Genomic DNA, 57,671 nt, shown 5'->3' on the forward strand with positions numbered 1-57,671 from the left:
ATGGTTGGGAAACAGGGCATTTTTGGAGCGGATGGAGAGATTGGTGGAGAAGAGGGATTTAGAAGAGGTTCCATCGGCACAGACTTTTCCCTCACGACCAACAAAACCCGATGTGCTTGAATCCGTTTCGAGAGAATATGGCATAACAGTAGAGGAGTTGGTTGGACGAATGGATCAGGGGGCATATAGGGCGGCGGTTTATCTTTTGCGAAGGGTGGTTAATCTAAGCCTCAAGGGAGTGGCGGAGGAATTTGGAGTATCACCGTCAAGGATATCGAAGATACAAGGTGAGATTCAAAAGGGCATAAAGAGAGATTCAAAACTGCTTAAATTGTTAGAAAGGTATAAGGTCAAGAACTGACCCTATTATACTTCGATCATTTACCCTACGATAAGAAATATTCGATTATTTTATGTGAGTTTGAATACAATTTTGTAGCCTCCCTTACAAAAGTGTAGCTTCTTACTAAATTTGCCTACTTGTTTAATAGGTCACATTTCTACGGATTTGCCCCTTTAAATAAGGCTTTTTAACATCATCCATACCCCGGCTATCCACAACGGCATAAGAATTGCTCAACTTGCCCGAAATACTCTAAAGGAGGATTTATGTATGGAAATCATGAATAAAGCCATCCGGATTCAGTTGCTCGATTTTAAGTCACCTCAAATGCGCGCCTTTCACGTTACTTGGTTCGCCTTTTTCTTGTGTTTCTTCGGCTGGTTTGGTATCGCTCCACTCATGGCCGTTGTCAGAGATGACCTGCATCTCACCAAAACCCAGATTGGGAACACCATAATCGCATCAGTAGCCATTACCATTCTCTTTCGTCTCATCATAGGCCGCCTTTGCGACCGTATAGGGCCTCGCCTGGCGTACACCTGGCTTCTCATCCTCGGATCGTTACCGGTTATGGGAATTGGTCTTTCTAATAGCTACGAAACATTTTTGTTATTCCGATTGGCCATAGGTGCTATCGGCGCTTCCTTTGTGATCACTCAATATCACACCTCGGTCATGTTCGCTCCTAACTGTGTCGGTACGGCTAATGCTACTACGGCGGGTTGGGGCAATTTGGGAGGAGGTGTAACTCAGATGGTGATGCCGCTTATATTCGCAGCCTTCTTGAGTCTGGGAATAGACAAATTTTTGAGTTGGCGTCTCTCCATGGTTGTCCCCGGCGCCCTTCTCTTTCTTACCGGTATTGGATATTACTTTCTTACCCAGGATGCTCCAAACGGCAACTACAAAGAATTGCGTGAGAAAGGCGAGCTTCCACCGGCCAATGATGGCCAACATGGTTCGTTTATGCTTGCGGCCAAGGATTACCGCGTCTGGGCCCTTTTTGTAGTTTATGCCGCTTGCTTTGGGGTGGAGTTAACCATTAACAACATTGCCGCCCTCTACTACTATGACCAATTTAGCCTGGACCTGGAGACTGCCGGGTTGATTGCCAGTCTGTTTGGCCTTATGAATATCTTTGCCCGAACCCTGGGCGGTGTATACTCAGACCGTTTTGCCGCTAAATTTGGGCTAAAGGGTCGGGTCAGCTTGTTATTTGCCGTTTTGTTGCTGGAAGGCCTAGCGCTCATTGTCTTCTCCCAAATGTCCATACTTTTTACAGCCGTCACCTCTATGATCGTGTTCAGTTTGTTCGTGCAGATGTCCGAGGGTGCAACCTACGGAGTGGTTCCATTCGTGAATAAAAAAGCCTTGGGGTCGGTAGCCGGTATCGTAGGCGCTGGTGGCAATGCCGGGGCGGTTGCCGCAGGATTTCTCTTCAGGGCAGAGAGCTTGAGCACGCAACAAGGTTTGATGTATCTTGGTATACTAGTCGTCATCGCCTCCGGTTTTGCCTTATTGGTTAGATTCTCGCCAGAGGTGGTAGCAGAGGAGAAAGAGGCGCTACAGCAAGCCTTGGCTCAAAGGGCGGTAGCAAACTAGCTAATAATGCTACGACCGAAGAGCAATATGGCTCAGAGTGTCATTCCGAATTCCTCAACATACTTAGAGCTTGTCCTGAGTGAAACGAAGGAATAAACTCATGTGAGGAAGCTTATGAGAAATCTGACAGAAGTGTAGTGTCATTCCGAACGAACATGAGGAATCTTCAACATTTCATCATTAAGATTTCTTCCCCATTAGATATGAAATTATATCACGGGGTCGAAGTGACAGAAGAAGCGGTAGAAACGGCCTCATTATCCTTGTCATTCCGAGCCTTGTCCCGAACGAATGTGAGGGAGCTTGTGAGGAATCTGACACAAGGTGTCATTCCGAGCGGATGCGAGGAATCTTTTTCTTAGATTTCTCCCGGAGTTTATCCAGCATAGCGAAGGAGTCGAAATGACAATACAGCGGTAATCCTTTTGGCAATCTACAGGGCACTATCACGGTAAAATCTCTTAGAGGAGGATTTTAAGTCTATGTTATCCCTATACAAAGCCTACAGCTTTGCCGTGTTATTAACCTTGTTTTGTTTTATTCATGTCTCCCCAAGCAGGGCATTTGACCTAGAGAGATCGGATATAAGAGTGAGCGGTGGAGTAGACATTAGGCTTAGAAACGAGCTTTGGAGCACCTTTGAAAGAGAGGGAGCAGACACAGACAGAATTTATGATTTCTTTCTCATAAGGGCGCGAGGATTTATCGATATTATCTGGAAGAACCTCACGATTCATGTGATGGGCCAGGGGGTTAAGGCGTTCAACCTCCCGGAAAACGGCGCCTTTGGACCAGGCCCTTTGTACTTTAATGCAAGCGACCAGGACACCGGCCCTGGAAATTTCCAGGTCGTAGAAGCCTACTTACACCTGAAAGATATCCACGGCTTTTATTTAAAAGGCGGACGCATAGGAATCCTGGAAGGCGCTGAGGTGCTTTACGGAGAGCCAAAGATTGACTGGGTTATAAAAGCAAGGCTTTCAGAAAGACTCATCGGCAACTGGGATTGGGTCAATATAGGCAGGAGGTTTGACGGAGGAACTGCCGGCTATGCCAATAAAAATCTTGACCTAAATCTCTTTGGAGCAAACGTTACCTTTGGTGGATATGATTTTGATGATGGATACTGGAAAGACCTCGACACCGTAGTGGTCTTGGGGGGCTCCTTCACCATAAAACAGGACATCGTTGTTCCCAATACACAGTTCAGGGTTTTCAACTATTTCTATTTCGACGACCGCACACCGGCAAGAGATCTAGCCGGTGACGACCTGGAGATTAACACCACCGGGTTAAGCGTCGTAGGGGCCTATAATACTGGCCCCGGCCAGGTGGATTTAATGCTCTGGTTTGCGTTCCAGTTGGGGAATTTTGGAGACCTAGACCAGAAGGCGCTGGCTTTTATTGCCGAGCTGGGTTATCAGTTCATGAGCGCGCCGTGGAAACCTTGGATAAGGGCGGGAATTGCTTATGCCTCCGGGGATGGTGACCCGGATGATTCCGATAACGGTACGTTTTTCAACATGGTGCCTACCAATCATAAATGGTATGGGTACGCCGATGCGGTTGCTTTCATGAACCTGATTAATCCTTATCTCCAATTAATTCTCACTCCACACGAGAAAGTGAGTTTTGCAGTAGACGGGCACTTATTCCGCTTGGCTTCAGACGATGAGTTTTGGATTAGCGGCTCCGGACCGTTTAATAATCAAGCATTTGGATATGTCTTCAACAGGCCGGTTGAAAGAAAAGACATAGAAAAAAATCTTGGAGGTGAAATTGACCTTACTCTGGGTATCAAGCCGGTCAGATTCCTGACCCTAGAAATAGGCTATTCACACTTCTTTGGAGGAAAGGGAGTAGATGCGGTATTCGATAAAGAAGACCAGCTCGATTGGTTTTACGCTCAAGCTACGGTTAATTTTAGTAAATGAACAGAGCTTTGGAACCCCATATACACACCCCTAATTCCCCTCTCAAGAGGGGACTAAAGTGGTGTGTTCCCCGTCTAGAGGAGACTTGCTGTAAAAATCCCCTCTATAGAGGGGTGGCTCGAAGAGCCGGGGTGTGTCTTTTCTGGAGAGGGGTGACTCAGAGAGTCGAACTGTGTCCCCTCTACAGACCTGTCCTGAGCCTGGCCGAAGGAGGGGTATCTCGTAGGGACGGGGTGTGTTACCCGGTCCGGATAAAAGTTACATACACGGCGTTTTGACATTAAACTAGCCTTGCTATAAAATCAGAAAAAAAACGATAACTTGTAGTATCAGGCACCATCACTCCTAATACGCGATGAACCCGACCGTCCAACAGCGGTGCTTCACTTGCTGTGGTTGGCAGGTTACCGCGATTGTTAGTTAAAAAATATGAAATTAAAGAAAATACCACCCGGCACTAAATTGCCAGTCAAGTTTACCCAACGCGAATGGCGTCTCATTCGCGACAAGATATATTATAACCCAGACTTTGCAAAATTAGCTGTTGTGGAAGGCAAAGGGGTCAGAGCTGACCTGTCATTGGGCGACATCGAAGAGATTCAAGGATACGTGGCTTTTGAGGCCAATCATACAAAGAACCTAAAACTTCAAAAGGAACTCGACCGACTCTTTGCCAAGCTGCAAGTCTTTCTGGATAGCTATGACGATCAAAATGAATGAAAACAATATAGACCTATCCGAACCAATGATCCATTCACGAGAGACGCTAGAAAGAAATAGAGTAAAATACCGAAATGGGCTCAGGCCAAAATCTTGGCCAACATTGTCGTTAATGTAAGATTGAGAGCATTTTTGTAGAATTTCTTACAAAAATGTAATTCCTCAGCAATTTCCCTTCCCATTCAATAAACCCCGATCAACACGAATTTTCCCTTCAAATAAAAGCGATTGGCCTCTTTTCGTGTTTAGTCAACCTCTCTGGCATAAGACTTGCCCTAAACACAATCTAACCATAAAGGCACGAAGAAATAAGTCGTCGGTCTTTAGTCATTAGTCCTTCGACAAAAATCATTCGACTGAGCCTGTAGTGAGTCTATCGAACTGCTCACGATGAAGTCTAAAGACTAGCGACCAAAGACTACTTCCTGTCTTAGTGTCTTCGTGGCAAAAATCATGTAAGGAAGATACGGATGGGCTTAAATACCGAGAGGGTCGTCATAGTCGGAAACGGAATGGCCGGCTTAACTGCCCTCCAGGAAATCCTCAGAAAAAAAAAGAAAAATCTCGATATCGTAGTTTTCGGAGACGAACCATATCCCAGTTACAACCGAATTCTCCTCTCCGAAGTCCTCTCCGGCAAGCGAGGTTTTACACAGCTCACTCTCAAGCCCAGGAAATGGTATGAAGAAAATGGAATTCGCCTCTATACCGGAGCCCGGGTCACGGAGGTTGACGCGGGAAAGGGACGAGTCTATACGGAAAGCGGTTCCCTAAAATCCTCCCTCTTTGATCCCCGACTGGATCGGGGATACCCCAGATCCCACGGCTTCTCCTCCCCCTATGACAAACTCCTTCTGGCAACCGGCAGCCTGCCATCTATCCCTCCGATTCAAGGGACCGAGAAAAAGGGCGTTTTTGTATACAGGACAGTGGAGGATGTCTGGGGAATGATGGAGATGGCGCGCTACAAAAAGCGTGCTGTGGTGATAGGAGGAGGGCTTCTAGGGCTTGAGGCAGCCAAGGCTCTCAAGGACAATGGGATGGAGGTTACCGTCGTTCATCTTCTAGACAGACTAATGGAACAGCAGCTCGATTTTACCGCTGCATCTCTTCTCAAGGCACAGCTTGAACGAATGGGGATCAGGATTCTGATGGAACGAGTGACTGAGGAGGTTCTGGGAAACGGTAACGTAACTGGAGTCCGTTTCCGGGACGGAGAAACCGTGGATGCAGACCTGGTTCTCATATGTACCGGCATCCGACCGAATGCAGAACTAGGAAAGAAAGCAGGCTTAATGGTAAATCGCGGAGTTGTAGTAAACGACTACCTTGAAACAAGCAATTCGAACATTTATGCGGTTGGGGAATGCGTCGAGCATCGGGGAAGAACCTACGGACTCTTTGACCCCTTAATAGAGCAGGCACGGATTGTCGCCGATTCCATTGCCGGCGAGGGAGAACTCACTTACGAAGGCTCCCTTGTGTCCGCAGTGCTCAAAGTTGCCGGAATCAATCTAGTTTCTATCGGAAACTTTCTTGGCGGAGAAGGCTTTGATGAAGTTGCATATTCAGACCAGGAATTGGGACTCTACAAAAAGGTTGTTCTACAGAATAACCGGGTTGTCGGCGCCGTCCTTATGGGAGACGTAACAGAATATAGACGGCTCTTTAAGCTCATTAAAGAAGGCACCGAGGTCTCGGGTAGAAGGCAGTCGCTTCTGTGGGGTGAAAATACTTTAGAGACTAATGTAGAGACGACTCGGCGAGTGGTCTCTACGGTAAAATCAGAGGAAGAAACTGCGGTCGAAGAGATAAACGGCGACGTTCCACTAGTCCCAGAAGAGCCTCCGCCACACTACGTAACCGACAACGACAGGCAAAGAGCCAGGGCAAACAAGTGGCTCACCAAGATGGATACCCCGAGAATCAAATCAGAGGGACTGGAAGTGGATTTCGAACGATACCGCCGTGAGGGATTCTCGGTAATTCCCCCAGAGGACTTATACCGCTTGAAGACATACGGGTACTGCAGCCAAAAGCAAGAGGGGTATTTCATGCGACGAATCAGAGTACCCGGAGGGGAAATAACCGCCTCGCAATTGGAACAGGTCGCTCACCTTGCCGAGGAATATGGAGGATGGGTGCACCTGACAACTCGTCACAACATAGAGCTCCATTGGACTCAGGTCGAGAATTCGGAGAAGATTGATAACGCTCTCAAGGATGTTGGGCTCACCACCCGCTCCGCATGCGGTCACACCTTCCGAAACATCACCGCTTGTGAACAGGCTGGAATATGCGAGGACGAAATCATAGATGTACGACCCTGGGTTAAAATCGTCCACAACTACGTGATAGACAACTCTCCCTTCTTGAACAGGAAACTCCCCCGCCGACTAAATGTATATTTTGCCGGGTGCGGGAGCTGCCGCGCCTTCGCCCGACTAAACGACATTGCTTTCGTGGCGGTGTGGGGAAAATATCAGGGCGCAATGATTCCCGGTTTTGAGATATGGGTTGGAGGAAGCCTGGGAGCAAAACCTCACCTGTCCCACAAACTGCTCGACTTCGTCACCCCGGAACAAGCCCTGCCCGCAGTACAAACGATTACAGAAATCTACACCAGGCACGGATATGTCAGAGGAAACGCTAACCCGCGTCTTAAGGTTTTGATCGATGAGTGGGGATTCGACCGTTTCAAAGAGGAATTCCTAAGCCTGTTCAGTTATAGGTCTATTCCCTTGGAGATATCCGAGGTTCTAAATGCCTGCGACTTAGAAAATAAAAATAACGGGTCTATATCAGAAGAGGGAATCTATCCACAACAACAGAAGGGCTATTACCGGGTTGTGGTTCGAGTTCCACTTGGAGAACTGACATCCAAGCAAACGCTGGCCCTATGCCGTCTGTCTTTAGAGTACGGAGATGGGAGGCTTATAGTCACAAAACAGCAAAACCTGGAGCTTCAATGGGTGAAAAAGGAAAAACTACTCAAGCTTCTTAAAGCGCTCAGGGAGATTGGGCTTAGCCCTAAGGGTGCGGGGTCCATCCTGGATGTTCAAGCCTGCTCGGGAACGACATTTTGCATCTGGGGAGTCTCCGATTCGCAGGGAACCGGCGACACGCTCATCAGGCATATAGCAGAAAAGAAATACATGGAAGACGAGGAAGTGAGAAAGATAAGAATCCATATATCCGGATGTCCAAACAGTTGCGCCCAGCATCAGGTAGCGGAGATAGGACTCTCCGGCAGTAATGGAAAATACTTTCTCTATCTGGGCGGCCACATGAACGGAGACGCCAGGGTTGGTACGGTCGTCCGCTCGAATATCGCCCCGGATGAAATCAACCTGACGCTCGACACGATAATCGATCTTTATCTAGGAATGAGAGAAGAAAAAGAGTCCTTTGCGGTTTTCGTAGAGCGGGTCGGCACAGAAAAATTATCGAAGCTTCTAAGTGAGCGATTGGACACGCCAGAAGCCGTGCAAAATCGGGCTAGTTTGGCTGAAAAATCTAAAATCGATCCAGCGGATTCAATTGTAAAGGAATATACCATACGGTTCAAGCTAAACGGCAAGACTACCACTATCAAGGTTTGCCGGAATGAGAAAATACTTCAAAAAGGACTAGATGAAGGCCTTCCCCTACCCTTCAGTTGCCAGCAGGGAAGCTGCGGCACTTGCAAACTAAGAGTAAAAGGCAAATTTCATCAAGGTCAGGTTGAGGGGATTACACCCGAGGAGATAGCCAGCGGCTACGCCCTAATCTGCATGGCCGAACCGAGGGGGGATATGGAAGTGGAAGTATAAAGATTAGCCACAAAGGCACAAAGACACAAAGTTTAAAATCTAAATTTAAAATCTTTTCTTAGTGTCTTCGTGGCTAAAAAACAGGTGAAAGCATGAGCGTTCGTTCGGTTTGTCCATACTGCGGCGTTGGGTGTGGTGTAATCCTTGAAACCCGAAAGGGAAGAGTTTTAAGCGTAAAAGGAGACCCTGATCATCCGGCAAACAGGGGAAAACTCTGTACAAAAGGCATAACGCTCCACAAAACTATACACACGCCAGACAGGTTGACTCAACCCCTCATGCGCAAAACGCGATCAGATTCCTTTCTTCCCGTCTCCTGGGATGGAGCACTGGGCAGAATTGTTGAGACCTTTCACTCATTCATCGATAGCTACGGACCGGGCTCCATTGCCTTTTACATCTCGGGGCAGCTCATGACCGAAGACTACTATGTAGTTAATAAACTGACGAAAGGCTTTCTAAAGGTGAATAACCTTGATTCAAACTCACGTCTCTGCATGTCCTCAGCGGTGATGGGATATAGACGGGCCTTTGGAATTGATGCACCCCCCTGTTCGTACGAGGACATAGACCTTTCAGACTGCATATTCATAATCGGTTCAAACACTGCTTACTGCCATCCGGTTCTATTCACCAGGATCTCGGAAGCAAAAGCCCTTAAGGGAGATAAACTAAAGATAATAGTTGCGGACCCGCGAAGAACGCCAACTGCGAGCATTGCCGATCTATACATCCCTCTTAATCCTGGAACCGACGTCGCCCTGATAAACGGTATGATCCATATTCTCATGAATGAAAGACTCATAGACGAAGAGTTCATATCTTCCAAGACCGAGGGGTTCGAGGAGATAAAGAAAACTTTTGAAAAGTATCCGTCTGAGATAGTATCACAAATATGTGGAATACCTCCCTCTCTGGTCCGCGAAGCGGCATTGGTTTACGGAGAGGCCAATGCCGCTCTAACCTTGTGGGCCATGGGTCTTAACCAGAGCCGTCAGGGAACGGATAAGAACAACGCCGTAATTAACCTGTCCCTGGTTACAGGAAACATCGGCAGACCCGGTGCAGGGCCGTTTTCTCTTACCGGGCAAGCAAACGCCATGGGAGGAAGGGAAACGGGAGGCCTGGCCAACCTGCTCCCTGGTCATCGCTATATGGAAAACCCATCACATCGCCAAGAGGTTTCCGCTCTGTGGGAATGTGGGGAAATTTCCGAGGTAAAAGGACTCACCGCCGTGGAGCTTTTTGATGCAATACATCGTGGGACTATCAAAGCGGTATGGATAATTTGCACAAATCCGGTCGTCTCCCTGCCCAACGGTTCTAAATTTGAGGAAGCTTTGAAACGGGCAAAACTGGTAGTAGTGCAGGAACTTTATAGCCCTACAGACACCGGGCTTTTTGCCGACATTCTTCTGCCGGCGGCCGGATTCGGCGAGAAGGAAGGAACTATGACAAACTCGGAGCGACGTATATCTCACATTTCTAAAGCCATAGACCCTCCGGGTGAAGCACTACCGGACTGGAAAATCATGACCCGATTTGCCCACAAGATGGGACTATCCAGATTCTTTCCCTACGAAAAGGCAGAGGACGTTTTCGAAGAATACAAACAGCTCACCAGAGGTACAGATATGGATATCACCGGGATTACATACGAGCGACTCAAGAAACAGGGCCCGATTCAGTGGCCCTGTCCCAACGAGGACCACCCAGGCACTCCTCGGCTATACACAAACCGAAAATTTCCGACAGAGAATGGAAAGGCCAGGTTGATTCCTGTTGATTATATCTCACCGGCGGAGACACCGGACTCGGAATTCCCCTTTGTTCTCACGACTGGACGACTGAGAGATCAATGGCATACCATGACCAAGACCGGAAAGGTAGAGAGTTTAACGCTGCACGACCCAGCTCCCGTCCTGGAAATAAACCCCAATGACTCACTAAAGTTGAGTGTAAAAGACGGCGACCTTGTGGTCGTCGAGTCTCGTCGAGGTGAGGCAACCATCCAGGCTAAGGTGACGGACGGCGTTAAAGAAGGAACTGTCTTTTTGCCCTTCCACTGGGGAAAGCTCCTAGCTGATAACGCCCGAGCAAACCTGATGACGGTCGAGGCTTTAGACCCCTTTTCCAGACAGCCCGAGTTTAAGGCATGCGCCGCAAGGATTAGAAAGAAGACCTTTGTCGATAAGCGAAAAGTCATAGTCGTAGGGAATGACCCGGCAGGACTCATGACCCTACAAACCCTTATTGAGATTAATCAAAGCGCAGAAACAATCCTTTTCTCGGATACTTACCCCGTGGACGTCAATCTTCCAAAGAATATTTTGCTGCGTAGAGAGCTGCCAGTGAGCATTGACACAGACGGTCATTACCTGGTCTTGAAGGATGGTTCCAGAGTTTTATACGAGAATCTGGTCCTAGCTCTCGGAAATCGTTCCTACATTCCTCCCATAACCGGCTTATCCCGTCAGGGCGTTTTATTCCTGGAAAGTTTAGACCAGGCAAGAAAGGACATAGGAAAACTCCACGTAATTGAACGAGCCATCGTTATTGGGGAAGGACCACTTGGGCTAGAAACTGTTGATTGGCTCAGGACGCGGGGATTAAACGTCGAATTCATCAATCCATCCACCGTTCTACTGGAAAAGCAGGTGGATGGAATAGCTTCAGAACTGCTCTTCTACGAACTCAGGAAGCGGGGCGTAAGTATGACACTCGGGGCAGAGGTCGAGGCGGTCCTGGGAAATGGACGTGCGGCCGGAATTCAACTGGCCGATGGAGAGAACAGGAAAGGAGACCTCATACTCATCGAAACCAGAGAGAGGGCGAACGTAGACCTGGCTTTCGAGGCGGGTATCCTGGTGAATAAAGGCGTGGTCGTTGGAGAGAAGTTAGAAACAAGTGCTCCCGATGTTTACGCCGTGGGCAGGGTTGCAGAGTTTTGTGGAATTACATCCAATGACCCGGAGATTCTCTCCCGGCAAGCTCAAGTTCTAGGCCGTCTCCTCGCCGGAGACCCCACCGTCCGCTATCGAAGCACTATAGGTTGTAACCGATTCCGTATGTTGGGATTTGACGTCGTGTCTTTCGGCGAGTTCAATGCCGACGACGAGGAGTCGAATGTACTCACCTTTCTGGATAAAGGACAGTTGGTCTATAAAAAAATTATTCTCCGTGATAACCGGGTTGTCGGCGGACTCTTCTTGAGGGACACGTCCTCGGCTGAGGAGATTCTGGAGTTAGCGCGAAAAAGAACAGACATATCCGCTTTTCGAAGTAATCTCCTTTCTGGCAATTTAAATGGACCTGTGTCTAGGGGTAAAGTCCTTTGCTCCTGCGTTGGTGTAACCAGGGAGGAAATCCTGGCCGGAATAAAGAAGGGGATGGATTTAGCAGGCCTCAAGGAGAATCTTAGAGTTGGAGTTAGTTGCGGAACCTGCCTTCATGAGGTGAGAGAACTGGCCAAAACTATAGGCTGAAGTGTGAGGGAAGATGAAACTCGACAGTGTAGGGAAAAATCTGATTGAACAAAATGGCAATTGTTTCATCTCATTAATAAACAAAGCTTGATAATGATATAAGCCCTATGGCTCTAGAGATTAGTCCTTATGTAGTAACGGGATGCCTCCGGATTCCACCATTATTGTAGAGACGACCCGGCGGGCCGTCTCTACCTCAGAACTACCTTTATTTGTGCACTTGAAAAGTTATATCAAAACGAAAGGAGGATTTTAATGACACATCTCTTTACTAATACAAACCCATTAAGGATAGCCATCATTGGCTCTGGGCCGGCCGGTTTTTACGCCGCCGACCACCTTCTCAGACAAAACAAATTTGTCGTAGAAGTGGATATGTACGACCGATTGCCTACGCCCCATGGCCTGGTGCGCTCCGGCGTGGCTCCAGACCATCAAAAAATCAAATCGGTTATCAGGGTCTATGATAAAATTGCAGCCAATCCCCGGTTCCGTTTCTACGGCTTCGTCGAATTTGGCAAGCATATCCAGCTAGAAGACCTGAAAAGGCATTACCATCAGATTATATTTGCCACAGGCGCACAAACAGACAAGCGCATGAACATACCGGGTGAGGACCTACAAGGCAGCCACGCGGCTACCGAATTCGTAGCCTGGTACAACGGCCATCCCGACTATGGCCATCTTCAGTTTGACCTCTCTGAAGAAAAGGTTGCAGTTATAGGCGTTGGTAATGTGGCGATAGATGTAGCTCGCATTTTGTGCCTTACCCAGGAAGAGTTAAGACGGACAGACATCGCCGACTACGCCCTAGAATCCCTGAGTAAGAGTCGGGCCAGGGATGTATACATACTCGGACGACGGGGCCCGGCTCAGGCAACGTTCACGAATCCGGAAATCAAAGAACTTGGCAACCTTGCCGATGCGGATGTAGTCACATTACCGGATGAGGTCGAGCTCGACAAAATAACTCGATTGTCATTAGAACAAAGCAATGACCAGATAGCGATGAGAAAAATTGAGATTCTACAGGGATACGCTATCAGAAAGACCACTCAAAAATCTCGCAAGATTCATTTGCGATTTTTTGTGTCTCCTGTAGAGCTGGTCGGAGACGAATCCGGCCGTGTTTCGGCTATTCGCCTGGTAAAAAATGAACTCTATTCCGATGAGAATGGCAGTCTCAAATCCCGTCCGACAGGTCGTTTTGAAAAATTGCCGGTTGGCCTCGTCTTCCGCTCGATTGGGTACAATGGGATTCCCCTGCCAAATGTACCCTTTGACGAAAAATGGGGAGTCGTGTTTAACCAAAGAGGGCGTGTTATCGACCCTGAAACCCAAAGACCCCTCCTCGGTCTTTATGCTACTGGCTGGGTTAAGCGCGGCCCCACTGGAGTAATCGGGACAAACAAAACTGACTCCGCCGAGACTGTAGATTGTATTCTCGAAGACGCCCTATGTGGCAACATTCTTAACCCGCCCCACCCCGAAGCAAACAGCGTGGAAAATCTCATTAGTGAGCGCCAACCCAATTACGTCACCTATAAGGACTGGCTAAGCATTGATGCGCTAGAAGTAGCACGTGGGGAGGCAGAGGGGCGTCCACGCGTTAAGTACACCAGTATTTCCGATATATTCACTGCCCTCGGACGTGAACATCAATTAGTTGGCTGCTCCAAAGATGAAAGGGTTGAAAGGAAGAATATTTAACGTTCAAGGTCAAAGTTCTTCTTTAATCCATTCCTGAACCTGGTTTTGCAGGTCAGACACGATGTTTTGAAGAGACGTGCCTTCGGCTGAGAAGGTTCCGACAACCGAGCGTGTAGTGGTACAGATGATTTCAGAATCAAGCCGCCAACGGTTTTCTCCCAAGGACTTGAGGCGTCCGACCAAGGAATAATCGAGTCCACCTTGTCGGGCAGCCTCGCAAGCGTTGATTTCAAGCTCTTCGATAGCCCTTAAGTTTTTAACCCCGGCTTTGGAGAAAAGGTCTAACATCCCTTCGCGGGCAATCCACTCAATTCCAGGCATGGTGCTGAAGTTCCGGTTAATTTGCTCTTCGATCAATTGTGCAGTACCTGCATACTCGCCCTGGCTTCGGACATAAAGAAGCCCTAGCCTATGTGGTTGAGTGTTAAACAGCGTGGTGCCATGAAAAACAAACCATCCTCCGCCCAGTATCATAGCAATAAGTAACACTGAAATAGCAATCACTAAACTAGGCTTACGTTTGACGAAGAACCATAATGAATATGATTTTCCTGTAAATGGGACAAAGTAACCCTGTTCCAACTCACCGCCACTTGAGTAAAGAAACTGAGATTTTCCAGCAGATAAAAGAGGGTAGCTCTGGGGTTCATCTGATTTAGGAACTTTAGCCGGTTTAACGCCTTCACTAAGCTTGTGGCCACATTCGGTGCAAAACTCCTTATTCGGAGGATTTTCTTTTCCACAGTTTTGACATTCTTGGACTGAACCTGTAGAACGACCGATCTCCGGCTTAGTCTCGCTAGATAGCCCATATCTCTTCATCTTATTTATGAGCCCCTGCCTGGAAATCCCCAGAATCTCAGAGGCCCTTTGCTTATTGCCTCCGCTTTTTTCTAACGCCTCTTTTATCTTCCGAATCTCAATTTCTTCCACCGTTCCTCTAAGAAATCTAGTGCTTTCCTCGGCAGGGGCACGTTGCAACGTGTCCCTGCTAACTATTACGCCTCTTACATTATCCGAAAGGTCACTCTCCTCGATTACATCACTATCAACCAAAATTGCTGCACGTTTTATCTCGTTCTCCAACTCCCTTACGTTTCCGGGCCAATCGTATTTTACGAGGCAATCCATCGCTTCAGGGGAAAGACGCATGGAGTCCCTTCCTAGTTCATTTACAAAGCTACTCAAGAAGTGCTGTGCAAGGAGTGGAATATCCCCTTTAATCTCACGAAGGGGAGGCATATTGATATGGACGGCATTTAGTCGGTAATACAGGTCTTCACGGAAGTTTCCCTTTTTTATCTCGCTTTTTAGGTCTTTATTCGTAGCCGCGATAACCCTTACATCCACTTCTATCGTGCTTCTTCCTCCGATTCTCTCTAGCTTCCTCTCCTGAAGCACCCGCAGAAGCTTGGCCTGGGCGGCAAGACTCATATCTCCAATTTCATCAAGAAATAGGGTTCCGCCGCTTGCCATCTCAATCTTTCCCGCTCTCCTCTCCACTCCTGTTGCCACACCCTTCTCAATGCCAAAAAGCTCGCTCTCAAAAAGGCTCTCCGGCAGGGCTGCGCAGTTAATGGCGACAAAGGGTTTATCAAAGCGGGAGCTGTTTGTATGGATAGTACGTGCGGCAAGCTCCTTTCCGGTACCACTCTCCCCGGTGATAAGAACGTTTAAAGGGCTGTCACTGACCTTCTCTATTAACTTTATTATTTCCCGTATACTGGGGCTTGTTCCTATGATGTTACTTACAAAGGGTCTGCTATTAGGTTGTTCTTTTGAGGTGGTGTTTTCTTTATTTAAGCGGCCTCTTGACCCCTGGAGTTTTTTATCATCCCTTTCGCCCATAGGAATCATAACCAAAACTCCCCCGTAACTAAATTCAATTTTATCACAGGGCAATTATAAGCGTCAATTTTCTTTACGATGGCGTCAAGAAGCTTTACGTTTCCATCAACAAGCCTCACGTTCTCGGTTTAACCTCGTGGTTCAAATACAAGATGTCAATACTTAAAAATCCTTTTTTAACAAGGAGTTACGGGTATTTCTTTATTTCCCGCTAATAGCCGGCATACATCTTGCCGTTTTATATGGACAAAATCGAAAAAGGAGGTAAATGACAATGCAAACAAAACGCTTAATTATAACTTGCCTTTCCTTCTTGGCCCTTATTATGGTGTGGAATGGGATTCTCACTAAAGTAGAAGCAACGACAAGCGATCACGGACTCTTCACGCCGGGAGAGATTAAGTGGACGGACGCGCCATCGGCGCTTCCTACCGGTGCTAAGCTGGCAGTTCTGGAGGGCAACCCCTTTGAGAAGGGTTTCTACACGATGCGCCTCCTGATGCCCGATGGATACAGGATCCCACCGCACTGGCATTCAGGGGTTGAGCATGTGACCGTTATTTCAGGCACTTTCAACCTCGGCATGGGAGACAAGTTCGATGAGAAGGTCGGGACGGTTATGCCCGTGGGAACTTTTGGTTTCCTACCGCCGCAAACGAAGCACTTCGCTTGGGCAACCGGAGAGACAGTCATCCAGCTCCACGGGGTAGGACCGTGGGAAATCACCTATGTAAATCCACAGGATGACCCACGGAATGTAAAGAAGTAGCGTCTTGCTCGGGGGGAGAGTCGGCCATTCGGTGCTGTCTCTCTCCTTAGCCTTGGATGAGGTTGACATTATGGGTATCCGATTGATCCCCCGGTTATGATGTTTGATAATCTGATCCGGTAATGAGCCAGTGGCATCTGTCATTCCCACGAAAGTGGGAATCCATAGGCATTAAGTATTACTGGATTCCCGCTTAATCTCGTGCCCGAAAGCGTTAATCGGGTAACATGCGGGAATGACACTTTGGGCACCTTGTGCATCACCTCAAGCCAGCTTTTCTACTACCGCTTTAGTTTTTCAAAGGTCATAACCGGGGGACGAGAGTTTAAATAAACTTGGCAATAGAAACCCAAGAAAAGGAGGATAGTACAATGGTTAGGTACTTTGTTTTTTCCATTGTCTTTGTAGTAATGGTTTTTGTTGCTTTAGTCGTGACCAGCACATCCAGCTTTGCCACCGACGACCCGAATGTGATACACGCCTGCATTAAAAAGAATAATGGGCAACTTAGAGTGGTCGGAGAACCAAGCGAGTGCCTGCCATCAGAAAACCCGATTGATTTACAGGCGGTGGTAGAAGTTGAAGAGGATGAATGCCCAGTGAACATGGTTCCGGTGGGAAATATATGTGTGGACATGTATGAGGCGAGCGTGTGGTCTCAACCCCCTGATGCTGATGGAAACCCACAGGGAACTCAGTTCGGAGAAGTGAATTTCTATCCCTGCTCAGACAACGGAAACGACTGCTCAGACCCAAACCAGCCTAGTAAGATGATATATGCCGCATCTGTGCCAGGAGTAAGGCCCTCTGCGTTTATCACCTGGTTTCAAGCACAGCAGGCGTGTGCTAATGTGGGGAAGAGACTGCTTACGAATGCAGAGTGGCAGATGGCTGCCGCAGGGACGGATGACTCTGGAACGGACCACACTACGGCGGCTTGTAACATATTTCCTGGCCCTGGTCTTGAGCCTGAGCCCACCGGTTCCCGCTCAGATTGTGTCTCAAACTGGGGAGTATTTGATATGGTAGGGAACGTATGGGAGTGGGTAGGGGACTGGATACAGGATAACTCTGATAATGATAGAGGAGATATACCCAGTTCTCTTGATTATGGCAATGATTTAATCTTTGGAGTAGATGAGGCGTTTCCTGAGCTTGAAAGGTTTCCAGCGGCGCTTTTCCGTGGCAGCAACATGGCTTTCGGCACGGGCGCCGGGGTCTTCGCGCTCGATGCCCGCTTTGGGCCTACGTTCTCGTTCGGCGGCCTCGGCTTCCGTTGCGCCAAGTAGTCTTTGAGGATTAAATGTAGGGGCAATCCTTTTGTTTCCATTTCTCGCGCACCGCGCTTGAAATACTACAAGTGATTGCCCTAAGAATAAAAAGGGGCGAACACGAGGTTCGCCCCTACAATGACAACTTGATAATTTGTTTTGGAAGCCAGGCGAAAGCCCGTCCGCGGCATTAAAGATTGAGATTTATCAGTAGGAGCGCCATCCCTGGCGCGACTTGGGGTCGCGGCTAGAAGCCGCTCCTACCTATTTTTGAGATAGGTTCTAATAAGAAGGAGGAAATATCATGAGTACAATTCAAGGAAGAACAGTCAATAAAGAAGAACTCGAAGTAAAGGTGAAAGAGATGTACCGTGAGGTTGCTCAAAATCCACACGGAAACTTTCACTTTGAAACAGGGCGAGGTCTAGCTGAAAAGCTTGGCTACCCGTCGGTTGATTTGGATAAAATTCCTGAGGAAGCGATTGATTCCTTTGCCGGTGTCGGCTATCATTTCGACATCGCCAATATCAAACAGGGTGAGAGGGTCCTGGATTTAGGCAGCGGCTCCAGTATGGATGTGCTTTTCGCCGCCCTGAAAGCAGGGAAAAATGGAAAAGTGGTTGGAATAGATATGACCGATGAACAGTTGAAAAAGGCAGAAGACCTGCGCGACCGATTCGGATTTGATAATGTTTCCTACCAGAAGGGATATATCGAAGAACTGCCCTTTGAAGATGAGAGCTTTGATGTAGTGGTATCAAACGGTGTGATTAACCTTTCTGCGGAGAAAGAAAGGGTGTTTGCGGAAGCCAGTCGGGTACTTAAAAGTGGCGGGCGCCTGGCGATCTCCGACATAGTATCGGACCAGGAATTGCCTGAGGGAATTACCTGTGATGCCACAATTTGGGCCTCTTGTATCGGCGGAGCTATGCAGATAGATAAATACAAAGCGGCTATTGAATCACCCGGCATGCGCGTTGTTTTTATCAGGGAGAATCCCCAATATCAATTTCTTTCGAAATCTGCACAGGGAGCAAGTAAAAAATACGGGGTTAAAAGCATTTCGCTGCTTGCTGAAAAATTATAGAATTGTAGCCCGACCACTGCTGTTCAAAATAATCTGAAAGCAATAAATAAACTACCGTGAATAACATATGAAAATCTTGATGATGCAAAGTTCTAGAAATGGGATGGCTTCGGTCGTAGAATTTATCCTTGCCGTCTTTCTCGCTAAACACTGCCTTCCTTCACGTCATTGCGAGCACATTCGTTTCACTCAGTGTAAACTACGCGAAGCAGTCTCTTATTTTTCTCTTATTTTGGATAGGTTTAATGAAAGATAAACATCTAACGATGTTTTATGCTACTCCCGCCAGGGTTTTCTGATCTTGATCCCGAACTTCGTTATTTTGTAGTCAATCTGCCGGGGGGAGATTTCCAGTAGTGTAGCCGCGCGTGATTTGACCCAGCCGCATTTCTGGAGTGCTTCTATGATTCGCTGTTTTTCTATCTCTTCCACCGTCTTGGGAAGAGAGGAATTCTTAGTCTTAATTTCCTGCTGAAACGAAGGGGATTGATTGTCTACAACCCTATCGAATGCCCTTATTTCATAGGGTAATTCATCTACCTCCACAATCTCTTCATCGGTCATGATCACCAGCCTCTCAATACTGTTTTCAAGCTGTCTTACGTTCCCCGGCCAGGGATACTCGAGCATTAATTCCATTGCCTCGTCTGAAATTCTGGTCCTCTTCTTGTTTTCTTCGTTAAATTTTTTTAGAAAATATTCCACCAACACCGGTATATCCTCCTTTCGTTCCCTGAGGGGCGGAAGAAATATCGGTATTACATTAAGCCGGTAGTAGAGGTCTTCTCGAAAACCTCCCTGGGCAACGGCCCTCTCCAAGTCCTGGTTCGTCGCGGCAATAATGCGCACATCCACGGAGATCGTTCTTGAGCTGCCTAGCCTTTCAAACTTCCTTTCCTGAAGAACGCGGAGGAGTTTCATCTGAGTCGACACCGGGATATCCCCGATCTCGTCGAGGAAAATAGTTCCGCCATCGGCCAGCTCAAACCGGCCCTTGCGTTCATTTGTTGCCCCGGTAAACGAGCCTTTTTCGTGTCCGAAAAGCTCGGATTCAAGAAGTGTTTCCGGAAGCGCCGTGCAATTAACTTTAATGAAAGGGCCTTTAGCCCTGCGGCTGTTATAGTGGATAGCCCTGGCTATGAGCTCTTTGCCCGTCCCGCTTTCACCCCTTAGAAATACAGTGGCCTTTGTAGCAGCCACACGATGTACCGTCTCGTATATTTCTTTCATCCTATTACTTTGACCGACTACGTTTTCCAAACTATGCCTTACTTTCAGTTCACGTTGTAAACGGATTTTCTCTTCTATGAGCGTCTTCTTCTCCTTATCAACCATGCGACTAAGCTCCACCGCCTGGCCTATGAGGGAAGCAACCATAGTAAGAATCCTAACTCCACCTTCCATAGAAAAAGAGACCTTTCCTTGATAAAACACCACGCCAAGTGTCCCTAATACTTTATCCCCCGTTTTAATCGGGACGCATATAGATGAAATCCTCTGATTTTGGTCGAAGAGTTTAATTTGCTTACTAAGCTCCAGTTCATCCCTAATATCGGGCAGGATCATAGGAGAACCGGTTTTATAGACTTTTCCTATAATTCCCTCTCCTGCCTTATAAACTCTTAGCCTTCTCTCCTCTTCCGCGATTCCGAGGGCAACAAACGTAGAAAGCTCCCCTGTATCCCGGTTGTAAAATACAACTGTGCCGTATTTCATATCCAAAAATTTGTCAAGAATATTCATCACCGAATCGAGGGATTTTTTAAGGTCTAGCGTAGATGTAAGAACCTTGCTTACCTCGTAAATAGTGGTAAGCTCCAAAACCTTTGTATCCACTTCTACCATCATCCTTAAGGTCCCATTACTGAGGAAAAGACTTCAGTTAATCATCCCGGAGTAGACACGTGGAGATTGATGCATACTTTTAGCTTGTCCCCTTTCTCCCGGCTTAGAGTCAATTAGCCCAGCAAATTATCGCATCTCTTCAGAACCGGTTTGCTAACATTTTTGGCAAATAATATGCCAGAATGGAAATAGCTATATGACTGGATTTTGTTGCTTCTGAAGTGCTAACTATGCTTATAAATTAAGCATCAAAGTCAAATTGAAAGGCACATTGGATAGCAATTTTCTAAAGTCTTATCTCCATCCCATCTTCCAGCACGGTTAGGGGTGATTCTTTGGATAAACTTTTTAACTCTTTGACCAGCTCTTTTTTATAAAGGGGCTTAACATGGGAGATATATACTTTCACGTCATTCCGATTCAACTTTTTTATCTCATCGTGAAGCAGTCTTGGGGTGAGATGCCCGGTTATCCTGGCTACCTCTTCCAGTGAATTGGGAAAAGAGGTTTCTATTATCACCGCACGCAGTCTCTCGCTTCTTTGAACATTCTGCCAGAATGAATCGGTAATATAGGTATCACCGGTAAACGCAAAAGCCTTTTTCCCGTCGTCTATCAGATAGCCTACGGTAGGGATGGTGTGATTTACCGGAATGGGCATAACGCTATACCCTCCGATCGTCTTCTTTTGAAACGGGTCCAAGGTCTTATAGGTAAGTTTCGACTCTTTCAAATTAGGAATCTTGGAGAAGTTCGGCCAAATATGCCCATTCAATATATGGGAGGATATGCTATCGATAGTTTCTTTTATGCCATAAACGTTCACCGGCGCGGTTCTCAAATCAAAGGTCAGCTCCGCCAGAAAAGGCAGGTCGCCAATATGGTCGATATGTGAATGAGTAATCAGTATGTTGTCTATTCGAGCACAATCTTTCGAGTCGAGTACCTCTGTAACCGAGCCGCAGTCAAGAAGCAGTTTGTCATCAACCAGGAATGCCGTGGGTCTTGAACTTATTCCTCTGCTCCCTCCACAACCTAGAACGAAAATTCTCAAATGACGCTCCTATAGCCCGAAGAAGGTCCTCATGCTCTGCAAGAATCGCGATGCATATCGATTGCGTATTGCCTGAACCTCTTCCGCTTTCTTCTCTTCCTTGAAAAATCCCTCGTTCACGAGCTGTCTTTCTGCCAGGCGTTTACTTAGGTCTTCCAGTATACCCGGATTCTCCTCTAGTATCGGGACTAGATTTTTCTTCTCTATCTCTATTACCTCCATGTCGGTCTCGGCAATCACGGTGGCTCCCCTTGGCTCCCCGGTGAGGAGGGACTTCTCACCAAAAAAGTCCCCTTCCTGAAGATTTCCTACAACTATCTCCCGGCCGTTGTCCGAAGTCTTCACGTGAACGCTGGCACTTCCCTGAAGAATGAGGAATAAAGAGTTCCCGAATTCACCCTGCTTGACTATACGCTCACCCTTTCCGAAAGACCAGTTACGGCCGGAGACGGCCAAGGTCTTAAGATACCTTTCATCAAGTGGGTCGAATATGCTAACGCGGCGAAGGAACCCCTCTATCCTGGCCCGATTCATCTCCTCGACCAGCTCCTTTTTATCCGCCGCCTCGTGTATAAACACATCCCTTATCGGGAAAGGAATCCTGATGCCCTTTCGCCTGAAGTTATACCAGATGCGGGTCATCACTTCATCCTGAATATTCTGGTACGAGGCATGGTCCTCGATGAAGAACTTGAGGTCATAGGTTATGGCAAAATCTCCAAAGTTTATCAGCCGGGATATAGGCCTGGGTACGGCCAGAACTCCCGCACTCTCCAGAGCGCATGATATAAGGGTCTCCTTTACCAAGGTGGGAGGGGCGCCGTATTCGACACCCACTTGTAGAAGAAGGGCGTGCAGCTTCGACGGCTTGTAGAAATTAATCAACTGCTCCTTCGAGATGATGCTATTAGGAACAACCAGGTAATTGTTGGCCAGCGTCCGAAGGGTGGTAGCACGCCAGTTTATATCCACTACCTCCCCTTCCTTGTCTCCGAGCATAACCCAGTCCCCAACTTGAAAGGGCGGCTCTATGCTAATGGTGATGCCGGCGATTAAACCGCCAAGAAAATCCTGAAGGGCAAAAACGAGTATCCCCGCAGTGACGCTAGAAGCAACGAGAAGACCGGAAAGCTCTTTGCCGAAGACAAAGTGAGCAATTAGCATTATGGTGGCGATTAGGATTATTACCGTAGCAACACTCCGGAGTAGCCCCGGCACCTGTGCCTTCCGGTGTTCATGGATGTAAAAGTCCCAGAGGAAAGTGGAGAAAACCCTGGCCGCAAACCACACGCCGAAGAAGACCACCATAGCTGTGCCCCATTTGAGGATTAGACCCAGGTCCTTAGTCTTGAATAAACCGTAATCGTTGTGGAACGAGGCCCAAACCCAAACGGTGGCGAAGAGAGAGAAAAGGTAATAGAAAATTCCCAAGCTAATTCTGAAACGGCTCCAGAGAATCCAGCCGATTAAGAGAAGAACAACGAAAACAAATAGACTAATCAGTGAAGAGGCTAATATGGGTGACTGCTCGAACCAGGCGGTGATCATGGGGTGTTATTTTTACAAAGCCTTCTTGAATCTCTTCGCCCTTAACTGAACAAGAGATTGGTCAAATTGGTCGGACGGCAGCTCTTTTTCAACCCTGGCTATTCTTTCAGAAGTGGCCGGATGGGTTTTCATTATACCCCCGGTCGATCCCTGCCCCTGACTTTGCAGACGGACTAGGAAGTTCTTCAATGCGTAAGGGTCATATCCGGCTCTCTTTAGATAAGTAATTGCATCTTCATCGGCTCTATACTCCTGGGTCTTGCTATAACCATTGACCACCAATGTCTTGAATACGTCGTCTATAGAACCCTCGAAGGCTGTCACCAGTTGTGATAGTTCCGCAGGTGTATATCTCTGAGCCGCCTCTTTACCGATCAGGGTAGCAACTTCGGTCAGACGAGCCTTCTGTATAGCCGAGACGCCGTCCCGGTTGTTTATATGCGCAACCTCATGAGCCAAGACTGCCGCCAGTTCGTCTTCATTCTGCGTTGCGTAGAGCATGCCCTTTGTTATCAATATAATCCCACCGGGACAAGCAAATGCGTTTATCTCTTCTGAATTAAGAACAGCAAAGTGATATCCGCCGTATGTATATGGCTCATCCGAGTTCACCGCCACCGTGTTTCCCACCAGATTGACATATTCAGTGAGTTTTCTATCCTCCAAAAGGGAATATGTCGAAAGTATCCTCGCCGCCACCGCGCGTCCCACATAATATTCCTCTTCATCGGAAAGGGGCGTGGCCGCCTGGAATGTCTGTTGCACTACTCTGGTAACACTGCCTATATCCATGCCGGAACATGCAATCAGCGAGACTAGGATTATCCCTGCAAGTAAAGCTAGTGGCGTTTTCATGGAGGAGTCAGTCTCCCAGTTTGTATGAATTGCAAGACCTGTTTATCGGAAACGGTGTAGCCCTCCACCCGGTTAACCGCCGTATAATTCAGTCCGGGATTGCTCCTTTTGTATGCTGATTCAACCTGAGGATTGAATCCCTTGCCGGCCAATGCCACCTCTCCGCCCGATGCAGACTGACCCTGAGACCCGGTAATTTTGCTGAGGGTAAATGACTTTTTATCGACCGCACTCTTGTGAATGCACCCCGGAAGCCCATTAAACCTAACCTGATACCAGTCACCCTGCTTGGACGTAACTTCTAGGACATCATTGTAGTAAACCATGGCCTTGACCGGAGCGAAGAACTGGCAGGAAGTCCTTATAGCGTTCTGCTTTGTGATGACTGTCAATGTTTCGGCATGGGAGGAAACAGAGGCGGAAGCCAGTATAAGAAAGCCTATGAGGTATAGTTTCATGCTATTTCTCAGTAAACTTTATAACATCCCAGTCCTCTGTCAAGTGGGGGTTAGATATCATGTATTCACACCTTCTCTTGTAAAATTGGGCGGGCCCGTCTTCCGGGTATTGCCTGAGTAAACCCTCGAATACCTGAGCCGCTTCCGGCCATTTCTTATCCTTATAAAGCGACATACCCTGCTGGAAGACGCTCAAAAGCCCCTGTCTCTCCGATTCTATATTCCCTTTCTCACCGACCAGTTCGTATATTTTTACCGGTAACTGCTTTCCCTTTACCGCTATCGAGCCTAGCTCCCTTTTATAAAAAATATCGTCTGTCCCGATAATAGTATTCTCGCTCACTATTATGCTGGTCTTGAAAAACTTATTAGCCGATTCCAGCCTGGATGCCAGATTTACCGTATCACCGATGACCGTGTAATGGAATAATCTATCGCTTCCAATATTTCCGGCAATAGCTTCGCCGGTATGTATCCCTATCCTGACCTTTAACCCGGAGAATCCATCTGCACGGAGACCCTCGTTGATTTCATCGAGAGCCTTAAGGCACTGAAGGGCAGAGAGGCAGGCGTTTACCTCGTCCTTGTCCGTATCGAACGGTGCACCCCAGAATGCCATGACCGAGTCCCCGATATATTTGTCTATCACCCCCTGATTTCCTATCAGCACCTCGGTCAGAGAATTCAATACCGAATGCAGTATAACTGCTACCTTCTCCGCGGACGTAACCTCGGCAAACGAGGTGAACCCGGCCAGGTCGGCAAAAAATACGGTGACACGTCTTACCTGCCCGCCCGGTTTTATGAGAGATGGGTTTTCTATGATGTAATCGGCAATCTTCTTGTCCATATACTGGGAGAAAGTCGCCCTAAGGAAAAGCCTCTGTCTACCCTCGGTAGCATAGCTATACGCAACCGACACCAGAAAACTGAGTATCAGGGAAGTAATAGGCGGAATGATATCCATGTAAACGGATTCCCTGAATAGGATTGCCAGGATTATAAGCACTACCACCAGGGATGCTATAAACAGTGAAAGATTTTTAAGAAGGGAATAACTCCTCAAGACGGAATAGCTGATAAAAAACGAGATCAGCAACATAAAAGCGAGCACAAAAATTCCATTTAAGGGGCTTACAAAATTACTACTGACAATATTATCAAGAGTGGTTGCATGAATCAGCACACCGGTTGACACCGAAGAGGTCGCCGTCGGCTTTAGGTCGTATAAACCAGCCGCTGTGAGCCCTAGGAATACGATTTTCCCCCTGAAAAACTCCTTTTTAATCCCCGGGTCTTCAGATGCGGCGCTTCTTAGATATGAGCTCAGTATCTGGGAGGCCGAGAAAACCTGGAAGGGATTTCTATCCCTATAGTATCTGAGCATAAGCGTACCATCGGTTAACGGTACCTTTGTTTCATCAACAAAAACGGAATTTTGTTCTATTTTGACCCTAGCCTGCTTTATGATATGACTCAATACAAAATTGGGGATGACGTATTCTTTTAACCCGAATAAAAGTGGAACTCTTCTATAAACCCCGTCCTTGTCCGGAGAGATGGTGACGTTTCCCGCTCCGGCAACAGAGCTTTTAAAAACGTCTAGAGGAGTAATAACGGAGTTGTACGCCCAAATAGGCCAGGTTACGTTCCTCACCGATATGGATTTGATAAAATCCTCATCAGTTGGGCTCATAATCTCCTCTTTCTGAGATAGGAAAACGGGCAGATAAACGTTCGAGGCTTTTTTCATGGCCTCTGCCAGGATCCTGTCGTCTTCCTCGCCGTATGATGAAGGTTCGGTAAACAGAATGTCTATGAATAGGGCATCCGCCTGGGATACATACTCTATTATCGGGGCGTAGACCTGCCTGGGCCAGGGCCAATTAATGCCCTGTTCGCTCAAAGCATCGATACTCTCCTGGTCAACCTCGACGATGACTATTTTTTCAGAGTAAGGCCTTGATGGATTGAGCTGTCTTGAGAACAGGTCGTAAGCCTGAAACTCAAATTCCCTCAGAACGCCGGAAAGAAAGATTAGGAGGGAAAGAATAAAAGAGGAGATGGAAAGTACTACTATTTTTGTAACTTGACGATTTAATAAGCTAATATCAGCGTTCCTAATATCTTTGATTTATTGTTTGTACTTTGTATTGCCTTAGCTATGTATTTTCTCAGCCTTGTGTGTAAGTTTACAAATTACATTCTTCTGGATTTGTTTAAATCTCTTACTATCCATTCCCCTGGCGTCGAAAGACCACACTTAACGGTAAAATCCAAACTGCGAATAATGTTAAAGTGCAAACAAGATCTAAGGTTTTGTAACCTTCAAGTCGGAAAATTCCCAGACATTTTTGTTTTGTGCATTTGCGGGCGAATTTCCAGTTAAACCTACAAAACTCCCACCCTGTGGTGGTTGCCCTTTGAAGGTAACAACTTCTATATCATTAATGTAAACTTTTGCTTCGTTTCCCTTTGTCACCACCCTTAGTTGATTAACCTCACCTAAACCTTTTTTAAGTGCGCTATTCTGACGCCACGATACCGGTTCTAAAACACGCTTATTTGTCCAACGTTTGACTGTATACCAACCGTCACCGGTAACCAAGAGGTAATAGTAATCATCGTAGCCCTTCGCCCAGAATATGAGCCCGCCGCCATAGTTTGGGTCGTCGCTCTTGGTAAGACTTACATTAACACAAGCATCCATGTCCTCAAAAATGTTGGCTTGGTTAATAATGGGATAACTGGTATTCACGTCTGGCTGAATGACCAGTTTTCCATTGGCTACGTTCAAGTTTGCATTTGCCTCACCCCAGGCCGGGTCCAGAGACGTAAAATTATCCTCGTAAAAAACTTCACTACCCTTACAGGCTAAAACGTTTTTGGCTAAAGATAAAACGGTTAGACCAACCAGCACGACTAGAACAATTTTAGTTTTCATAACATACCTCCTTTAAACAAGTGTATTACTCATCACTAATACTAAGAAATATGAGAGTTTTGGTCTCGATTCTTCCCCTTAATTCTATTGGCCTGGGTAGCTGCCCGAGCCGGGAGAAGCACCGGAACCCGTGGCAGCCGCATCTGGCTTTGTTACCTTCAACTCGGAAAATTCCCAGACTGACGGGGCGTTGCCAATTACCCCGATAAATCCACCACCCTGGGGTGGTTGGCCTTTGAAGCTAACTACCTGAGTGTCGTTTATATAAACTGTAGCTTCATTCCCCTTGGTCACAACGCGGAGTTGATTGGTCTGGCCCACGCCCTTTTTTAGAGCGGCATTCTGGCGCCACGGCACCGGGTCCAGGGCTCGCCCGTTTGTCCAGCGTCTGACTGCATACCAGCCGTCGCCATTTATAAGCAAGTAATAATAATCATCGTATCCCTTGGCCCAAAAGATAAGACCACCTCCCCAACTTACGTCGTCGCTCTTGGCTATGGTCACATTTATGCAGGCATCCATGTCCTCGAAGATATTAGCCTGGTTTATTGCACTCCATAACTTATCCGCCTCGGGTTGAATGACAAGCTTTCCATCTTTTACACTCTGCTTATTGCTTGGTTCACCCCATGCTGGGTCCATAGTAGCAAAGTTATCTTCATAAAGGACCTCACTTCCCTTACAAGCCAAGACATCCCCGGAAGTAAACAAAAAAACCATTGCAACAACTGCTAAAACACCTATCATCCACCTCATGATCTACCCTCCTTAGTTATTTAGTTATTTTTTACATGAAAAATTTGGGGAGGCAGAAAAATGCTATTCATATACATATAGTATGTCTATTAAATAATGTAATTTAAGATAGTTAGGCAAATTATATAACCGCCGCTCATTCCATGTCAAGCATTTGTATATTCAGTAAATATGAGGCTAGGAAAGACAATGAGGATAGAAAAGATTCATGCATAAAATGAGTTTAACTTGAATCCCAATGCTAAAATGATAAAATGGTGCGAAGTTTTAAATTTCTTTCTTAAAGGAGGAAGAAATCATGATCAAAGTTAGACGACTTAGTAAGATACTAATAATCCCATATTATCTAACCATTCTTATATTTACTCTAATAGTATCTGTATATTTTGTCTCATGTGATAATGATGGAGACGGCAGCAGCGATACTCTGGATTTGGCGGTCACGGAAGCAACAACCACACAGATTGTTGACGAGGAGGGAAACCCACAGAACAAATCAGTACTCAGGATAAGCTTCAACGGCGAAGTTCAGGTTTTGGATGCCAGCGGTCTAACAGTAAAGAGCGCCCTTAGAGACCCCGTTACTGACCAAACAGTTTTCAGTGAGCTTGATATAAAGCAAACCAATGTCACTGAGGTGATAGCTAATACAGTAAAAGCAACAACCAGGCAGGTTGATAACAACACGTTAGAATTGACAGTTGACGGACTTGTGGGAGATGGGGGGATTTTCTCTGTCACTGATGGTGCATTGACAATAAACGGTAATCCCATAGAAGCTGGTGAAATAACCCTATCACTACCGACAAGCCCCGAAGAAGCAACCCTGGCAATAAAGCCCTTTTCTCCGACTGACATCAACCTTTTTTTGCAACTAGCTTATCCTGATGGAATGCCTGACATTATTCCCACCCCCCTGATAGATGAAGAGGTATTTGAAGGCTTTTCGGAATTCATGCAGCGGAAAGTAGACTTAGGGTTGATAAGCGAAGAGGAATTGCAGGAACTGTTAGAACTCTTTAACAGCCCGGAGGTTATAGAAACTATACCTAATGCTAATCTTCGAGCCGCACTGCTCTCCTTGGCAGGAACGGCTTTCTCCGCAGCTATTGACGCAGTTATAAATGGAGAGAATAGGAGAGGCATTCCTTATGCGTTAGTGGACTTTGACCTTGGCAAAGTGAATCTGCCGTCTCCTTTAGAGGTCTTTCCCCCAGTTCTAGCCCTAGCCTTTCCTAACACCCCGGGTGGTTCCACCATCATTTTTAATGATGCCCTTATGGGGGAGCCTTTCCAGGTACTCTCATCCATTATGGCTCATGAGGCATTGCATCAAGGAGTTGTTTCATCCGGGATACCAGAAGAGATAGTGGCAGCGGCAGCAGCGACACTGGTTTGGGCTCAACAGTTGCTTATTGATCCACAGGTTGTTTCCACAAATACTTTCACTGTGGATTTTCAGAATTCAGCGCTATTGGGGATGCTGAACTCAGGAAAAAGAGGATTCCCAAACTTAGGTCTTGATGAAGCTCCTCAGACGCACTCTCCTCCAGTCGTACTTCCAGATGCAGTATCTCCATTTGGAGAACTTCCCAGTTTTGAGGATGGTTTTCGCTTTATCAACGAACTCGGGGGTATAGCCGATACCGACACCCCTGGACAAAACAACCCTACACTCCAGCGCTACCTTTCAGCCATTTCACAAAGCAACCAGTCGGGATGGGATTTTAACCAGGAAACCCTTGACTTTATTGATGGCAATATCCAAATACTCACCCCTCAGGAGCAGTTTAAACTGGTTCAGATTCTCAAATTAAGATTGCCAGAGGAAGTAATCCCCTAGAGGAATTCCCTGCGGTTATCCCACAATGAGTTCCTGTGGATGCTTACTAACGGTTTATCTTCTCTTGCTTTTTTCAAGGTAACCGTTCACCCCCCCCATTTGAATTGTCATTCTGAGGGCGTCAACCCTAAGAATCTGGTCCAATTGACAATTAGCTTTACGGTAAGGGGCGAATGATTACTTTTCAAGTAGTCTTAGTTACTTTGGGGATTAACTGATTAAGGGAGGGGTGAGAGAGAATGGGATAAAAAAGAGTGAAGAGCCGGTAGAAAAATCCCTTCTGACATGAATATCACTTATTCTCTTTAGCCTTCCTTCTTATCTCCCAGGCCTTCATGTCCTCCTCCCAGAATCTCTCCTCTAGCCAGGGGTCGCCATGAATGTGATAACCCCTTAACTCCCAGTAGCCCGGTTTATCTTCCAGCATGAATTCCACTCCACACACATATTTGGCGCTTTTCCAGGCGTAAAGCTGGGGGATAACCAGCCTGAGCGGAAAGCCGTGTTCAGGCTCGAGCGGCTTGCCGTTTAGATTGTATGCGAAAAGACAATCTTCCCTCAAAAAGTCCTCCAAGGGTAGATTAGCCGTGTAACCCTCCATGCAGTGAATCATGAGGTATTTAGCTTGGGGATTAGGCTCGACCAGGTCGTAGATGGTTTTGGTGCTTACACCCTCCCACAGCATATTCTGCTTAGACCACCTAGTTACACAGTGAAAATCAGCAAGCACCTCCACTTTGGGAAGGCTCAGGAATTCAGCCCAGGTGAGCGTTCTTTGCTGCTTAACTTCACCGCCAACCACGAAACGCCACTTCTCTTGATTAAACACCGGCCTTGGCGCTATGTCATAAACCGGGAATTTGTGGGTTATAACCTGACCCGGTGGAATTCTTTTCATGTGGGTAACGGTTGGGCTTACGATTTGCTTTTTTTCATCTACCTCGTTCATATCCACTTCCTTTTTAGTTTCCGCCACAGAGGACACCGAGTTTCGTCCGTTATCGTGTTTGCGTGTTAGCTTGTTTTCAAGTTGTTTTTTAACCCACAAACCCGTAACAAGCTAATCTGTTAACAATCTCTTTTCTCTGTGCTCTCTGTGGCTGGTCTTTTCAAAATATCCCGGACGACGGCAAGATGACCACCTCCTCGGTAAGCGTCTCTTTTGGCTGCTTGTATATATTCACTATCATTTTTGCTACGTCCTTGGCGTCAATCATCTTTTTCCTGTCCCAATCCCCCGGAAGACCGTCCCAGAGCGGTGTATCAGTTGGACCGGGCAATACGGCAGTGACCTTGATTCCCATATCCCTAAGCTCTTCCCTGAGTGAATTGGTAAAACCCAGAAGACCAAACTTTGAGGCACAATAGGCAGACCAATTAGGAAAACCAGTCTTAGAGGCAATTGAAGAGATATTGAATATATGACTTCCCTTCCCCATTAATCTAAGAGAATGTTTGGTAACAAGGAAAGCCCCGGTTAGATTGACTCTAAGTGTCTCTTCCCACTTAGATGTCTCAAAGTCGGAAACGGGACCAAGGAAGGCTACCCCGGCATTGTTTACCAGCACGTTTATCTTCCCGCTAACCTCGGAAAGACCTTTTATAAACCCACCAACCTGAGCTTCATCCCCGACGTCGCAAACGGAGGCATATACCCTGCCCCCATTCTCTTCTATTTCCCTTTTTACTGTCTTTAACCCCTCGTTAGTTCTGGCGCAAATGGCAAGGATGGCTCCTTCCCGGGCAAACTCCAGAGCGACTTCCCTGCCTATTCCCTTCCCAGCGCCAGTGACAACTACCAACTCCCCGCTCATACCTGCTTGCCTATCAGCCTCAGAAACTCCGACCTAGTCCTTTCATCCTCTTTGAAAACCCCTCTCATCGAGCTTGTCAGCATGTTCGCCTCTGCCTTTTTAACGCCCCTCATGGCCATGCAGAGATGATAAGCCTCTGCAACCACGCCGATGCCCTCCGGGTTCAATATATCGCTCAGAAAATCGGCAATCTGGACGGTCATCCTTTCCTGAACCTGAAGCCTTCGGGAAAATACCTCCACTATACGGGGGATTTTGCTAAGCCCGATGATTTTTCCGTTAGGGACATAGGCCACGTGGCATTTTCCGAAAAATGGCAACAAATGATGTTCACACAGACTATAGAACTCTATGTCCCTCACTATCACCATTTCATCATACTTTTCATCAAAAATCGCACCGTTCACCAATTCCCTTGGTGATAGCCTATAACCCGATGTTAATTCCTTATACATCCTGGAAATCCGTCCAGGTGTATCCTTCAGTCCCTGTCGATCCGGGTCCTCCCCGATCGCGGTAAGAATTTCCTTTACTGCACTCTCGATGCTCATACTGCTATTCTTCCTCCTCGAAATACTCAAAGTAGTTATCCGGTGTCTCCCAGAGCTTCAGATGACGGAGTTTGGCCTCTTTCAACCTGGGCTGAAGCTTGAGCCAGATGTATTTTACTATGTTTTCCCCAGAAGGTTGGAACTCCCTGAAATAAGGTACTTCGACGTCAAGCCGGGTATGGTCCAGCTCCTCTATTATATCCTTCATGAGTCCATCTAACTCGGAAAGGTTTATTATCATCCCCGTTTCCGGGTCTATTCTTCCGGAAACCTTTACCTCCACATAGTAATCGTGTCCGTGCCCCCTGGGATTATTGCATTTTCCGAAAATACGGCGATTTTCCTCCTCGGAGAATTTGGCCGAATGGAGCCGGTGAGCGGAGGAGAAATGATAGATCTTAGCCAACGTGCATATCTCTCTTATCATCATCGCTCCCTCCGGTAATCCACATAAAGATCAGGCGTCTCATAGAGCCTTATTCGATAGAGCCGGCAGTCGGTTTTTTCTTCGAGCTTCTTTTCCATGGAATCCCAAAGCACCCGAGCTATATTCTCGGTAGTAGGAATTAAGTCCTTAAAGTGTGGATTATCCTCATTCAGATATTTGTGGTCAAAATCCTTCAAGACATCATTAATCATGGGCTTCAAATCATAAAGGTTAATTATCATTCCGGTATCCGGGTCAACATCACCCTCTATGGTAACCTCTAGGACGTAATTGTGGCCATGACCGTACGGGCTGGTGCATTTGCCGAAAACAGCCTTGTTCTTTTCATCGCTCCACTTGGGATTCCAATAACGATGAGATGCAGCGAAATCTATTCTCTTTGTAAGAAGGGTCTTGTATCCCACAGTTATTCTTGCTCGGATTAAGAGATCGAACTTAATTTAAGTATTAAGGATAGCATATGGCTTATAAATGTCACGAATAAGCTTCCATTTCTTTAACTCTACGGTACTATTTATTCGATGTATATCAGTCCTGAAGAGATTCTCGAACAGGTGTTCGTCGACCTTCGAAGAAAACGCAAAAGGATTCTAATCGAAAATGGAGGAGTAGAGTTTTTATTAGTTTCCCTGGTTATCCTGGGGGCTGTCTCTATTCTTTCCTACGTTTATCCGAACCCTATCTATTTTAGCGCTCTAAAGCTCATAGCCATAACCGGCTTATGCTTCGGATTCTGCAGGTTTCTACTCCCGGCACTGTTAAAGAACGAACGAAAATCAGGAATAGCCCTAGAGCTAGAAAAGCTGTTACCAGGTTTAGGAGAAGAAGTCTTAAGCGCCGTCCTCCTGTCATCAGACCTTAAGAAAAATGATATAGAACTGGGCATCTCTAGTTCCCTGGTCAAAGCTCATTTGGATAAAGTTGCCCACAAACTCGGCTCATTGGACCTGTCCCCGGTCATTCCTGAAAGGAAGAGCATCAAATACAAGAACCCTCTTCTAGCCGTTTCCATACTTCTTTTAGCCGTACTGGTATTCGCTCCAAGGGATTTTCGAACCTTCTTGTTTAGCACCCAAATCCTGCCCTCCTCAGAGCCAGCACTGCTAGACCTCGCCGATATTACCATACAGTATCAATATCCTGACTATACAAAGATTCCGGCCAAAGAGGTGCGAGGGAGCAACGGAGACGTAAGGGCCTTAAAAGGAACCCATGTCACCTTCTTGGCCGAAGCGATTAACCAATTCCACAAAGGAAGATTATTCTTGGAGCAAGGCAATGTTATCCCCGTAAATCTCGAAGATGGGAGAATCAAAGCCGAGTTCACGGTAGTTTCAAGCGGCAGTTTTTTCATCGAAGATGAAGATGGGAAATTCAGGTCGAAGTCCTTTAAAATCACCTCCGAGGAAGATAACCTTCCCCAAATAACCGTTAATACCCCGGCCGGAGAGATTATGGAAACGGGCGAGAAGGACAAGCTTGAGCTTTACTACACGGCCCAGGATGATTTCGGACTCACTAAACTGGTTCTATCCTGGCAGGGCAAGAACGGCGAGTCGAGCAAATTGATACGGCAGGAAAAAGAAGAACCACAGACAGCCGAGGGAAAATTTGTCTGGGACTTAAGCCTGGTCGAATCCGAACCCGACGAAATTATCCAGGCAAAGATAAAAGCCTATGATAACGACACAGTGTCCGGGCCCAAGGTAGGTGTTTCAAACACAATCAGAGTTCAGATAAAAAACTCTCGAAAAAAGCATCAAGATATATTAGCGCAGGCCGAAGAAGTCATGGATAAACTCCTTCATGTACTCGCGGATGAAATCGAAAGCTCGAGATTAAAAGCTGCGCTTTCAGAGAACGCAGCTAACCGAGGGGAGACCGAACCCCGCACCGAGCTCGATAGGATAAAAAAAGACCAGGAAGGCATAGCCGGTAAGATTGAGGATGCCTTGAGTTCCTTGAATAATCTTCTCGGCAAAATGCAGGATGACCAATTTTCAGATTATACGTTTTATCTCGGGCTCTCTAACATGAGGATTAGAATCGAGGAGTTACTGCAAGAGCGCCGTAATCTGCTTTCCTCCTTATCCGCAGGTGATTTACTCCGGCTTGACGGCCTTATAACCAGAGAAATTAATGAGTTTGAGGACGACATAATATTCTTAGACTCTATGCTCAAAGGCGAACGATTAGAAGAATCCTTGGTATACGGAAAAGAAACGCTCGACAAGTATAATCAGCTCTCCGCGCTTTTGGAAAAACTAAGACAAACCGGGGACGAGGCAATGATGGGAGAGATAGAGGGAAAGATAGAAGAACTAAGAAGCCTGGTCTCTCAGTTAGCAGAGAAGTTGAGCTCTATAAGCGCAGATATCTACGAAGGATTTCTCAATCCCGATGCCTTTGAGTCCCTTGATTTGCAGGATAGGCTAGACGAAATTAGCAGGCTGGCACAGGAGGGGAAAATTGAAGAGGCCCTGGAATTGCTCTCCGGTATCAAGGACAGCCTAGAAAGCATGATTGCCTCCTTGGAAAGCGGCTTTCAGTCTTTCAGCACGGCTTCATTATCAAAAGAGTTAGCCAAGTTAAACGAGTTGATAGCCCGAATCGAGGGCATCGAGAAGGAACAGACTGCGCTCAAACAAAGAACCGAGACCCTCAAGGAATCACTGCTAAAATCCCCCCCAAAAAATGAAAGCCTGCTCGAATTTGCGGAAAGAGAGCGGAAAAAAGTGGAACAGTTGAAGAGTAGGCTTATGCAGGCCAGGGATAAACCCTATGCCGGTGAACCGGAAAGTGAGGTTATCAAGGGCTTTAATCCTATCGACCAGGCTCTTCGCAAGACGGACGAGCTAGAGCGTTGGCTTCTTGCTCTAGAACTGGAGGAAGCACTTAAAAATGCCCAGGAACTGGAAGCAGAAACCAGCGGTCTTAACAATCTCATCAAACTATTCGGGAAAACGGCAGAAAGCCATGGAGAGATAGAGAGAGCAGAAGAGATGGCCAAAGGGATCCGGGAGGATATCGAGCAATTCTTAAAAGGCGGGGCTAAAGATGTACAATCATACCAGGTCGCCGAGAGACAGGATAAGATCCAGGCAGAAACAAGAGACCTTGAAGATACCCTAGTCCAATACCAAGATGACCTCCCCCTTTCTCCAGGAATAGGTGAGAACCTGTCTGAGTCTAAGGGGTTCATGGGCGGTGCATCAAAAAGCCTTAAAAGCAAAGAGGTATCAAAAGCCATCTCAAACCAGGAAGAAGCCATTAAATCCCTGAAGAAGGCCAAGGAGGAGGCAGGTCAACTACTCAAGAAATACCAGTTGAGCGCAAGAGGCATGGGACCCCCTGTTCCCTTTGTCCTGGGCGGCAATCAGCCAAGAGAGGGCCCACGAGGGATCGACACCGGTTATGTAGAGATCCCGGCCCCCGGAGAGTCGGAGAGGGGAAAGGAATTTAAGGAGAACCTTATGAAGGCCCTGAAAGGAGGGTCGCCCGACGGATACAGCGAACTCAACAAGAAATATTACGAAAGGATCATCAAGTGAGAAGCTTAGTCATCCTTGCTTTTTTTCTGAGCATTATTTCCGCCCCGGCTGAAGAACCGGATTTCTCGGCACACTTGGAAAGAGGTGAAACCCACCTATCCCGATGGCAGATAGGAGAAGCATCCAAGTCAGCCGATAGCGCATTGGATCTGGCTAAAAATAACGAAGATAAAGCCAGTGCCTATTTCTTGAAGTCTCAGGTCGAGTTTTTTAAGGGCAATTATACTCAAGCAAAGAAATTTGCCGAGGAGGCGTATTCGCAAAACCCTAAAGGGAAGGAAATCGGCAATTTCTTGGATTACATATCCAGGGTGTCAGAGGTGGGAGGAACATTTAAGGAGGTAAGAACCGAGCGTTTCGTATTACGATACGGCCACGCAAAAGATTCCATACTCTTAAGCTACGCTGAAGACGTGCTAAACAAGGCTTACTACGAAATAGGACTGGACTTGGAAGCATATCCCCCGGAGCCAGTAATCGTTGAGATATATCCCGACCTCAAGAGCTTTACGCTCGCCTCTACCCTCTCTGAGAAGGATATAAAAACAACGGGCGTTGTAGGAATCTGCAAGTTCAACCGTATCATGATACTTTCCCCCAGACTGCTGCCGCAAGGGTATTCATGGTTCGACACCTTAGCGCACGAATACACCCACTATCTCATCTTTTTAAAAAGCGGCAACACCGTTCCGGTGTGGCTCCACGAGGGGATCGCCAAGTTTCAGGAAAGAAGATGGAAAGAGAAAAAGAGGAAGGTAATAAACCCATTTTACGAGACGCTTTTGGCCACCGCGGTTAAGGAAGACAGTCTCGTACCGATCGAGAAAATGCATCCCTCCCTGGGAAAACTGGACAGCGCTTACCAAGCCCAACTGGCATTTGCCCAGGTCGGAACGGTAGTCGATTTTTTAGTCAGAAAATGGGGCAGCCAGTCGCTCGTCGATTTACTGGATGTAATCAGAGAAAGGGAGGATCTTGAGCTAGCCATAAAGGAAGTGACAAACATGAGTTTTGACGATTTTTATGGTTTATGGGTAGAAGACCTTAGGGAAAAGAACCTTAACGTGAGAATCCCTGGCCTAAAAGTCAAAGAATTGAGGTTCAAGCAGGAAAAGATGAGACCCCAGGACCAGAGTGAAGATTTAGTTGACCTGGACGATGCCCGGGCCAGGGAATACACCCGGTTGGGCGACCTTCTCGGTATCCGAGGAAGGGTTAAAGCCGCCGCCTATGAATATGAAAAAGCACTCCACTTCGACAAAGACTCTCCAATCATCATAAATCGCCTGGCTTCAGCCCAAATCTCCCAAGGCGAATATGATGAAGCAAAAAAGAGGCTGGCGGCATCGCTCGAGCTATATCCGGAATATGTGGATACCCACGTCAACCTCGGTAGGATATACATGAATAAAGGAAAATTAAACGAGGCCGAAAAAGCCTACCGGGAGGCTATAGCCATAAATCCCTTCAATCCGGAAATTCACATAGCCCTAGCCACCGTCTACAACAAGCTGGGATTAACCGACCTGGAAGAGCGTGAGAAAGATATACTGGCAACACTTCTTAAAGATGAGCCACGAATAGACACGAATGAAGGCGAATGAAAACAAACCAGATGCGTGATACAATACCTGGTCGTGAGCTCGGTCAAACGATACAAGATGCATGATGCACGACGTAAAAGAAGCTTTTCACAATCCTGCATCATGTATCCTGTATCATGCATCATACACCGTCTCATTCCCTCAAAGACTGTAGGTGCGTAGATAAGAATTAGAGCGAGGAAATAAATGACCGCATACGAACATGGAAGCGAAAGGGATGTAGAGAAGGTAACCCAACTGGCCAGGGTTAGAAAGGATATTCTCCAGGAAATCAGCAAAGTAATAGTCGGCCAGAAAAATGTCATAGAACATCTGCTTATATCCCTGATGTCATCGGGACATTCGCTTTTTGTCGGAGTCCCGGGGCTGGCAAAAACCTTGCTCGTCAGCACTTTGTCCGACGTTCTCAATTTAAGATTTAACAGAATCCAGTTCACACCCGACCTGATGCCTTCGGATATTACCGGCTCTGAAGTTCTAGAACACGACACATCCACCGGAAAGAGGTTTTTCAAATTCATCCACGGTCCGATCTTTTGCAACATACTCCTGGCCGACGAAATAAACAGGGCCTCACCTAAAACCCAAGCGGCCCTCCTCCAAGCCATGCAGGAAAGAAAAGTAACCGTGGGCGGTGAAACCTACCGGCTCGAGCCTCCCTTCTTGGTTTTTGCCACTCAAAACCCCATCGAACAGGAAGGCACCTATCCCCTTCCGGAAGCGGAGCTTGACCGCTTCATGTTCCAAATAGACGTCGACTATCCCACGATGAATGAAGAGGTAGAGATCGTAAGAACTACGATCGGGGCATACAGGCCCGAGCTTAGGAAGGTACTCGATGCTTCCATGATTTTTGAATACCAGGACCTGGTTCACCGGGTTCCGGTATCCGAGCACGTTGCCGCCTATGCAGTGAAGTTAGCCCGGGCTACCCGGCCCAGCGAACCGGACAGTCCTGAATTCATCAAGAAGTGGGTCTCTTGGGGGGTCGGCCCCAGGGCTTCACAATTCTTGATCCTGGGAAGCAAAGCAAGGGCGGTGCTTGACGGCCGCTATACACCAAGTACCGAGGACGTAAAATTCCTTGCGCCTTCGGTCCTGAAGCACCGGATTGTCCTCAATTTCCGTGCTGAAGCCGAGGGAATGAAGCCCATGGATGTCATCAAGGAGATCCTGGATAAGGTTGAATTAAATGTCTAGCCATCAACGAACATGTCGTTACATCAAATCGGCGAACATCTTACGGTAATGCCGATACCAATCGCTCTGAAATCTCTCTTCCGGGTCATATTTCTTCTTTAGCTTTAGGAACTCAGGAAAGTTGGGATAGCAGGACAGCACCTGCCGGAGAGTGGCGTACTTGTGGTAGGTTAAATAATAGCTTCCTCCATACTGTATTCCCCGGTCTATCAGACGGCGGAAATCGTTAGCCGCCCTTTCCAGCCCCGGTGCATTATGTATGACATGTAAATTGAATATCACACAGGCATAAGACTCCTTTGCCCAGGCTAGAAAACTCTCTTCGTCCTTTTCGATAAGACGTATAGTCCCATAGACTAGGTCAACATTATTTTCTAGGAAGTCATTACGAACGTCCTCCATGAAGCTGACCAGGGCATTCCTGGGCACATAGATTTCGGTAATCATCTCCGTTGCCCTATCCTTGGAGCCCAACTGCCTGTCCAAAAGCCGGTGATAATCATCTATGTACGTGCTTAACTGATGGGTGTCAGACCAGTATATTTGACCGGAAGTAGAGAGATAATGGGCGGAGTAAAGTTCAAACGCCTTTTTTTTGTTCGTGTGCGCCAAGTGGATAAGCCTCTTCCAGTCTTCGGCGGAAAGAGACCTCTGCCCTTCCGCAATTAGAGTATCCTCCGACACCGGCTCATAGCATGAGAAAACGCCCTTACTCAGAAAGCAGTCGGAATCAGAGTCGGTATTGTACTGGAAATCCCCATACAAAAAGCCCTCCTCGATGCGATGCTCGAACGACGGAATAAGTTCTTTAATATCGATAACCTCGACCACTCTCCTGAGCTTTCGGCGAGGCGTGAGTCGGAGTCTTACCGAATAGATTATTCCAAATAGGCCATAACCACCGACCACGAGCCTAAAGAGTTCAGGGTTTTGCGTGCGACTGCATAGGTGGAGCTTAGAATTTTCATCGATAAGAACGAGTGACTCCACATCCTGTATTATAGGCTTGAAGCATAAACCCCGGCCATGAATGTTTGCGCCTATAGCCCCACCTATGCTCAGACGATCTGCACCCGTCTGCTTCTGAGTAATACCCCACTTTGTCAACCGGCCCTCCCGAGCTTTATGCAAATATTCAATCAATTCGGGCCACTTGATTCCGGCTTCCACTTCCAAAATACCTTCTTTGGAATCAAAATCTAATACCCGATTAAGCTTTGTGGTATCTATGAGCACGGTATCGGTTCCGAACTGCTGTCCTCCCATTGCATGTCTTCCGCCGGAGATAGAAATGGTTTTACCTCCTTGCCTGGCCTCTCTTACGATACTCTGAATGGCTTCCGCCGAGTCCACTGGTACAATCCGGCTCACTAAGACCGGGTTTAGCTTTGAATGTATGTCGTTGACTAGAAAGCCCCCGCTTTTCTGCATCCTTTTAGGGTGTTTGCGGAATCGGGCTACCTGATTACCTGCCCCTTTCCTATTTTCTCGTCCGACTATCATGTCCGTGTTCTCCTCGTCTTTATTTAAGTCTAATAATAAGTGAATATTCACTCACTTATTTCAGTGTATTACTTTCTTTGTCCTCTGTCAAGGCTGGATCATAAACAGGTAATGCCTGCAGACGGCTGGCTTGGTGATGGCGGGATGGGGAAAACTTGAATAAATAGACCCGTTCGTCCTTAGTTTACCGAAGGGCTCACCATGAAGACAGGTCTAGAACTTTCAGTAACACCACGCCCTTCATCTTGAGCGGAGACGGAGGATGAAGCGGTCGAAGGGCGAACACCGCCAGCTTCAAATCATCCTTCTACCCTTCGGTCTTAATCAGTATGAACTAAGGCTTAAGCAACGCTGATGAACCTGAATAGATTGCTCCATCGTTTAATTTCTACAACCGACAAGAACCGAGTTATCTCATGACAAGCCGCCTTCTTTCGTCAACGATGAAATCCATTATTTTTGACAAGTATAATCGACAAGGATTTATATATCATTCACAGATATATTGATTTGGATGTCAATAACGCAGCAAACTTAAAAAGAAGTATTAGATGTTCAAGGGCGTTTTATTTATCCAAAAGCCTTGCTTTACCGGGGTACGCTACATTCTTGTCCAAAAGCTCGGCTGGGTGATCTCTAGCCGCTATCCGCTCTTCAAATTTTGATTTTATTAGCTCGCTGACCGTCGGCTCCATCCGCGAGAGGAAAGGCTTTGGATAAATACCCATTACGAAAAACATGACCGCTAGGGGAAGGAGAACCATGATTTCTCTAACGCTGAGGTCTCTTAAAACCTTGTTTTCCGGCTTATCCAGCGGCCCAAACATCACTCTTTGATAGGCCCAGAGCATATAAACCGCACCTAGTATCAAACCGGTGGCACCGAGGGCTGAATAGATATAACTCGACCTAAACACGCCCAACAAAATCAGGAACTCGCCCACGAAGCCGTTCAGAAGGGGAAGGCCGATAGAAGAGAGGGTGGCCAGCATAAAAAAAGCCGCAAATATGGGCATGACCTTTGAAATCCCGCCAAACTCGGCCATGAGCTTCGTATGCCTCCTTTCGTAAATCATCCCTACTATCAGGAAGAGGGCGCCGGTAGAAATACCGTGGTTGAGCATTTGGTATATTCCGCCCTGTATGCCTTGAATGTTGAGGACAAATATCCCAAGCATAACCAGCCCGAGGTGGCTTACGCTGGAATAAGCCACGAGCTTCTTCAGGTCGGACTGGGCAAAGGCAACCATCGCCCCATAAATGACCCCTATGATTGCTATCACACTTAAAATGGGAAGTAAGTCCAGCGTGGCCTCCGGAAAAAGAGGCAGCAGGAAACGGAGGAAACCGTAGGTACCCATTTTAAGGAGAATTCCGGCCAGTATTACGCTTCCCGCAGTGGGGGCTTCGACGTGGGCATCGGGAAGCCAGGTATGGAGCGGAAACATGGGCACCTTTATGGCAAAAGCTAGGAAGAACGCTAAAAAGGCCAAACCCTGAGGACTGAATATACCCAAATAAGGGATGTTCAGCTTGTAGAAATCCATTACGTCCATGGAAGAAACCCCGAACTGGTCGAGGTGGAGAATGTAGAGATAAAAAATGGCAATAAGCATCAGGGCGCTGCCGAAAGCGGTATAGATGAAGAATTTTATGGCGGCGTAGATCCTGCGGTCTGCCCCCCAGATTCCGATGAGGAAATACATCGGTATCAGCACCGCTTCCCAGAATATGAAGAAGAGAATCATATCTAGGGCCAGGAAAGTGCCGATAAGCGCCGTCTCCAATACCAGCATGAGAATGAGGAACTCCCTCATCCCCCTATGAATGGCGTTCCAGGCGCTGAGGATGGTTATGGGCATGATGAAAGTGGTGAGGAGGACGAGGAATAGGCTTATGCCGTCTATTCCCAGGTGATAGCTCACCCCCAGGCTCTCTATCCAGGGAGCTTTGACCTCAAATTGCATTCCGGCGTATCCGAGCTTGAAGTTAGTGAATAAAGGTATAGATATCAAGAACTCGATGATACTGACCACAAGCGCGCCTATTTTCATAGGTTCTTCGGAATCTTTGTATACCAAGGACAATGCTACCACTAGAAGTATCCCAACTAGGGGAAAGAACGTGACAATGGTTAGAATTCCACCGGGTAATGATTCCAATTTCTTAGTGGTCCTCCTGGGAAGTTTTTCTGATTTAGCGGCTTTTAAATATACATTGGAGACTAGGGGTTCTCAAGGAGAAGAAGAGTGAAAGACTCCATTCAATTACGGAAAGCTGGGGCTTACACAGTATACTTAACATTCTTAGCATCTACTACGTTGAGATTGAAGAAAGCAATATACCTAAGGTTGAGAGCGTTAGTCCGAAACGTATACGCTCTGTTATCTGCGATTCGAATACTAGTATAATTTTTTACGTTGCTTCGATATTATAAATTCCAACCAAAGCAACACCTTCTTTAGAAATACCAACTCTCTTAACTTCTTCTATTGCTTTTATAACATGCTTCTTCTTTATGTTTTGAGGAATCATACCATTACATTTATTCAAGACTCTTAGTAATCTTTTTTCTGCAGGTCTTTGAACTGGTTTCATGCATAAAATATCACAAAATACAGCCTGATTTCAAAAAGGTTTCTGCATTTTGACTACTTTATAAACTGTATAACCGATACGATTTCAGTTATGGCTGAGACTGCCGAATACTGGTACCAAATCCGACTAATATGTATCTATAGGCTACGCTGAATCCTTCACCATACTCATAGCTCGTCCTAAGCAATTTCGATAAACCTAGTGTAAACTCTGGGAAGCATCCAAACAGAATAGAGATTCTTCGCTCAGCCTGCACTGAATGAAGTGAATGTGCTCAGAATGACACACTCAATGTTCAGTCGGATTCGGTTTGACAAATAAAAGTGCTAGTCCTAATATAAATGTATCATGAGAGCAAAAGTCTTAGCTAAGAAAACGAAGCAAGATGCCGACTATATATACCTTAAAATCAGCCGAGATACCCTGGAGACCCTTTGTGATGCAGCAGGGCTTTATCGCCAGGAGTTCTTAGATTTATTAGATGAATCAGAGAAAGACCATCGCACAGGCCGGGTCACCAGACGGAAGTCACTTCACGAACTAATCCCGAAAAAATGAATGATTGAGATTTCAACTACGAAAACTTTTGATCGGCTGTTTCAAAAGCTACCTAGAAAGATTCAGCTTAAAGCAGCTAAGAAAACGGACCTTTTTAAACAAAATCCCTTCAATCCGATCCTCAGGACAGAAAAGTTGCATCCACCTAAGCATGATGTCCGGGTTTTCGTCTGGACATTCATTAGCGAATTGTGTTCAAGTTTGTTGGATCAAATCAGGCAGAGTTTCAGTTCATCGGACATCATAATAAGATCTATAATTATGACATTTTCAGATAATTCTTGCCCTGTTGCATTTAAATACACACATAGAAAATTCCTATTTCTCAAAAAGCTTCTTGTACTCCCCGTAGCCCTCCTTCTCCAGGTCCTCTTTGGGAATAAAGCGAAGAGAGGCGGAGTTTATGCAATAACGAAGCCCGGTAGGCTCAGGCCCGTCGTCGAAAACGTGTCCTAAATGGGAATCGGCGTGCCTGCTTCTCACCTCTGTTCTTGTCATGAATAAGCTTCTGTCCTCTCTCTCTACGACATTTTCCGGCTCGAGCGGCTGGGTGAAGCTTGGCCAGCCCGTTCCCGAATCATATTTATCCAACGAGCTGAAAAGGGGTTCGCCGGAGACAATGTCCACGTAGATTCCTTCCTTTTTGTTATTCCAATACTCATTGCTGAAAGGCCTCTCCGTACCCTCTTCCTGCGTGACCTGGTACTGTAGCGGTGTTAATTTCTTCTTTAGCTCGTCTTTTGAAGGCTTGCTGTACTTCTTTTTGCTACTTTTTGATGTGGTTTCCATTTTATCCCCCCATATTTTTTTTAGGTACTGATCTCGTCCCGAATAATATCTATAATACCTATATCTTATAGGGTTCTTCTTGTAATAATCCTGATGATAGTCTTCCGCTTTATAAAAAACCGATGCTTCGACTATCTCCGTTACGATCGGTTTATTATACCTTTCTGATTTACCTAAGGCCTGTTTTGATTGCTCCGCCAATAGTTTTTGTTCATCATCATGATAAAAGATTACACTTCTATACTGCGAGCCCCTATCCACAAATTGGCCGTTCGGGTCGGTCGGGTCTATTTGCCTCCAGAAAACATCGAGCAGGTCCGAATAGGTTATTTTAGAAGGGTCGTAAACGATTTGAACGGCCTCGACATGGCCCGTTCCTCCGGCAGAGACCTCTTCATATTTTGGGTTTTCCTTATGCCCGCCGGTATAGCCCGAAATAACCTCAATCACCCCATCCAGCTTCTCAAAAGGCGGCTCCATGCACCAAAAACATCCCCCGGCAAAGGTTGCTTTCTCCAGCTTGGTCTCCGCATGCACCGAGGTTTGCATGAAGAGCAGGATTAGAAATGAGAAAAAGTAGACAAAGGTTTTAGCCGACATTTCATACTCCTTCCATTAATTTCCCTATTAAGATGATAATTAAGGATTAAAGTTTCTCAAAGAGTGTGACATAAATCCTCGTAAAAGAATGACCTTATGGAATTGGTCAAATCCGGTCTAGACTGATTAATTGGGTTGTGAGGTTTAAAATCGAATTAAGGAGCTGGGTTACCGGCGATTGCCGATAACCCAGCTTAGATCTTATTAGTCTTCTATGTTTTTTCAGGGTACTTTGGTGATGGTCTCGCAGTTTGCCGCCGTATCAGCATTTTTATGGGGTCCCCCGTCGCAGGTATCATTACCCGGACCTCCATCCAAATCATCATCCTTTTTACCACCCTTTAGAGTGTCATCGTTATCTCCACCGTTAAGGTTGTCCCTGCCCAGCTGCCCTAGTATCGTATCATTTCCGCTTCCACCATCTATAGTGTCGTCACCGCGGCCACCACAGATTACGTCGTCCCCGCCAAGACCGTTTATCGTATCCCTACCGGCAAAGCCATGAATCACATCGGGCCCTTCTGTTCCGTTGATCACGTCGTTACCGGAAGTGCCCGGAATGGTCACCGGCAAGCCCATGCACTTGGCATTGGTGGGGTCGCAGGCATCGCCTATACCGTCACCGTCGGTATCCACCTGTCCGGGATTGGCAGTAGTCGGGCAGTTGTCCACGTCGCCACAAACTCCGTCCGTGTCTATATCATTCGATGCATCATTAGGACAGTCATCACAGACATCCCCTATATCGTCATTGTCGGCATCCTCCTGCCCGGAGTTGGGAGTTTCAGGACAGTTATCGTCTACATCGGGAACCCCATCGCTATCCGTATCAAAATCCGGGTCACATACATTACCGATGCCATCGTTGTCGATATCCTCCTGCAGTGGATTTGCTATCGTGGGGCAATTATCATCCACATCTAAAACGGTATCGTTATCATCATCTTCGTCGCACACATCGCCCTGACCATCCCCGTCCAGGTCGGCCTGGCCTGAGTTAGGGTCGTCAGGACAATTGTCCATTGAATCCGGCACTCCGTCTTCATCCGTATCAACAGGCGGTATGAACAAGACCTGAACTCGATGGTTATCGGTGTCGGCCACGTAAATATTTCCCGAGTCATTCACCGATATCCCCCGCGGTTCAAAGAATTCTCCATCACCAGCTCCTATAGTCCCGAATTTGAGCAGAAAATTGCCGTTTGAGTCAAATTTCTGTATGCGATTGTTCAAGGTATCTGCGACGTAGATATTGCCCTCATAGTCAACCGCTATCCCACGCGGGGTATTAAACTGACCGTCACCCGTGCCGCTAGTACCAAACTGAAGCAGGAAGTTGCCGTTAGAGTCGAATTTCTGGATACGATGGTTGTTGGTGTCCGCTACATATATGTTGCCTTCGTAATCCACCGCTAAACCACTAGGAAAGCGAAATCGCCCCGCGGCACCTCCGAAAGTGCCAAACTTTAACAGAAAGTTACCGCTCGAATCAAACTTCTGTACGCGATGATTATCCGTGTCCGCCACGTAGATGTTGCCTCCATCGTCCACCGCAACTGCATTGGGAGAGTCAAATTGCCCATTTCCCGAGCCTAAACCGCCAAATGTAAGCATGAAGCCACCGCTTGAATCAAACTTTTGTATGCGGTGATTTTCTGTGTCTGCCACGTAGATATTTCCTGTATTGTCCAACGCCATACCGGACGGCTTATTAAAATGACCACTAGCAGTGCCAAGAGTGCCAAACTTGAGGAGAAAATTGCCAGACGAATCAAACTTCTGTATGCGATGATTGTTTGTATCCACAACGTAAACGCTATTTGTGCTATCTACAGATGATGAAGATGGAAATCTAAACAAAGTATTCCCCTTACCGAAGGTGCCAAGCTTGAGTATGAAGTTACCGCTCGAACTAAATTTTTGTATACGGTTATTTTTTGTATCCGCTACAAGGATATTGCCTCCGCTATCCACTGCTACACCGGTTGGCCCATTAAGGCGGCCATTGACCAAGCCGAAACTTCCAAACTTGAGAACGAAATTACCGTTAGAATTAAATTTCTGGATTCGGTTATTTCCCGTGTCCGCTACATAAATGTTGCCCCCACTATCCAGGGTTACATCCATCGGAGAATTGAACTGTCCGTTTCCTGCTCCAGGTGTTCCAAACTTAAGAAGAAAGTTACCGCTAGAATCAAATTTCTGGATTCGGTTATTATTCTTATCAGCAACGTAAACGTTACCTGCAGTGTCCACCGCGATTCCCCTCGGGGAATTAAGCTGGCCGTCCCCGGATCCAAGTGCTCCGAACTTGAATAGAAAATTACCGCTTGAATCAAACTTTTGTATACGGTTGTTAGTCGTGTCCGCCACATATATGTTGCCAGAATCGTCTAAAGCTATACCGACCGGTTCATTGAACTGACCGTCCTCTGAACCTAAACCCCCAAATGAGAATACTAAATTACCGCTGGAATCAAACTTCTGTATGCGATGATTCCCGGTATCTGCTACATACATGTTCCCCGTCCCATCGATTGCCACACTGAAGGGCCTCGTAAATTCGCCGTCTACCGTACCGAAACTACCAATCCTCATAATCTCTTCACCGGATGAGTCCATTTTGACTATCTGGCTTATAAATCTTTGAACCCCATAAATATTTCCATCATCGTCAAGCACTACATCTACTATACTCGTTAGAACCGGCTGCTCTATGGGCACACTAAATTCAAACGTTTGTGCGCGCACAGATTTGCTATTGACCATCACTAGTAAAAAAATGGCAAGCAACATGCTTAGTAAAGCTCTGCTTCTGGACCTGTTCGTGAGAAAGCCCGATGCGTTGAGCCCATTACTCCAGTTCTTAGCATTCTCCCGAACACAATTCATAATCCTAGAACAGATCATCATATGGAATGCCCGCATGATGTATATCCTCCTCTCATAGTACGTATGGTAATTTCCACATACCTATGTTTAGTACTTTCCTGACATAAACTCCGACCATATCGTCAAAAAATGAAAAAATAAGAAAGTGTATGACTCTCTAAAAAAGACTAAATTCAGTCGACGCGTAGAAAATCGACTTCCAACAAGTTTTCTATTACCTAAAGAACCGAAAAAAAATCTTACAAAAGTCGATTCAATTAACACGCGAGAAGCGAAGGAACTTTTGGAAGGAATCCTGGCTTTGCTAATCGAAGTCAACTCCTCTTTCTAAACTTCATTAAGTATATAGCCAACCGTATATACTCAAGACTTAATTTTTTCTGTATAAAAGGTTGGGGTTCACGGAAAAATATAACTTTGGTTATATTTTTTAATGGAGAGTCATTAATCTTAACTTCTACCCTAGTAATTTCGGAAAGGATAAAACAAATGTCAGTTAAGCTTTGACCAGCTACGAACCTTTCAGGCAATCCTTGCAGACACCGTGTAGGTAAAGCTCCGCAGCGTCTATCCTAACCTCGGCTAGCGGCGATCTCTCCACATCCAATTCATAGTTAACCTTTTTCAGATAAACATCGTCAACTTTTCCACAACCGTCACATACAAAATGATGATGTTCATCAAGATTGGTATCATATCTCATCGCGTTTCCGCTCCGTCCCAAATAGGAGAGTAAACCGGTTTTAACCATCTGTTCCATATTTCGGTAGACAGTCGCCGCGGAAAGCATTGGATGCTCCTCTTTTGCTTTTTGATATACCTCGTCAACTGTTAAGTGTTGGTCCGCCCTGGAAAGTATGCGAAAAATCACCATGCGCTGGGGGGTGAGCTTGAGCCCTCTCTCCCGTGATAGATTAATTAATTTTTGAAGCCGGTCCTGGTCGTTCATGCTAGATAAAAATTACCACCGATCATGATTTTTTTAACTAAATATACCATCCATAGATAAATTTACTACTTATATAATATCTATATACATCTAAAATATCCTATTATTTGATATCAAATTGCAATCAGGATATAATAGCGTATCATTAAATAAGACCAAAAGGGAGGACTAAGCTTATGGCAACCAAAGAGAAAAAGCACATGAAAGGAAAGGTTAAACCGGGTGACGTGACCCAGCGTGTTGGGGTCGAACAACTCGAAGCCCGCGGAGTGGACGTCAAGGAATTAAGAGAAAAACTAATCGATGCGGCCGGCGCCGAGTTTACCACATACTATTATTACACCATACTGCGTATGTACCTGGCCGGCCACGAAGACTATAAGGAGATATGCGAGGACGCCCGTCTCGAAGACAGGGCCCATTTTGAGCTTATTACCCCCAGGATTTACGAGCTCGGCGGAGGCTTGCCTACCGATATAAGGGCTTTTGCCGATAGAGCGTCATGTGCTGATGCCTATTTGCCCAAAAATCCTTCTCCCGCAAACATTTTAGAAGTTCTTCTCGAAGCAGAAAGATGCGCCATAAGAACGTGGAGCGAGGTATGTGACCTTACCTTCGGCAAAGACCCGCGTACCTATGATATGGCATCCAGAATCCTCCAGGAAGAAGTCGAGCATGAAGCCTGGTTTATAGAACTGTTAAGCAAAGAAAGAGATGGGGTCATTCGCCCCTCCGGTCATTTCCGACGAGGAGAACCGGGCGAGGCTCCTTACAGCAAGAACCGCGGTTTTTATAATCCATGATCGAAATCATCAGCAAAGATAGGCGGGGTTGGAAGACACCGCCTATCTTTGTATATTAATGAAGACCTACCAAGTAAAGCTACATACACCGGAAGGAACAGCGCACCTAGAGGTTCGGGAAGATGAATATATTCTGGATGCCGCATACGAGGCGGGTTATGATATTCCCTCTATGTGCCTACAGGGTTTTTGCTTGACCTGCGCGTCGAGGTTGTTGAGGGGTAAGGTGGATCAATCCGAGGCTGTTCGCTTCTACCCCGAGGATGAAAAGGAGGGATACGTCCTTATCTGCAGCGCTAAGCCGCTATCCGACCTCTGCATAAAAACCCACCAAAAAAAGGAGATGCAAAATCATCGTAAAAAGTACGGCCTGCCCTACCCCCATGGCTGAGAATTTCAGCATCTGGTTGTTTTATCAACTAAATGACTCATTTAAAAGGTGACTTTGTTTAAACCTATGAACTTTTCCTAGTCGAGATAAATAGTGAAGCACAGCTATTACTTACGCGCTTAATGAGAGGTTTCGTTCCTAGAAAAATGACTTCATAATTTATTTGGCTCGACACTTTTAGTCAATTCTATTCCTACATTACTACTAAATTGGCATTGTTAGCGTTCATAAACCCTATAACCAGATATTACCTTAAATAATCAAGCCCCATTGTTAAACTTTAATTTTCAACAAGACCAGGGGGCCGTTTATTCTCTTTGCCGGTATTTCTAAGAATCACCCATCCTCCGACCCCAGCGATGAGCGATGCGGTCAGAATTCCTAGTTTAGCTACCGAGAGAATTTCATCGTCCTCAAAGGCCAGACCAGCTATGAAGAGAGACATAGTAAAACCGATTCCGGCCAGCCAACCCACTCCATAGATTTTCAACCAACTAACACCGCTAGGTAAGGTGGCTATGCCTATCCGCACGGCAAACCAGGAAAAGAGCGTAACTCCAACCTGTTTGCCGAGAACCAGCCCAAACAATATGCCCAGTGCTACCGGATTTGTGAACAATGCGGCGAGACCCCCGCCCAAATTAACCCCGGCATTGGCAAGCGCAAAAACGGGCATGACTCCAAATATTACCCATGGATGTAAAGCATGTTCCAATCTTTGTAGTGGCGTTTGAGCTAACTTGCTGGCTGATTCTATAGCCTCCACAACTTCGTGTTGCTGCTTGCTGGTAAGGATGCTCCCGCCTCCACCGACGTCTTTGAATTCATCGAGTAGGTTACGGCCTCTTTCCAGAAATTCCTCTTTACCGATTCTGGCCCTAGCCGGAATGGTCATTGCTGCAAGCACTCCGGCTATGGTCGCGTGTACTCCGGACATGAGGAACGCAAGCCAGAGCCCCCCTATACCCAGGGCAGCGTATACGAGTGGATTGCGAACTCCAGCGCGATTGGTTGCCAGAAGGGCTGCCAAAAAGGCCGCGCCCACAATCAAATTTGACCAGTAGATTTGAGAAGTGTAGAAAAAGGCAATGACCAAAACCGCTCCTATATCATCCACAATAGCAACAGATGTCAGAAATATCTTGAGGGATACCGGCACCCTCTTGCCTAAAATGGCTAACGCCCCCAATGCAAAAGCAATGTCAGTAGCCATCGGGATTCCCCATCCGGAAGCACCGGCCTTTCCTCCATTGAATACAAGATAGATAATAGCTGGCGTAACCATACCGCCAATTGCCGCAGCGATGGGAAGCGCTGCCTGTTTCGGCGAAGATAATTCGCCGACCAGTATCTCACGCTTTATCTCCAGTCCAACGACAAAAAAGAACATAGCCATCAATCCATCGTTGATCCAAAGTATAAGAGGCTTGTCCAAAAGAAAGCCCCCAATCCCCACCTGGAGCTTTGTCTGCCACAGATTGAAATAGCCGTCAGACCAGGGCGAATTAGCCCAGACCAGCGCCACGACGGTGCAGAGGAAAAGTAATATGCCCGCGGATGCTTCAAGCCCGGTAAATTCCTGAAAAGGACGCAGTATCCACTCCATAGATGATTTTTGTGATGTGTCCATTATTTCCTTGCTTTCCTTACTCATAGTTCCTCTCCATCGATTAGGGCAATTCAGGTCAATATTAATTTGTATATTAGAACAAATTGCTTCTACTAAAAAACAACAAAGTTATTGGATTTCTTAAAGCGGGGTATGATTATTATAAATATTATATTGGTAAAAAATAACACTAGTAATGGCAAATAGAGTGTGCATCTAGAAGAAGCACTTGGTTATTTCTCGATTATTTATCATACTTTGAGGACTTCAGAATCTCAACACCTTAGACTTATTATCTATATGAAACCACTACTGTCTAAAATTAATTAGAAACCAAAGGTTCGAACTGGTAAAACGAGGCCTTTAGATAGATAAAAAAGTCCTTTTAAAATCAGGTCACCCCCCTTTATGTTTGCTATGCAAGCGCAATCCTAATCCTAGTTTTTGAAATGCTTTTAACCCTTACTCACCCTTCGTCCTAGTTTATCCTGAGCGAGGCCGAAGGACTCAAGGTGAAGGGCACGGTACTGCTGCGAGTTTTATACCCGCCTTCATGGTGAGCGGAGTCGAACCATGAGCCCTTCGTCAAGACCAGCACAGGCTTCCCCCGAAAGGAGCGAAGGGATAATTGCTTTCAATTGCGAGTTGCTTTGTTTTGGCAGTGAATAAATATCTTATTTTGGACAAGTTGATATGAAACTTATATTAAAGCCCCGAGTAAAGAAAAACAAGTTAAATTCTACGCTGCCAGCTTTTAGCTCATTCTATTCACCGCATTATTTTTATCATTCAATTTTTCCCAAATCAGGCTCACTAAATAAATTAAGGCAAGCGATATTACCGATATGGCAATAAATTCTATCCACGAAAATACGAGGGCTTTCTCTTTAGAGACACCGAAAGAAGAGAGAAGCGCAATCAAGCTAAGGTCCCTCGTCCCCAGCCCCATAGGGGTTACCGGAAGAAACTGAGAAAGAACGCTCACCGCACTGACGCGAATGACATCTATTTTACCTATATCTATCCCCACCGCCTTAGCCGAAGCCAAAACACTAAGGGCGAAGAATAGATACATAAACAGAGAGCTTAAGATTACTTCCCTTAGCGAATCAAAATTCCTTCTCCTCCAGATAATCGTTGCAATTAGAGTTAACCCAATTAAAGAGATAGAGAAATAAAAATATGTATCTCCGTAAATACCGACCACAAGACATATCACACCGAGGTCGAGAAACCTAAGATGTAAAATGGCGGATAATGCTGACTTCAGTGAAAAACCGCTTAGTTTGAAAGCGCCAAGAAGCACCCCCTCCCCGGCCAGATGAATCGTTCCTACAGCCACCAGTCTTGACAAACTGAACACCCGGAGAAGTTTTTCCAGCCGGTAGGCCCCCAGTATATATCTGAATCTTATTGCCTCGAATACTATAAAAGCAGTATTGAACAGTATGGACGGCGCAAGATAGAGAAGGTCTACCTCTTTGAATCTGGCGAAAACCTCTTTCCATGAGACAAAATAGGAAAGGACCAATAAAGCGATTATTCCGGTTACGGGGGAAAGCCGTTTTAAGGTCTCGGTCAAACCTTTTTTATTCTCCATTCCTCCCTTTCAGGCTAATGCAAAATTGGAGAGAAATTTCATCCCTGTTCTGATTTCCACTTGTTACCGACAATGTAACCAAACCTGTGAAATTTGATACTATATCAAGATTAAGAAACCGTTAACCAGTGATGAATAAACGGTTAATAATCACCTCCCCATAGCCATGGCCTCGAGCCTGGCGATTCTCTCCTCAATGGGTGGATGTGTGCTGAAAAGAGAAGCAAGCCCGCCGCCACTAAGCGGATTTACTATGAACATATGGGCGGTGGCATCGGCTGTCTGCTCATTCACCCGGAGGGGAATCCTGCCCGATACCTGGCCGAGCTTCCTGAGAGCATTGGCAAGGTAAAGCGGATTTCCGCAAATCTTGGCCCCGCCCTCGTCTGCAGAATACTCCCGGGCGCGTGAAATAGCCATGCGAATGATCATTGCGGCAAGCGGCGCAACAATCATCATTACCAGAAGCATCAGGACATTGCCCCTGCCTCTATCATCTCTTCCCCCGCCGAATATAGCCGCCCACTGGGCCATGTAGGCAAGATAGCTGATAGCGCCGGCGATTGTAGCAGCAACGGTTCCAATCAGTATGTCTCTATGCTTTATGTGCGCAAGCTCGTGGGCCAGCACACCTCTTAACTCTTCCGGGCTCAGTAGTCTCATAATCCCCTGGGTCACGGCCACCGCCGCGTGGCTCGGATTTCTACCAGTGGCGAAAGCGTTAGGAGCGTCCTGAGGGAGAATATAAACCTTGGGCATGGGAAGACCGGCATTCTGGGCCAACTCCTGCACGGCACCATAAAGCCTGGGCTCATCTTCGGGTTTGACTTCCACGCCCCTATACATCGCCAGGACGATCTTGTCGCTCCACCAGTAGCTTATGAAATTCATCACCCCGGCAATCACCAATGCGATAAGGGCGCCGTTTTTCCCGCCAATCGCTCCACCCGCCCAAATAAGAATTGCGGAGAGTAGAGCCAGTAGCACTACGGTTTTAATCGTATTCATGGTTCAACCTCCTGAACAAATTATTCTTCCGGAGAAGAACAAAACCAACTTCTAATGCTCTTTCTAGTCCCTTTTTATTTGCCACCTGCATTGACTAGTATGGCTCTTGTTCATCTTTTAAGAGATAAATTATACCTGATCAACGAATCGACTATTCGATTTCGGCATATACTCTTTATATATGGCAGTGACAATAGTTTTGGGAACCATTATCCCAACGAAAGCGGCTGGAGTTTAGTAGAATTTCTCCGGTATTTTTATTGCTCCCTTCATCAGATTTGTATAAATATGGGCAGTTCTCCCGACGACCCTTGAGATTTGGGGAACTCTCCCAATGGAAAAAGAGCTCGTAGAAGAATACTGCTTTCAGGTTGATAGGTTATATTAGAAATGATATATTTTCATTACTCATTTGAGCAAACCCATTTCGAATCCAAGGCCATAAAAATTGAGAACCCAGAGCATAAGAAATAGATTATTAAAATTTACCGTCCTCATTCCGGCCATCCTTGCCCTTTTCTCCGGCTGCGCCGTGAAGAACGAGGAAATCCTAGAGCCCGCTGCCGATGTATCCAGAGAAACGACATCAGAGCAGGTGCGTAAGCTTATCCAGAGAGAAATTAAAGATGCGGGTACCCCTCCCCGGATAAGCTTTGGCGGCAAATTCATATACGCATCTACCATGCTGCCCCGCTTCTATGAGCGCAATAATTACCGTCCGGTCTGGAGCGATGATAACGGCCTTTTGCCCCAGGCCGATGCTTTCGTCACCATAATCAGCGATGCCAGTAAAGAGGGATTAAACCCGGCTGACTACCACTTGCCCGAGATCAATGTAGCGCTGAGCGAGATTCATCAGGACGAGGTGGTCACCGCTTCCAACTATCAAACCTACGGAGAGCCCCTAAGCCCCTACGGTCTTTCCAAGGCAGATCTACTCTTGACCGATGCTCTACTCAAATACAGCTCACACCTTCTCAACGGCCGCATCCATCCGGAGGTCGTCGACACCGCCTGGATGATAAGACACCGAGAAATGGATCTAACCGACGTCTTAAGAAGTGCTGTAGAAACAAACCAGATTGAAGAAAACTTGAAAAGGCTCCTTCCGGAGAACCCGGTATATTCAAGACTGAAAGATGCTCTGGCCCAATATCAACAGATCGCCGAAAGAGGCGGCTGGCCTATGGTTCCCGAAGGCTCAAAGATGGAGAAAGGCCATAGAGGAGATAGAGTGTTAGCTTTACGTGCCCGCCTTACTGCCTCCGGGGATTTGAGCGAAGAATATCAGCAGGGCGAACACTCAGATTTATTCGACAACAATTTGGCAGAAGCTGTGCGCCGATTTCAAAGACGCCACGGACTCAAGCCAGACGGCGTCGTTGGCCCCTCTACCCTGGCCGCTCTGAACGTGCCGGTTCAAAAACGCATAAATCAAATAGAGCTAAACATGGAGCGCTGGCGCTGGATTCCTCAAAACCTGGGCAGGCGGTACATCCTGGTTAATATCGCTAATTACGAACTCTACGTGGTCGAGTACAACCGAACAGTGCTGAGAATGCGAGTGGTAGTGGGCAAGCCATACTGGAATACCCCGGTCTTCAACGCAGACATGACCTACCTGGTGCTAAATCCATATTGGAATATCCCGAAAACCATATTCGCTGAGGAGAAACTGCCCAAGATAAAAAAAGACCCGGAATATTTCTCCAAGGATAATATCAAGGTTTTAACAAGCTGGAGCCCCAATGCTCAGGCGATAGACCCGTCGACAATAGACTGGTCTAAGGTCACCGAGCAGAATTTTAGATACAGGCTCAGGCAGGAGCCCGGGCCGGGCAACCCGCTTGGCCGAATCAAGTTCATGTTCCCAAATCCTTATCACGTTTATCTTCATGACACGTCACAAAAATATCTATTCAACAGGGTGGAGCGCAATCTTAGCCACGGCTGCATAAGGATCGAAAAGCCTTATGAGCTAGCCGAGTATGTCTTGAGCTCCGACCCGAGCTGGACGCCGGAGAAAATACGCAAAGCTATCAACAAAGGCACCACTCAGAGCGTCCGTCTGCCGGAACCGATCCCGGTATATCTACTCTACTTTACGGCATGGGTTGATGATGACGGGACTGTGGAATTCCGCGACGATATTTACCAGCGCGACCGCGCCCTGGAAGAAGCGCTGAGAAGCACGCCACAAACCTTTAGTAGCGCGAAAGAGGTGATGTAGTTGGTTTTTCCCGAAAATCAATACTTGGTTTTCTAACACTAATATTCCTTTTTTCATTTCATACAAATTGTAATAGCCCGGGATTTAATCAAACGGACAACGCCTTAGCAAGTTGTGTCTAGTAGAATGATTTCACTTTTATAAATGTCACTCTGGAGCCCTTCTTATATGACGGAACCCACGAGCGGCTTACATTGTCATGCTGAGCGAAGCGAAGCATCTAATACTATCTAGATCCTTCATCTTCGATTCAGAATGACAGCGTTGAAAGAAATAACTTATGCTTACATTCTTTGTGTTTTCTATGTCGCAAAACCGCTTGTGTCATTCCGAACCTTGTCCCGAATCCTTCCCCCGGTTTAACCGGGGGACCATCGCTCAGGATAAACTCCTGTGAGGGAGCTGGTGAGGAATCTAAATAGATTTGCTTCGCGTGGTTTACAGTGAACGAACGTGCTCGCACCAACATTATCGAGTTAACCCTATGATAAACCACAAGGATTTCTCAAGTTAATTCTACTCACAGGGAATATCCGGCGGGGTTTGTCCGGAAATAGAAGCGCATCTTTCCAAATCCGAGCACTTTATGAGTGGTATTTTCCCCCCTGAGCCGAGTGCCTGGTACTCCTCGATGCTCAAGGGGATGTTATTGCAGGTAGCCGGGTCAAATTGACCGCCTTCTCCCTTAGTTGAATCCGTCGAATAACTCCCCCCGGCACAACCGGCAAGCAAAAATAAAACCGCCAATAATAACTTAGACATTTTTCCCTCCTCCTTGATTCGTTCATTTTACTCAGGACGATTGTAGGAACACGCCGTGTCCTGTTCCTACATCGTTCTCAATAATAAAGAGCAGACTAAGTATAATTCGAAAACAGAAAAACAGGCAAATGTAAAAGCCTTAAGGTGAATGGAGTGTTCTTAAATATGGAGAGTATTATCCCTGCTTCACTATCTTTCCACCCTTACTCCCTACTTCCTATACCAAACACGTTATGGCTATAATTCAACCGCATTCTTGCCAAATTCGCAGCAATGGTTAAGATTTTAGGCAATCTTATACATAAGGATAAGGAGTCGCCTTGATGC

General features: G+C 46.5%; 43 protein-coding genes (1 of these 43 running past the window's edge). 19 read left to right on the forward strand and 24 right to left on the reverse strand.

What is annotated here, in order from left to right; translation table 11 throughout:
* The 7 genes from VNN20_10735 to VNN20_10765 form a co-directional block, all read left to right on the forward strand.
* On the forward strand, window positions 1-361 hold a 361-nt coding region (locus VNN20_10735), incomplete at its 5' end, for a hypothetical protein (GenBank protein ID HWP92656.1).
* A 252-nt stretch (window positions 362-613) separates the two neighbouring features.
* Window positions 614-1,945 (forward strand): NarK family nitrate/nitrite MFS transporter, encoded by a 1,332-nt coding sequence (locus VNN20_10740; GenBank protein ID HWP92657.1) that lies wholly within the window; start codon window positions 614-616, stop codon window positions 1,943-1,945.
* Window positions 1,946-2,427: 482 nt separating this feature from the next.
* Window positions 2,428-3,879 (forward strand): alginate export family protein, encoded by a 1,452-nt coding sequence (locus VNN20_10745; protein ID HWP92658.1) that lies wholly within the window; start codon window positions 2,428-2,430, stop codon window positions 3,877-3,879.
* Between the two features lie 429 nt (window positions 3,880-4,308).
* Window positions 4,309-4,599 (forward strand): hypothetical protein, encoded by a 291-nt coding sequence (locus VNN20_10750; protein ID HWP92659.1) that lies wholly within the window; start codon window positions 4,309-4,311, stop codon window positions 4,597-4,599.
* 470 nt (window positions 4,600-5,069) lie between these two features.
* Window positions 5,070-8,411, forward strand: coding sequence for an FAD-dependent oxidoreductase (locus VNN20_10755; protein ID HWP92660.1), 3,342 nt, complete (start codon window positions 5,070-5,072; stop codon window positions 8,409-8,411).
* Window positions 8,412-8,503: 92 nt separating this feature from the next.
* Window positions 8,504-11,896 (forward strand): molybdopterin-dependent oxidoreductase, encoded by a 3,393-nt coding sequence (locus tag VNN20_10760; GenBank protein HWP92661.1) that lies wholly within the window; start codon window positions 8,504-8,506, stop codon window positions 11,894-11,896.
* A gap of 255 nt (window positions 11,897-12,151) precedes the next feature.
* Entirely contained in the window at window positions 12,152-13,606 is a 1,455-nt protein-coding gene (locus VNN20_10765; protein HWP92662.1) for an FAD-dependent oxidoreductase, read from the forward strand.
* Between the two features lie 9 nt (window positions 13,607-13,615).
* On the opposite strand, the gene VNN20_10770 is transcribed toward VNN20_10765, so the two are convergent.
* Window positions 13,616-15,463 carry a sigma 54-interacting transcriptional regulator gene (locus VNN20_10770; GenBank protein HWP92663.1) on the reverse strand — a complete coding sequence of 616 codons (1,848 nt, stop codon included), beginning with the start codon at window positions 15,461-15,463 and terminating at the stop codon, window positions 13,616-13,618.
* 265 nt (window positions 15,464-15,728) lie between these two features.
* Between VNN20_10770 and VNN20_10775 the strand changes: the two genes are divergently transcribed.
* The 3 genes from VNN20_10775 to VNN20_10785 all read left to right on the forward strand — a co-directional run bounded on the left by VNN20_10775 (window position 15,729) and on the right by VNN20_10785 (window position 18,581).
* A complete protein-coding gene (locus VNN20_10775; GenBank protein ID HWP92664.1) occupies window positions 15,729-16,223 on the forward strand; it encodes a cupin domain-containing protein in 495 nt (164 codons plus the stop codon).
* 371 nt (window positions 16,224-16,594) lie between these two features.
* A complete protein-coding gene (locus VNN20_10780) occupies window positions 16,595-17,512 on the forward strand; it encodes an SUMF1/EgtB/PvdO family nonheme iron enzyme (GenBank protein HWP92665.1) in 918 nt (305 codons plus the stop codon).
* 286 nt (window positions 17,513-17,798) lie between these two features.
* Complete coding sequence (locus VNN20_10785; protein HWP92666.1) at window positions 17,799-18,581, forward strand: methyltransferase domain-containing protein; 783 nt, start codon at window positions 17,799-17,801, stop codon at window positions 18,579-18,581.
* Between the two features lie 276 nt (window positions 18,582-18,857).
* Here VNN20_10785 and nifA read toward each other — a convergent pair whose 3' ends face one another.
* The 8 genes from nifA to VNN20_10825 form a co-directional block, all read right to left on the reverse strand.
* Complete coding sequence (gene nifA, locus VNN20_10790; protein HWP92667.1) at window positions 18,858-20,429, reverse strand: nif-specific transcriptional activator NifA; 1,572 nt, start codon at window positions 20,427-20,429, stop codon at window positions 18,858-18,860.
* 283 nt (window positions 20,430-20,712) lie between these two features.
* Window positions 20,713-21,480, reverse strand: a complete 768-nt coding sequence (locus VNN20_10795; GenBank protein ID HWP92668.1) for a 3',5'-cyclic-nucleotide phosphodiesterase — start codon at window positions 21,478-21,480, stop codon at window positions 20,713-20,715.
* Between the two features lie 9 nt (window positions 21,481-21,489).
* Window positions 21,490-23,028 carry a cyclic nucleotide-binding domain-containing protein gene (locus VNN20_10800; GenBank protein HWP92669.1) on the reverse strand — a complete coding sequence of 513 codons (1,539 nt, stop codon included), beginning with the start codon at window positions 23,026-23,028 and terminating at the stop codon, window positions 21,490-21,492.
* Between the two features lie 12 nt (window positions 23,029-23,040).
* A complete protein-coding gene (locus tag VNN20_10805; GenBank protein HWP92670.1) occupies window positions 23,041-23,883 on the reverse strand; it encodes a M48 family metalloprotease in 843 nt (280 codons plus the stop codon).
* The gene (locus tag VNN20_10810; protein HWP92671.1) at window positions 23,880-24,341 is read right to left on the reverse strand and encodes a hypothetical protein; all 462 of its coding nucleotides are present in this window, start codon (window positions 24,339-24,341) and stop codon (window positions 23,880-23,882) included. The genes VNN20_10805 and VNN20_10810 overlap by 4 nt, the downstream gene beginning before the upstream one ends.
* Window position 24,342: 1 nt before the next feature.
* The gene (locus VNN20_10815; GenBank protein ID HWP92672.1) at window positions 24,343-26,475 is read right to left on the reverse strand and encodes an adenylate/guanylate cyclase domain-containing protein; all 2,133 of its coding nucleotides are present in this window, start codon (window positions 26,473-26,475) and stop codon (window positions 24,343-24,345) included.
* Window positions 26,476-26,652: 177 nt separating this feature from the next.
* Entirely contained in the window at window positions 26,653-27,285 is a 633-nt protein-coding gene (locus VNN20_10820; GenBank protein HWP92673.1) for a hypothetical protein, read from the reverse strand.
* 84 nt (window positions 27,286-27,369) lie between these two features.
* Window positions 27,370-28,041, reverse strand: a complete 672-nt coding sequence (locus VNN20_10825; GenBank protein ID HWP92674.1) for a hypothetical protein — start codon at window positions 28,039-28,041, stop codon at window positions 27,370-27,372.
* A 298-nt stretch (window positions 28,042-28,339) separates the two neighbouring features.
* On the opposite strand from VNN20_10825, the gene VNN20_10830 reads away from it, so the two are divergent.
* Entirely contained in the window at window positions 28,340-29,884 is a 1,545-nt protein-coding gene (locus VNN20_10830; protein HWP92675.1) for a hypothetical protein, read from the forward strand.
* A gap of 292 nt (window positions 29,885-30,176) precedes the next feature.
* Here the strand turns inward: VNN20_10830 and VNN20_10835 are convergent, their stop codons facing one another.
* The 5 genes from VNN20_10835 to VNN20_10855 form a co-directional block, all read right to left on the reverse strand.
* Window positions 30,177-30,860 (reverse strand): sulfite oxidase-like oxidoreductase, encoded by a 684-nt coding sequence (locus VNN20_10835; protein HWP92676.1) that lies wholly within the window; start codon window positions 30,858-30,860, stop codon window positions 30,177-30,179.
* 133 nt (window positions 30,861-30,993) lie between these two features.
* On the reverse strand, window positions 30,994-31,698 hold the full coding sequence (locus tag VNN20_10840; protein HWP92677.1) for an SDR family oxidoreductase: 705 nt from the start codon (window positions 31,696-31,698) through the stop codon (window positions 30,994-30,996).
* Window positions 31,695-32,249, reverse strand: coding sequence for a GTP cyclohydrolase I FolE (gene folE, locus VNN20_10845; GenBank protein ID HWP92678.1), 555 nt, complete (start codon window positions 32,247-32,249; stop codon window positions 31,695-31,697). Before folE ends, VNN20_10840 begins: the two co-directional genes overlap by 4 nt.
* A gap of 4 nt (window positions 32,250-32,253) precedes the next feature.
* Window positions 32,254-32,679, reverse strand: coding sequence for a 6-carboxytetrahydropterin synthase (locus VNN20_10850; GenBank protein ID HWP92679.1), 426 nt, complete (start codon window positions 32,677-32,679; stop codon window positions 32,254-32,256).
* Window positions 32,676-33,101 carry a 6-carboxytetrahydropterin synthase gene (locus VNN20_10855; GenBank protein ID HWP92680.1) on the reverse strand — a complete coding sequence of 142 codons (426 nt, stop codon included), beginning with the start codon at window positions 33,099-33,101 and terminating at the stop codon, window positions 32,676-32,678. Before VNN20_10855 ends, VNN20_10850 begins: the two co-directional genes overlap by 4 nt.
* Before the next feature lie 117 nt (window positions 33,102-33,218).
* Here VNN20_10855 and VNN20_10860 point away from each other — a divergent pair, with 117 nt between their 5' ends.
* From VNN20_10860 to VNN20_10870, 3 genes are all read left to right on the forward strand, one after another.
* On the forward strand, window positions 33,219-36,248 hold the full coding sequence (locus VNN20_10860; GenBank protein HWP92681.1) for a DUF4175 family protein: 3,030 nt from the start codon (window positions 33,219-33,221) through the stop codon (window positions 36,246-36,248).
* Window positions 36,245-37,852, forward strand: a complete 1,608-nt coding sequence (locus VNN20_10865) for a tetratricopeptide repeat protein (protein HWP92682.1) — start codon at window positions 36,245-36,247, stop codon at window positions 37,850-37,852. Before VNN20_10860 ends, VNN20_10865 begins: the two co-directional genes overlap by 4 nt.
* 186 nt (window positions 37,853-38,038) lie before the next feature.
* A complete protein-coding gene (locus VNN20_10870; protein ID HWP92683.1) occupies window positions 38,039-39,052 on the forward strand; it encodes a MoxR family ATPase in 1,014 nt (337 codons plus the stop codon).
* A gap of 18 nt (window positions 39,053-39,070) precedes the next feature.
* On the opposite strand, the gene VNN20_10875 is transcribed toward VNN20_10870, so the two are convergent.
* The 3 genes from VNN20_10875 to VNN20_10885 all read right to left on the reverse strand — a co-directional run bounded on the left by VNN20_10875 (window position 39,071) and on the right by VNN20_10885 (window position 43,153).
* The gene (locus VNN20_10875) at window positions 39,071-40,555 is read right to left on the reverse strand and encodes an FAD-binding oxidoreductase (GenBank protein HWP92684.1); all 1,485 of its coding nucleotides are present in this window, start codon (window positions 40,553-40,555) and stop codon (window positions 39,071-39,073) included.
* Window positions 40,556-41,121: 566 nt separating this feature from the next.
* Window positions 41,122-42,717, reverse strand: a complete 1,596-nt coding sequence (locus VNN20_10880; protein HWP92685.1) for an NADH-quinone oxidoreductase subunit M — start codon at window positions 42,715-42,717, stop codon at window positions 41,122-41,124.
* Window positions 42,718-42,970: 253 nt separating this feature from the next.
* Window positions 42,971-43,153: a hypothetical protein gene (locus VNN20_10885; GenBank protein HWP92686.1), complete on the reverse strand. Its 183-nt coding sequence runs from the start codon at window positions 43,151-43,153 to the stop codon at window positions 42,971-42,973.
* A gap of 348 nt (window positions 43,154-43,501) precedes the next feature.
* Between VNN20_10885 and VNN20_10890 the strand changes: the two genes are divergently transcribed.
* On the forward strand, window positions 43,502-43,711 hold the full coding sequence (locus tag VNN20_10890; GenBank protein HWP92687.1) for a hypothetical protein: 210 nt from the start codon (window positions 43,502-43,504) through the stop codon (window positions 43,709-43,711).
* 318 nt (window positions 43,712-44,029) lie between these two features.
* On the opposite strand, the gene msrB is transcribed toward VNN20_10890, so the two are convergent.
* From msrB to VNN20_10905, 3 genes are all read right to left on the reverse strand, one after another.
* Window positions 44,030-45,049, reverse strand: a complete 1,020-nt coding sequence (gene msrB, locus VNN20_10895) for a peptide-methionine (R)-S-oxide reductase MsrB (GenBank protein ID HWP92688.1) — start codon at window positions 45,047-45,049, stop codon at window positions 44,030-44,032.
* A 273-nt stretch (window positions 45,050-45,322) separates the two neighbouring features.
* Window positions 45,323-48,028: an SMP-30/gluconolactonase/LRE family protein gene (locus VNN20_10900; GenBank protein ID HWP92689.1), complete on the reverse strand. Its 2,706-nt coding sequence runs from the start codon at window positions 48,026-48,028 to the stop codon at window positions 45,323-45,325.
* A 475-nt stretch (window positions 48,029-48,503) separates the two neighbouring features.
* Window positions 48,504-48,941, reverse strand: a complete 438-nt coding sequence (locus VNN20_10905; protein HWP92690.1) for a Fur family transcriptional regulator — start codon at window positions 48,939-48,941, stop codon at window positions 48,504-48,506.
* Window positions 48,942-49,117: 176 nt separating this feature from the next.
* Between VNN20_10905 and dps the strand changes: the two genes are divergently transcribed.
* Complete coding sequence (gene dps, locus VNN20_10910) at window positions 49,118-49,744, forward strand: DNA protection during starvation protein (GenBank protein HWP92691.1); 627 nt, start codon at window positions 49,118-49,120, stop codon at window positions 49,742-49,744.
* A 58-nt stretch (window positions 49,745-49,802) separates the two neighbouring features.
* Window positions 49,803-50,135 carry a 2Fe-2S iron-sulfur cluster-binding protein gene (locus tag VNN20_10915; GenBank protein ID HWP92692.1) on the forward strand — a complete coding sequence of 111 codons (333 nt, stop codon included), beginning with the start codon at window positions 49,803-49,805 and terminating at the stop codon, window positions 50,133-50,135.
* 280 nt (window positions 50,136-50,415) lie between these two features.
* Here the strand turns inward: VNN20_10915 and nhaA are convergent, their stop codons facing one another.
* From nhaA to htpX, 3 genes are all read right to left on the reverse strand, one after another.
* The gene (nhaA, locus tag VNN20_10920) at window positions 50,416-51,789 is read right to left on the reverse strand and encodes a Na+/H+ antiporter NhaA (protein HWP92693.1); all 1,374 of its coding nucleotides are present in this window, start codon (window positions 51,787-51,789) and stop codon (window positions 50,416-50,418) included.
* A gap of 709 nt (window positions 51,790-52,498) precedes the next feature.
* Window positions 52,499-53,344, reverse strand: a complete 846-nt coding sequence (locus VNN20_10925) for a lysylphosphatidylglycerol synthase domain-containing protein (protein ID HWP92694.1) — start codon at window positions 53,342-53,344, stop codon at window positions 52,499-52,501.
* 150 nt (window positions 53,345-53,494) lie between these two features.
* Window positions 53,495-54,352, reverse strand: coding sequence for a zinc metalloprotease HtpX (gene htpX, locus VNN20_10930; protein HWP92695.1), 858 nt, complete (start codon window positions 54,350-54,352; stop codon window positions 53,495-53,497).
* Window positions 54,353-54,800: 448 nt separating this feature from the next.
* On the opposite strand from htpX, the gene VNN20_10935 reads away from it, so the two are divergent.
* The gene (locus VNN20_10935; GenBank protein HWP92696.1) at window positions 54,801-56,582 is read left to right on the forward strand and encodes a L,D-transpeptidase family protein; all 1,782 of its coding nucleotides are present in this window, start codon (window positions 54,801-54,803) and stop codon (window positions 56,580-56,582) included.
* A 516-nt stretch (window positions 56,583-57,098) separates the two neighbouring features.
* On the opposite strand, the gene VNN20_10940 is transcribed toward VNN20_10935, so the two are convergent.
* Window positions 57,099-57,344 (reverse strand): hypothetical protein, encoded by a 246-nt coding sequence (locus tag VNN20_10940; GenBank protein HWP92697.1) that lies wholly within the window; start codon window positions 57,342-57,344, stop codon window positions 57,099-57,101.
* A 323-nt stretch (window positions 57,345-57,667) separates the two neighbouring features.
* On the opposite strand from VNN20_10940, the gene aspS reads away from it, so the two are divergent.
* The coding region annotated (gene aspS, locus VNN20_10945) for an aspartate--tRNA ligase (protein HWP92698.1) crosses the window boundary (this coding region is incomplete at its 3' end): on the forward strand, window positions 57,668-57,671 show 4 of its 1,628 nt. Its footprint extends 1,624 nt past the window's final position.

Source organism: Thermodesulfobacteriota bacterium, from assembly GCA_035559815.1.
Lineage (GTDB): Bacteria > Desulfobacterota_D > UBA1144 > Nemesobacterales > CSP1-2 > DATMAT01.

What these genes read in the sequence shown, in the direction of transcription:
- VNN20_10740 (HWP92657.1), top strand. Translation starts at nt 614, where the DNA reads ATGGAAATCATGAATAAAGCCATCCGGATTCAGTTGCTCGATTTTAAG.
- VNN20_10745 (HWP92658.1), top strand. Translation starts at nt 2,428, where the DNA reads ATGTTATCCCTATACAAAGCCTACAGCTTTGCCGTGTTATTAACCTTG.
- VNN20_10750 (HWP92659.1), top strand. Translation starts at nt 4,309, where the DNA reads ATGAAATTAAAGAAAATACCACCCGGCACTAAATTGCCAGTCAAGTTT.
- VNN20_10755 (HWP92660.1), top strand. Translation starts at nt 5,070, where the DNA reads ATGGGCTTAAATACCGAGAGGGTCGTCATAGTCGGAAACGGAATGGCC.
- VNN20_10760 (HWP92661.1), top strand. Translation starts at nt 8,504, where the DNA reads ATGAGCGTTCGTTCGGTTTGTCCATACTGCGGCGTTGGGTGTGGTGTA.
- VNN20_10765 (HWP92662.1), top strand. Translation starts at nt 12,152, where the DNA reads ATGACACATCTCTTTACTAATACAAACCCATTAAGGATAGCCATCATT.
- VNN20_10770 (HWP92663.1), bottom strand. Translation starts at nt 15,463, where the DNA reads ATGATTCCTATGGGCGAAAGGGATGATAAAAAACTCCAGGGGTCAAGA.
- VNN20_10775 (HWP92664.1), top strand. Translation starts at nt 15,729, where the DNA reads ATGCAAACAAAACGCTTAATTATAACTTGCCTTTCCTTCTTGGCCCTT.
- VNN20_10780 (HWP92665.1), top strand. Translation starts at nt 16,595, where the DNA reads ATGGTTAGGTACTTTGTTTTTTCCATTGTCTTTGTAGTAATGGTTTTT.
- VNN20_10785 (HWP92666.1), top strand. Translation starts at nt 17,799, where the DNA reads ATGAGTACAATTCAAGGAAGAACAGTCAATAAAGAAGAACTCGAAGTA.
- nifA (HWP92667.1), bottom strand. Translation starts at nt 20,429, where the DNA reads ATGATGGTAGAAGTGGATACAAAGGTTTTGGAGCTTACCACTATTTAC.
- VNN20_10800 (HWP92669.1), bottom strand. Translation starts at nt 23,028, where the DNA reads ATGATCACCGCCTGGTTCGAGCAGTCACCCATATTAGCCTCTTCACTG.
- VNN20_10805 (HWP92670.1), bottom strand. Translation starts at nt 23,883, where the DNA reads ATGAAAACGCCACTAGCTTTACTTGCAGGGATAATCCTAGTCTCGCTG.
- VNN20_10810 (HWP92671.1), bottom strand. Translation starts at nt 24,341, where the DNA reads ATGAAACTATACCTCATAGGCTTTCTTATACTGGCTTCCGCCTCTGTT.
- VNN20_10820 (HWP92673.1), bottom strand. Translation starts at nt 27,285, where the DNA reads ATGAAAACTAAAATTGTTCTAGTCGTGCTGGTTGGTCTAACCGTTTTA.
- VNN20_10825 (HWP92674.1), bottom strand. Translation starts at nt 28,041, where the DNA reads ATGAGGTGGATGATAGGTGTTTTAGCAGTTGTTGCAATGGTTTTTTTG.
- VNN20_10830 (HWP92675.1), top strand. Translation starts at nt 28,340, where the DNA reads ATGATCAAAGTTAGACGACTTAGTAAGATACTAATAATCCCATATTAT.
- VNN20_10840 (HWP92677.1), bottom strand. Translation starts at nt 31,698, where the DNA reads ATGAGCGGGGAGTTGGTAGTTGTCACTGGCGCTGGGAAGGGAATAGGC.
- folE (HWP92678.1), bottom strand. Translation starts at nt 32,249, where the DNA reads ATGAGCATCGAGAGTGCAGTAAAGGAAATTCTTACCGCGATCGGGGAG.
- VNN20_10850 (HWP92679.1), bottom strand. Translation starts at nt 32,679, where the DNA reads ATGATGATAAGAGAGATATGCACGTTGGCTAAGATCTATCATTTCTCC.
- VNN20_10860 (HWP92681.1), top strand. Translation starts at nt 33,219, where the DNA reads ATGTATATCAGTCCTGAAGAGATTCTCGAACAGGTGTTCGTCGACCTT.
- VNN20_10870 (HWP92683.1), top strand. Translation starts at nt 38,039, where the DNA reads ATGACCGCATACGAACATGGAAGCGAAAGGGATGTAGAGAAGGTAACC.
- VNN20_10875 (HWP92684.1), bottom strand. Translation starts at nt 40,555, where the DNA reads ATGATAGTCGGACGAGAAAATAGGAAAGGGGCAGGTAATCAGGTAGCC.
- VNN20_10885 (HWP92686.1), bottom strand. Translation starts at nt 43,153, where the DNA reads ATGAAACCAGTTCAAAGACCTGCAGAAAAAAGATTACTAAGAGTCTTG.
- VNN20_10890 (HWP92687.1), top strand. Translation starts at nt 43,502, where the DNA reads ATGAGAGCAAAAGTCTTAGCTAAGAAAACGAAGCAAGATGCCGACTAT.
- msrB (HWP92688.1), bottom strand. Translation starts at nt 45,049, where the DNA reads ATGCAAACCTCGGTGCATGCGGAGACCAAGCTGGAGAAAGCAACCTTT.
- VNN20_10900 (HWP92689.1), bottom strand. Translation starts at nt 48,028, where the DNA reads ATGCGGGCATTCCATATGATGATCTGTTCTAGGATTATGAATTGTGTT.
- VNN20_10905 (HWP92690.1), bottom strand. Translation starts at nt 48,941, where the DNA reads ATGAACGACCAGGACCGGCTTCAAAAATTAATTAATCTATCACGGGAG.
- dps (HWP92691.1), top strand. Translation starts at nt 49,118, where the DNA reads ATGGCAACCAAAGAGAAAAAGCACATGAAAGGAAAGGTTAAACCGGGT.
- VNN20_10915 (HWP92692.1), top strand. Translation starts at nt 49,803, where the DNA reads ATGAAGACCTACCAAGTAAAGCTACATACACCGGAAGGAACAGCGCAC.
- nhaA (HWP92693.1), bottom strand. Translation starts at nt 51,789, where the DNA reads ATGAGTAAGGAAAGCAAGGAAATAATGGACACATCACAAAAATCATCT.
- VNN20_10925 (HWP92694.1), bottom strand. Translation starts at nt 53,344, where the DNA reads ATGGAGAATAAAAAAGGTTTGACCGAGACCTTAAAACGGCTTTCCCCC.
- htpX (HWP92695.1), bottom strand. Translation starts at nt 54,352, where the DNA reads ATGAATACGATTAAAACCGTAGTGCTACTGGCTCTACTCTCCGCAATT.
- VNN20_10940 (HWP92697.1), bottom strand. Translation starts at nt 57,344, where the DNA reads ATGTCTAAGTTATTATTGGCGGTTTTATTTTTGCTTGCCGGTTGTGCC.